The 57,671-nt window shown below is 67.7% G+C and carries 47 protein-coding genes and 1 pseudogene (1 of these 48 only partly in view); 27 read left to right on the top strand and 21 right to left on the bottom strand.

Features of this window, described 5'->3' with window-relative positions; genetic code table 11:
* The 8 genes from NC7_RS22925 to NC7_RS22890 form a co-directional block, all read left to right on the top strand.
* Positions 1 to 2,352, top strand: partial view of an AAA family ATPase gene (locus tag NC7_RS22925; RefSeq protein WP_067986516.1) — the 3' portion only. It extends 174 nt beyond the left edge of the window; only the last 2,352 of its 2,526 coding nucleotides appear in the window; its start codon lies beyond the left edge, outside the window; its stop codon occupies positions 2,350 to 2,352.
* A gap of 35 nt (positions 2,353 to 2,387) precedes the next feature.
* Positions 2,388 to 4,148 (top strand): hypothetical protein, encoded by a 1,761-nt coding sequence (locus NC7_RS22920; protein WP_067986514.1) that lies wholly within the window; start codon positions 2,388 to 2,390, stop codon positions 4,146 to 4,148.
* A complete protein-coding gene (locus NC7_RS22915) occupies positions 4,145 to 5,236 on the top strand; it encodes a hypothetical protein (protein WP_067986512.1) in 1,092 nt (363 codons plus the stop codon). Before NC7_RS22920 ends, NC7_RS22915 begins: the two co-directional genes overlap by 4 nt.
* Complete coding sequence (locus NC7_RS22910; protein WP_067986510.1) at positions 5,233 to 7,725, top strand: hypothetical protein; 2,493 nt, start codon at positions 5,233 to 5,235, stop codon at positions 7,723 to 7,725. The genes NC7_RS22915 and NC7_RS22910 overlap by 4 nt, the downstream gene beginning before the upstream one ends.
* Positions 7,706 to 8,650, top strand: a complete 945-nt coding sequence (locus tag NC7_RS22905; RefSeq protein ID WP_067986508.1) for a hypothetical protein — start codon at positions 7,706 to 7,708, stop codon at positions 8,648 to 8,650. The genes NC7_RS22910 and NC7_RS22905 overlap by 20 nt, the downstream gene beginning before the upstream one ends.
* Positions 8,647 to 9,588 (top strand): hypothetical protein, encoded by a 942-nt coding sequence (locus NC7_RS22900; RefSeq protein WP_067986506.1) that lies wholly within the window; start codon positions 8,647 to 8,649, stop codon positions 9,586 to 9,588. The genes NC7_RS22905 and NC7_RS22900 overlap by 4 nt, the downstream gene beginning before the upstream one ends.
* A 27-nt stretch (positions 9,589 to 9,615) precedes the next feature.
* Positions 9,616 to 10,800, top strand: a complete 1,185-nt coding sequence (locus tag NC7_RS22895; RefSeq protein WP_067986504.1) for a DUF4407 domain-containing protein — start codon at positions 9,616 to 9,618, stop codon at positions 10,798 to 10,800.
* A gap of 124 nt (positions 10,801 to 10,924) precedes the next feature.
* Positions 10,925 to 11,431 carry a hypothetical protein gene (locus NC7_RS22890; protein ID WP_067986502.1) on the top strand — a complete coding sequence of 169 codons (507 nt, stop codon included), beginning with the start codon at positions 10,925 to 10,927 and terminating at the stop codon, positions 11,429 to 11,431.
* A gap of 95 nt (positions 11,432 to 11,526) precedes the next feature.
* On the opposite strand, the gene NC7_RS22885 is transcribed toward NC7_RS22890, so the two are convergent.
* The 9 genes from NC7_RS22885 to NC7_RS22845 are packed head-to-tail and all read right to left on the bottom strand — an operon-like array spanning position 11,527 to position 22,057.
* Entirely contained in the window at positions 11,527 to 13,857 is a 2,331-nt protein-coding gene (locus NC7_RS22885; RefSeq protein WP_067986500.1) for a tetratricopeptide repeat protein, read from the bottom strand.
* On the bottom strand, positions 13,854 to 14,783 hold the full coding sequence (locus tag NC7_RS22880; protein WP_067986498.1) for a hypothetical protein: 930 nt from the start codon (positions 14,781 to 14,783) through the stop codon (positions 13,854 to 13,856). The genes NC7_RS22885 and NC7_RS22880 overlap by 4 nt, the downstream gene beginning before the upstream one ends.
* Positions 14,780 to 16,501: a serine/threonine protein kinase gene (locus NC7_RS22875; RefSeq protein ID WP_067986496.1), complete on the bottom strand. Its 1,722-nt coding sequence runs from the start codon at positions 16,499 to 16,501 to the stop codon at positions 14,780 to 14,782. The genes NC7_RS22880 and NC7_RS22875 overlap by 4 nt, the downstream gene beginning before the upstream one ends.
* Entirely contained in the window at positions 16,489 to 17,265 is a 777-nt protein-coding gene (locus NC7_RS22870; RefSeq protein WP_067986698.1) for a PP2C family protein-serine/threonine phosphatase, read from the bottom strand. The genes NC7_RS22875 and NC7_RS22870 overlap by 13 nt, the downstream gene beginning before the upstream one ends.
* Complete coding sequence (locus NC7_RS22865; RefSeq protein WP_084458723.1) at positions 17,262 to 17,753, bottom strand: FHA domain-containing protein; 492 nt, start codon at positions 17,751 to 17,753, stop codon at positions 17,262 to 17,264. The genes NC7_RS22870 and NC7_RS22865 overlap by 4 nt, the downstream gene beginning before the upstream one ends.
* Positions 17,741 to 18,409, bottom strand: a complete 669-nt coding sequence (locus NC7_RS22860; RefSeq protein WP_067986492.1) for a 4Fe-4S cluster-binding domain-containing protein — start codon at positions 18,407 to 18,409, stop codon at positions 17,741 to 17,743. The genes NC7_RS22865 and NC7_RS22860 overlap by 13 nt, the downstream gene beginning before the upstream one ends.
* Entirely contained in the window at positions 18,406 to 20,244 is a 1,839-nt protein-coding gene (locus NC7_RS22855; RefSeq protein WP_067986490.1) for an AAA family ATPase, read from the bottom strand. Before NC7_RS22855 ends, NC7_RS22860 begins: the two co-directional genes overlap by 4 nt.
* Positions 20,241 to 21,446 (bottom strand): hypothetical protein, encoded by a 1,206-nt coding sequence (locus NC7_RS22850; protein WP_067986488.1) that lies wholly within the window; start codon positions 21,444 to 21,446, stop codon positions 20,241 to 20,243. The genes NC7_RS22855 and NC7_RS22850 overlap by 4 nt, the downstream gene beginning before the upstream one ends.
* Positions 21,443 to 22,057: a hypothetical protein gene (locus NC7_RS22845; RefSeq protein ID WP_067986486.1), complete on the bottom strand. Its 615-nt coding sequence runs from the start codon at positions 22,055 to 22,057 to the stop codon at positions 21,443 to 21,445. Before NC7_RS22845 ends, NC7_RS22850 begins: the two co-directional genes overlap by 4 nt.
* A gap of 203 nt (positions 22,058 to 22,260) precedes the next feature.
* Here NC7_RS22845 and NC7_RS22840 point away from each other — a divergent pair, with 203 nt between their 5' ends.
* Positions 22,261 to 23,679, top strand: a complete 1,419-nt coding sequence (locus tag NC7_RS22840; RefSeq protein ID WP_067986484.1) for a phenylacetate--CoA ligase family protein — start codon at positions 22,261 to 22,263, stop codon at positions 23,677 to 23,679.
* On the opposite strand, the gene NC7_RS22835 is transcribed toward NC7_RS22840, so the two are convergent.
* A complete protein-coding gene (locus tag NC7_RS22835) occupies positions 23,666 to 24,949 on the bottom strand; it encodes a TetR family transcriptional regulator (RefSeq protein ID WP_067986481.1) in 1,284 nt (427 codons plus the stop codon). The two genes, NC7_RS22840 and NC7_RS22835, sit on opposite strands and share 14 nt — an antisense overlap.
* Before the next feature lie 200 nt (positions 24,950 to 25,149).
* On the opposite strand from NC7_RS22835, the gene NC7_RS22830 reads away from it, so the two are divergent.
* Positions 25,150 to 25,425 (top strand): response regulator transcription factor, encoded by a 276-nt coding sequence (locus tag NC7_RS22830; protein ID WP_067986479.1) that lies wholly within the window; start codon positions 25,150 to 25,152, stop codon positions 25,423 to 25,425.
* Positions 25,426 to 25,429: 4 nt separating this feature from the next.
* Here the strand turns inward: NC7_RS22830 and NC7_RS22825 are convergent, their stop codons facing one another.
* Positions 25,430 to 25,837 carry a hypothetical protein gene (locus NC7_RS22825; protein WP_067986477.1) on the bottom strand — a complete coding sequence of 136 codons (408 nt, stop codon included), beginning with the start codon at positions 25,835 to 25,837 and terminating at the stop codon, positions 25,430 to 25,432.
* A gap of 81 nt (positions 25,838 to 25,918) precedes the next feature.
* A pseudogene (locus NC7_RS28705) lies at positions 25,919 to 26,134 on the bottom strand (LuxR C-terminal-related transcriptional regulator); the annotation flags it as partial.
* A 237-nt stretch (positions 26,135 to 26,371) separates the two neighbouring features.
* On the opposite strand from NC7_RS28705, the gene NC7_RS22815 reads away from it, so the two are divergent.
* The 3 genes from NC7_RS22815 to NC7_RS22805 are packed head-to-tail and all read left to right on the top strand — an operon-like array spanning position 26,372 to position 30,338.
* A complete protein-coding gene (locus NC7_RS22815) occupies positions 26,372 to 27,658 on the top strand; it encodes a hypothetical protein (protein ID WP_067986472.1) in 1,287 nt (428 codons plus the stop codon).
* A complete protein-coding gene (locus NC7_RS22810) occupies positions 27,652 to 29,019 on the top strand; it encodes a hypothetical protein (RefSeq protein ID WP_067986470.1) in 1,368 nt (455 codons plus the stop codon). The genes NC7_RS22815 and NC7_RS22810 overlap by 7 nt, the downstream gene beginning before the upstream one ends.
* A complete protein-coding gene (locus NC7_RS22805) occupies positions 29,016 to 30,338 on the top strand; it encodes a CHAT domain-containing protein (RefSeq protein ID WP_067986468.1) in 1,323 nt (440 codons plus the stop codon). Before NC7_RS22810 ends, NC7_RS22805 begins: the two co-directional genes overlap by 4 nt.
* Here NC7_RS22805 and NC7_RS22800 read toward each other — a convergent pair whose 3' ends face one another.
* The gene (locus NC7_RS22800) at positions 30,339 to 31,031 is read right to left on the bottom strand and encodes a hypothetical protein (RefSeq protein ID WP_067986466.1); all 693 of its coding nucleotides are present in this window, start codon (positions 31,029 to 31,031) and stop codon (positions 30,339 to 30,341) included. It lies immediately after the preceding gene.
* Positions 31,032 to 31,130: 99 nt separating this feature from the next.
* Between NC7_RS22800 and NC7_RS28700 the strand changes: the two genes are divergently transcribed.
* The 7 genes from NC7_RS28700 to NC7_RS22765 all read left to right on the top strand — a co-directional run bounded on the left by NC7_RS28700 (position 31,131) and on the right by NC7_RS22765 (position 39,231).
* Entirely contained in the window at positions 31,131 to 31,994 is an 864-nt protein-coding gene (locus NC7_RS28700) for an alpha-ketoglutarate-dependent dioxygenase AlkB (RefSeq protein WP_084458721.1), read from the top strand.
* A gap of 4 nt (positions 31,995 to 31,998) precedes the next feature.
* Positions 31,999 to 32,484 (top strand): glycine-rich domain-containing protein, encoded by a 486-nt coding sequence (locus tag NC7_RS22790; protein WP_067986461.1) that lies wholly within the window; start codon positions 31,999 to 32,001, stop codon positions 32,482 to 32,484.
* A gap of 74 nt (positions 32,485 to 32,558) precedes the next feature.
* The gene (locus NC7_RS22785; RefSeq protein ID WP_067986458.1) at positions 32,559 to 33,638 is read left to right on the top strand and encodes an MvdC/MvdD family ATP grasp protein; all 1,080 of its coding nucleotides are present in this window, start codon (positions 32,559 to 32,561) and stop codon (positions 33,636 to 33,638) included.
* A complete protein-coding gene (locus NC7_RS22780; RefSeq protein ID WP_067986457.1) occupies positions 33,599 to 34,516 on the top strand; it encodes a methyltransferase domain-containing protein in 918 nt (305 codons plus the stop codon). The genes NC7_RS22785 and NC7_RS22780 overlap by 40 nt, the downstream gene beginning before the upstream one ends.
* A gap of 5 nt (positions 34,517 to 34,521) precedes the next feature.
* Positions 34,522 to 36,957 carry an AMP-binding protein gene (locus NC7_RS22775; RefSeq protein ID WP_159372896.1) on the top strand — a complete coding sequence of 812 codons (2,436 nt, stop codon included), beginning with the start codon at positions 34,522 to 34,524 and terminating at the stop codon, positions 36,955 to 36,957.
* Complete coding sequence (locus NC7_RS22770) at positions 36,947 to 38,266, top strand: NtaA/DmoA family FMN-dependent monooxygenase (protein ID WP_157102140.1); 1,320 nt, start codon at positions 36,947 to 36,949, stop codon at positions 38,264 to 38,266. The genes NC7_RS22775 and NC7_RS22770 overlap by 11 nt, the downstream gene beginning before the upstream one ends.
* The gene (locus tag NC7_RS22765; protein ID WP_067986449.1) at positions 38,263 to 39,231 is read left to right on the top strand and encodes an aldo/keto reductase; all 969 of its coding nucleotides are present in this window, start codon (positions 38,263 to 38,265) and stop codon (positions 39,229 to 39,231) included. Before NC7_RS22770 ends, NC7_RS22765 begins: the two co-directional genes overlap by 4 nt.
* Here NC7_RS22765 and NC7_RS22760 read toward each other — a convergent pair.
* The 3 genes from NC7_RS22760 to NC7_RS22750 all read right to left on the bottom strand — a co-directional run bounded on the left by NC7_RS22760 (position 39,215) and on the right by NC7_RS22750 (position 42,591).
* Complete coding sequence (locus tag NC7_RS22760) at positions 39,215 to 40,180, bottom strand: TauD/TfdA family dioxygenase (protein WP_236573626.1); 966 nt, start codon at positions 40,178 to 40,180, stop codon at positions 39,215 to 39,217. The genes NC7_RS22765 and NC7_RS22760 overlap by 17 nt on opposite strands.
* A 112-nt stretch (positions 40,181 to 40,292) precedes the next feature.
* Positions 40,293 to 41,810: a glycerol kinase GlpK gene (gene glpK, locus NC7_RS22755; RefSeq protein ID WP_067986448.1), complete on the bottom strand. Its 1,518-nt coding sequence runs from the start codon at positions 41,808 to 41,810 to the stop codon at positions 40,293 to 40,295.
* Between the two features lie 28 nt (positions 41,811 to 41,838).
* On the bottom strand, positions 41,839 to 42,591 hold the full coding sequence (locus tag NC7_RS22750) for an IclR family transcriptional regulator (protein ID WP_067986445.1): 753 nt from the start codon (positions 42,589 to 42,591) through the stop codon (positions 41,839 to 41,841).
* 121 nt (positions 42,592 to 42,712) lie between these two features.
* Between NC7_RS22750 and glpK (NC7_RS22745) the strand changes: the two genes are divergently transcribed.
* Together glpK (NC7_RS22745) and NC7_RS22740 are read left to right on the top strand one after the other, a co-directional pair.
* Positions 42,713 to 44,212, top strand: a complete 1,500-nt coding sequence (glpK, locus tag NC7_RS22745; RefSeq protein WP_067986443.1) for a glycerol kinase GlpK — start codon at positions 42,713 to 42,715, stop codon at positions 44,210 to 44,212.
* Between the two features lie 26 nt (positions 44,213 to 44,238).
* Positions 44,239 to 45,918, top strand: a complete 1,680-nt coding sequence (locus tag NC7_RS22740; protein WP_236573625.1) for a glycerol-3-phosphate dehydrogenase/oxidase — start codon at positions 44,239 to 44,241, stop codon at positions 45,916 to 45,918.
* Between the two features lie 7 nt (positions 45,919 to 45,925).
* On the opposite strand, the gene NC7_RS22735 is transcribed toward NC7_RS22740, so the two are convergent.
* A complete protein-coding gene (locus NC7_RS22735; protein ID WP_157102139.1) occupies positions 45,926 to 46,921 on the bottom strand; it encodes a GGDEF domain-containing protein in 996 nt (331 codons plus the stop codon).
* A gap of 363 nt (positions 46,922 to 47,284) precedes the next feature.
* Between NC7_RS22735 and NC7_RS22725 the strand changes: the two genes are divergently transcribed.
* Positions 47,285 to 48,373 carry a PucR family transcriptional regulator gene (locus NC7_RS22725; RefSeq protein WP_067986435.1) on the top strand — a complete coding sequence of 363 codons (1,089 nt, stop codon included), beginning with the start codon at positions 47,285 to 47,287 and terminating at the stop codon, positions 48,371 to 48,373.
* Positions 48,374 to 48,394: 21 nt separating this feature from the next.
* Here NC7_RS22725 and NC7_RS22720 read toward each other — a convergent pair whose 3' ends face one another.
* Together NC7_RS22720 and NC7_RS22715 are read right to left on the bottom strand one after the other, a co-directional pair.
* A complete protein-coding gene (locus NC7_RS22720) occupies positions 48,395 to 50,356 on the bottom strand; it encodes a sensor histidine kinase (protein WP_159372895.1) in 1,962 nt (653 codons plus the stop codon).
* Positions 50,357 to 50,634: 278 nt separating this feature from the next.
* Complete coding sequence (locus NC7_RS22715; RefSeq protein ID WP_084458719.1) at positions 50,635 to 51,498, bottom strand: TetR-type transcription factor C-terminal domain-containing protein; 864 nt, start codon at positions 51,496 to 51,498, stop codon at positions 50,635 to 50,637.
* Positions 51,499 to 51,627: 129 nt separating this feature from the next.
* Here NC7_RS22715 and NC7_RS22710 point away from each other — a divergent pair, with 129 nt between their 5' ends.
* The 4 genes from NC7_RS22710 (at position 51,628) to NC7_RS29635 (ending at position 55,409) form a co-directional block, all read left to right on the top strand.
* Entirely contained in the window at positions 51,628 to 52,836 is a 1,209-nt protein-coding gene (locus tag NC7_RS22710; RefSeq protein WP_067986431.1) for an acyl-CoA dehydrogenase family protein, read from the top strand.
* A gap of 11 nt (positions 52,837 to 52,847) precedes the next feature.
* On the top strand, positions 52,848 to 53,855 hold the full coding sequence (locus NC7_RS22705) for a phosphotransferase family protein (protein ID WP_174550262.1): 1,008 nt from the start codon (positions 52,848 to 52,850) through the stop codon (positions 53,853 to 53,855).
* Positions 53,852 to 54,589, top strand: coding sequence for an SDR family NAD(P)-dependent oxidoreductase (locus NC7_RS22700; protein WP_067986427.1), 738 nt, complete (start codon positions 53,852 to 53,854; stop codon positions 54,587 to 54,589). The genes NC7_RS22705 and NC7_RS22700 overlap by 4 nt, the downstream gene beginning before the upstream one ends.
* Positions 54,590 to 55,241: 652 nt before the next feature.
* Positions 55,242 to 55,409 carry a hypothetical protein gene (locus tag NC7_RS29635; RefSeq protein WP_167352451.1) on the top strand — a complete coding sequence of 56 codons (168 nt, stop codon included), beginning with the start codon at positions 55,242 to 55,244 and terminating at the stop codon, positions 55,407 to 55,409.
* Between the two features lie 203 nt (positions 55,410 to 55,612).
* Here the strand turns inward: NC7_RS29635 and NC7_RS22695 are convergent, their stop codons facing one another.
* Together NC7_RS22695 and NC7_RS22690 are read right to left on the bottom strand one after the other, a co-directional pair.
* Positions 55,613 to 56,389, bottom strand: coding sequence for an MEDS domain-containing protein (locus tag NC7_RS22695; protein WP_067986425.1), 777 nt, complete (start codon positions 56,387 to 56,389; stop codon positions 55,613 to 55,615).
* A 105-nt stretch (positions 56,390 to 56,494) separates the two neighbouring features.
* Positions 56,495 to 57,487: an MEDS domain-containing protein gene (locus tag NC7_RS22690; RefSeq protein WP_084458717.1), complete on the bottom strand. Its 993-nt coding sequence runs from the start codon at positions 57,485 to 57,487 to the stop codon at positions 56,495 to 56,497.
* Between the last annotated feature and the right edge of the window lie 184 nt (positions 57,488 to 57,671).

Raw genomic sequence — 57,671 nt, 5'->3', positions numbered from 1 at the left:
GGATTTCGTCGTGTGGTCTTCACCGATTATCGCCGGACCGTCTATTTCCACGACCGCGAGTCGCGCGCGCTCACCCGGGGCGAACCGGTGCCGGAGCGCGCACCCGCGCGTCGTGCACGCGCGGGGTTCGCCGGTCCGATGGGCGAGACGGTGCTGCTGGACCGGGCTCGGGTGATGCCCGGGCCGTCGCAACGGTCGACCCCGCGCGCCAACGACGCGCACCAGCTCATGATGCTGGACGGGCTGATGACCGACGCCGAGGTGCGCACGGCGCTGGTGGTACCGGTGGCGCAGACCTGGCTGGCCGAGATTCCCGGCGGCTCGCGGCGGGCCGCGTCGCAAATGCTGTTGCGCTGGATCTCCGGTCAGGCAGCGCCACGCAACCTGTGCGTATTGTTGTTCGCCCCTATCGAATTCACCGAGGTGATCACCGGTATCCGGCAGCACGGCTATCCGGAGCTCGCGACCCGGCTCGCCGATCTGGCCCCGACGCGGACAACGGTGGTCGGTTACGCGGAGGAAGCCGAAATCGGTCGGCTCGTGCACCACTTGCGGTTGACGAAGGGGCTGCGGATCGCGGATTGGTCCATGCTCGCGCACACGATCAGGACCATGGCCGAGCAGCAGTTCCACCTGCGCTCCTGGCGGGAACAGTTGCTCGTTCTCGCCGAGGGTCGCATCGCACTCAGCGTCGAGGCGCTCGGCCTGACCGCGAGCGCACCACCGGCAAGCCGCGATATCTGGCAGCGCCTCGATGAGATGGTCGGGATGTCCTCGATCAAGAACTTCTTGCGCAGCCACAGCAAGGCGGTGCACAACGATCGGATTCTGTGGCACGGCGAGCCGGACGATGAGCGTGAGCCGATGCCGCTGCATCTCGCGCTGAGCGGTTCACCAGGAACCGGAAAAACCGTCGTGGCCACCATGATCGGCGAACTCTATCGAGACATGGGTGTGCTGAGCCGGGGACATCTCGTTGTCGCGTCCGTGGAAGACCTTGTCTCGCAATATGTCAGCGATACGGCGGTCCGCACCGGCGAGGTGGTGCGGCGCGCGATCGGCGGCGTCTTGTTCATCGATGAGGCGTACCAACTGATGCAGGGTCACGGGCAGGAAACCATCGACCGACTGGTGACCGAGATGGAAAATCACCGCGACGACTTGGCGGTCGTCATCGCAGGATACGAGCGACCGATCAACGAACTCATCGATTCGAACCCCGGATTGGCGAGCCGCTTTCCGCCGGATAACCGGATCGTCTTTCCCGATTTCGAGCCACCGGAACTGCATTCGATTCTTCTCCAGCAGTTCACCGGGGCGCGACTGCCGATCACCGACGAGCTGCGGCAGGCGACAGGTGTGCTGGTCGAGAACATGTATCGGACGCGCGGAGCGGATTTCGGCAACGGGCGCGCGATGCGCAATCTCGTCCAGGCGATCAAACGCCGTTGGGCGGATCGAGTCGAACTCACTGACCCCACCGACATTCCGCCTGCCACCCTCGCGGACATCCCGGACGACTTTCGTCGTTACCTCGCGACGACAGCGCCGCTGGACGAGGTCCTCGCCGAGTTGACGCCCCTGGTCGGGTTGGCCGAGGTCAAGACCACCATCCGGGGAATGGTCGACGTGCTCGGGCTGCGGCAGCGTCGCGGCCGCGCTCGGTCGGTAGCGCCGCACATGCTGTTCGTCGGTGCACCGGGGACCGGCAAGACCACTGTGGCGCAGCTCATGGGGCGGGTCTTCGTCGCGCTCGGATTGCTGGTGAAAGGGCATGTCATCAACACGACCGCCGCCGACCTGATAGCCGGTTACGTGGGACAGACGGCGATGAAGACCAGGGCGAAGGTCGAGGAAGCACTGGACGGTGTTCTGTTCATCGACGAGGCGTATGGCCTCATCGGCACCGGCGAGAACAACTTCGCGAAGGAAGCGGTCACCGAGCTGGTCGCGTTGATGGAAGCACATCGGGGCCGATTGGTGGTGATCGCCGCGGGCTATCCCGATGATATCGCGGAGCTGATCCAGAAGAACTCGGGCCTGACCTCACGGTTCTCCCGGACGCTTCGCTTCGACGACTACGACCGGTCCGAATTGGAGCTGATCTTCACCCGAGTCGCCGAAGCGGAAGGCTACGAACTCGCCGACGAGGTCGTCGCCCTGGCCGGAGAAACCTTGACGGCACTGCGTATACGGCAGGGTAAACACTTCGGTAACGCGCGCGCGGTCCGCAATCTGTTCGACCAGGTCGAACTGCGCTGCGCGACCCGTGTCGCCGCACTGTCGGCCGACGCCGAGGCCGAGATACGGATCGTCGCGGACGATATCCCGGATGCGCGAGACGTCCGTTGATCCGGACCGAGCAGGCCAGCGTGTGCCCGGTGTGCATGGCCGAGACCGGCGACACCGCATGTCCGGCCTGCGGTTGGGTGCTCACGGCCGGTCCGTGGCTCGGTGGCATCACCCCGCAGCGTCGACAGCAATTCGACGACGAACTCACGTTCGCTTGCCGACAGCTGGATCTTCGCGCCGCGGCCCGCGTGGCCGCTGTCGTCGGTGGTGAGCGAGCGGCCCTGCTCGAGCTGGTGCGCGGTGCGCGGGCAAGTGAGGCCGAACTCGACCCCGGCCGTCGACAGGTCGGCACGGCCGAATCCGATATCACCGCGCTGGAACCGTTGCTCGGGTGGCTGATAGCCGCGCCCGCGCGGACCAGAACGCTCACCGTCATCGATATCGACAGTCGCGGGGTCGAGGTATACGTTCTCGCTGCCGATGATCGGGGCGTCGTGCGGCCGATCGGTGCGCCGCGGACCGTCGCCTGGTCGGATCTGGTGTCCGGCCTCTCCGCATCGCCGACCGAGGCGCTGTTCCAATTGGCGGGAGGCGTCGGAGTACTGGGGCGCGGATGCCGCATCGATCGGGCGCGGGTCGACCGAGAGCTGCCGAGCAGCGCGTCGATGGGACAGGTACATGTGCTGCACCGACTACCGGGGTGGCCGATCCCGGAGGCACTCGCCGCCGGATATCCCGAGGTCCACCGCGTCGGTGGTGCACGTGACAGCGCGAGACTGGTGCGCCGGGCCGCGCCGTACACGCCGTTGCGTCACGGATACCGGCTGCTCACGGTCGAGGTCGACCGGAGTGGACGCACCGAAGTACGGCATGTTCCGCTGTTTCCCGCCGGGACGCGAGCTGTCGACGGGCGAAAGGTCACCGTGGACGTCGCGGTCCCGAGCGGCTGCGGTGAGCTGCTGGTCGCGATCACCGAAGACCACGCCGGTGGCCGACATCTCGACGCGGTGTGTGTGTTCCGGTGGATCGTTCCCGAAGTCGAGACCACGGCACTGGAATTCGAACTCGATGGGCCCGGCGATGTCCGGGTCGACGGGCTCGGATCGCTCACGATCGACGCCGTGGCCGGGGTCGAGCTCGCGACTGCGGTCCAGGCGATTCCGGCGACGCATCGCCCGTCCGATGCCGTCGATGTGGCCCTGGCCGTCGAATTGTGCGGCAGCGCGGAGGAGGTCGAGCGGCGCACGCGGTCGCTCGCGGACTGGTTGGCCGAACTCGCGGATCGCCACCGGCATCGGCGCGGCGTGCGGGTGGCGATCTTGGGCTACCACGATCATCTCGGTCAGCACCGGCGCGGCGTGGTCCGCGTGCATGAATTCGGCTCGATCACGGCGACAGCGGCCGCTGTGGCCGAACTGGCGCCCTCCCAGGTGCGCGGTTCGGGACATCTCGCCCCACTCGAAGACGTCCTCGAGCTGGCCGCGACATTGACGTGGCGACAACCCGCTGCCGCGCGGCGTCTGGTGATCGTCGGCCGCCGTGCCCCGTACGGTGACGACACCCCGTGCCCGAATCGAGTGCGCTGGCAGGAATCGTTGGCGCGGTTGCGCGACAACGGTATCGAAGTCCTCGCAGTGTGGGATACCCCGCCGGGATTCAACCCGGTGTCGCGGCGGGGCCGGAGCACGGCCACGGTGTGGCGGGAATTGAGTCTGCCAGGGGAGAGCCGCGAACTGGGGAAAGTGACCCCGGGCTGGCTCGTCGATCGTCTGAGGGTGCCCGCCGCATCGAACAACGGTGTCGCACTCGTATTTCCGATGGTAGCTGTCTCGACTGAGCAGGAGATCAACAAATGACAGGTCATGGGCAGGTGACGCCGCGGCCGCCGGCTCAGGTGCGGATCGGTCTGTGGGGTCCGCCTGGCAGCGGAAAGACCACCTACCTGGCGGCGCTGCGGTTGGCTGTATTCCAGAGCAAACTGCCCGGCAGCTGGAAGATGTCGGGCGTCGACGTCTCGTCGAGTGACTTTCTCACGCAGTCGACGAAGTTGCTGACCGACGAGCGGCGCTTCCCCCCGGCGACACTTCTGGCGCAGAACATGATCTTCCAATTCGTCGGTGAGCGCACGGTGCTGCCGGAACCTGCGGGGCGGCGGCTGTGGGGCAGGTCGGCACCCGCCGCGCAACCCTCGGTGGAACGTGACGCCTTCGATCTCGATGTGCTCGATGTGCCGGGATCGGTGTTCCGGCACGAGGGGAACGCGCGGGCGGGATCGGATGACCAGTCGCTGGCCTCGGAGCTCCGCATCGACGACGACGAGCCGTCACGCGGAAACGGCGGTGACGATGCCTTTCGTGGTGCGCAACCGGTCGCGGGCAGCGAGGACCAATTGCTCGAACATCTGGAAGCGTGCCAGGGCATCGTGTTCCTGTTCGATCCGGTGCGCGACGCCGAGGAGGGCGACGCGTTCGACTACTTCCACCCGATACTGGAGAAGCTCGCCGCCCGGATGTTGCAATACGACAACGCCGGTTCCCGATTGCCGCATCGCGTCGCGGTGTGCATCACCAAGTTCGACGACGAAGAGGTGTTCCGGATCGCGCGCAACCGTGGCTACACGGTCACCGGGGTCGAGCGACCGTACTTCCCGACGGTGGACAACGGGCGCGCCAAAGACTTCTTCCTACGGCTGTGCCAGGACAACTTCACCTATTCCGACCTCGTCTATCAGGGGCTCATGCGGTACTTCTACGAGGACCGCATCGAGTTCTTCGTGACTTCGGCGATCGGGTTCTACGCGCCGACCGGCAGGTTCATGCTCGGGGATTACACCAACACCGAACGCGACGACAGCGGCGAGCTGCGGATCAAGGGCAAAGTGCAACCGATCAATCTGCTCGAACCGCTCGTGTGGCTGCACCAGAATCTGCTCGGGCTCTCGTGAGCGTCGTCGTCCCGGTCGGGTGGGCGATCGTCGCCAAGCCCGCGGGTACCAAGAGCGACTACTCGGTGCGCGCGGCGAGCCGTGAGCCGTGTTCCGACGCGGTGATTCGTGAACTCGTGCTCGCGCGCGGTCCTGGCAACCCTCCGCAGGGACGGGAGCGCGGGGCGTCGGGGTTGCCATGGGTGTGGTTCATGCAGGCCGAGATTCGGGGCAGGCATTACATCTACGTCGTCGTCCGTGAATGGACCGAACTGACCGACGGGACCAGCAGGCCGATCGCCACGAACCGGCTCGTCTGCGTCGATCTCGACGCGTTCTTGACCAGTGGATGTGGTTTCGCCGATCTGTACACCGTGGTGAGCGAGCTCGAACTACCGGTCGATCCGGATCGTCCCGGTGCCGGTGATCCGGCATCGCTGGAACTTTCCGCCTCGACACCGGCGCTGGAAGGAGTGACTGGCTGGGGCGCGGTGGCCGACGCGGCGGCCGCGCTGCTCGAGACATCGGTGACGCTCGTCAACGGACCGACGGCCCTGGTGGATCGGCTCGCCGTGTTCGACGCGATCGCTGCGCTCCTCCCCGGTGGCGCGCGGAGTTGGCTGTCGGCCAGCTCGTGGGCCGATGCGGCGGTGAGCCGCCTACCCAAGCTGATCTTCGCGCAGCGCGGGCGGGGTGGCGACACCGTCATCGACTTGGCGAATCCCCGGCCGACACTTCTGTCCTCGTCGTCGGCCGCTTATCGGGAGCTGTTGGACACGTTGTGTGCCAAGCACACGCGCCCCGTCGTGCTCGACCACCTGGGCAGGCAGGTCGCCGTACGCGACCGCGATCCGGCACAGGTCATGATGGCCTTGGCCGACCTCGACCTGGCCAGCGTCGTGGCCGACAAAGCAGAGCGAGGACAGGTCGATGTCGCCGAAGTGCGTCGGCTCGGACTGCAGGACCGGTTCGGCGATCTCACCGACGAACAGTTGCGGCGCGTGGTGCAGTACTACCTGGTGGTGGCGCGGGCCGACGACCTGCACCGAGATCGCGCGCTCATCGGCAAGTATCTGTACTTCGACCAGGACGGCTTCGCGGACGCGCTGTACCGTCTGCTCGAGGAGCAGCCGAGCCCGCAGACGGTCCGGGAACTCGCCGAGGTGACGCAAACTGTCGATCTCGCAAGGATGTTCGTCGAGGCGCTGCAACGGGCGTACAACACCGACCGTGCACTCTTCGATCAGGTGGAACTGGCCGAGACGGTGCTCACGCTGACCGAACAGGACTATTGGACGGTCGCGCTCGCTCCGCTGGTGGCCGGGATTCCCGGGCTCGCCCGCGTCGCGGCGCGTCGGGTGTTCTTCACGTCGGGCACGCGTGGCCCCTGGGTCGCCCATGTCGCCGCCGCGGCCGGGGCGCAGTCCCCGTGGACCACGCTCAGTTCGGCGTTGGACGGCGCCCTCGGCGCGGTCTCGCCCGCCGTCATCGATGAGCTGTGGCAATTCGATCCCGATCTGGTGCGTGAGTTGCTGGTGCGTGCCTCGGTCAACGAGCCCGAACGCGTGGAGGACCTGCTCGACGGCATTCTCCCGGTGCTGCGGCATCACATCGCCGAACCGATGCCGCCCGCGCTCGTTTCGCAACTCGCCGACATGGTCGTCGCGGATCCGAACCGACAGGCCGACATCGACTTCGTGTTGTACTCCAAGCACAGTCGGCCCAAGAGCGGGTTCAACGAACCGGACGACGCGTACCGCGCCCGGTTGATCGACTTGATCGACTCGACGTCGATGCCGCAGCAGGACCGAACGCGGTTGATCACCGCCATCGCGGACCGGCTGACCCCCTATTGGTCCGGTCAGCACCCGAAGTCGACCCTCGACGGGCTGTGGCGGTTGACTCACCCAGCGGGTGCCGCGGAAACCGCGCTGGCAGCGGTGCTGCGCGCCATCGGCATCGAGGACACCACGACCAACGGGCGGCTGTCCCATTCGCCCTATCTCGGTCGCTGGCACCACGAGCTGCGGGTGGACACCAGCACGACGTCCGCCAGCGCGTCGGCACGGATACGTTCCCTCACACACTCGGCATCGGTGCCCGAGGTCGCGACGGCGATCGCACAGGCAGGTCAGTCCGGACTCCGTCCGGCCGACATCGTGGCACTGTTGCGTGCCACCTCGTGGCGTGGGCGAACCGCATCCAGCTGGTTCCAGTTGGCGAATCGAGTAACGATGGAACTGGTCGAGCGCGGGGCGGCACAGCCTGCTGAACCAGGAGCGGCGCTGATCCACGCCTGGGCGGAGGGCGAATTCGGCGTCCGCACCGATGCCGAAGTGCAAACCTTCGGCCGCTACGTGAAGGCCCAGACCGAGCTGTCGAAGCGCATGTCGGATTCGTTGGGCAGCAACAGTTCCCGGTGGGGTGTGCGAAGTGTCGCCAGCGCGCTGGGGCGAGGCATGGGCGGCAGGAAGCAGCAGGGGGAGCGCAATGACACCATCGAGCGCTGAGCGCGAACTCGCGAATCTGGCCGCCGCACCGGGTCGGGGGACCGGCCTCGGCCTGGTGTGCCATGTCGGCGCACGGTCGGTCGCCGCGGCCGTGGTCGTCAGCTCGGTCGACAGTATCCGTATCCTCGACATCGAATCGAGGGACATCGGGACCGCCGAACCGAACGCGATCATGGTCGCCGCGAGCGGCAACTCCCCGACCACCGACCGCCTGGCCGCGCTCGCCACCGAACGCACACGTCGTCGGTGGCGTGCCGAACTCCTTGTGGCGCGCGCACATACTCATCCGAGCTATCTGTCGGCCCCGGTGTACCTGCCCGGTGCGCACGGTGCGGCCATCGATACGGCGGCCCTGCTTGCCGCTTTGCGCCCGCTGGCAGATGTCGTGGTCCGGGTCGTGAACGTGCTGCTCGCCCGCCTGCCCCGATCCGCGCGACCGGAACTCACCCTCAGCGGGCTCGATGCGATCGGCCCGGTGCTCGATTCGGTTCGAACCGCGACCATCGGCCGGGCCAGCGCGGTGCGGATCGCCGACTGCGATGCCGTCACGGCCGGTGTCACCCGTATCGCGGACGGACGAATACGCGTGGTCACCGACTACCCGCATGAAGTGGGTGTGCTCGCCTACCGCGTCCGACACGGGCTTCTCACCGAGATCGTCGAGTCCGTGCCGGTCGATCCCGAACCGCCGACGAGCATCGAATGCACCGACGACCAGCGCATTGCCGACTTCTTGCGGATTCGGCGTGATCGGGTCGGACCATGGTCGACGGTCGGCGCGGCATCAGCTGGGCGGCTCGGCGCAGGCCGCTACCGGTTCTCGATCGACCCGGGCCGAACCGAATGGGGTCGTTTGCGCGTCGTCGCGGATACGGGTGAAGTCGTCGTCGTCCCGATCGAACCGGAGCGGGAGATCGCCTCATGACCGAACACCGGGCACGCGCCGCACTTCACGGCGTGCTGGTCGACAACGCGCGGTACGCGGCGATATATGCCCTGCGGCATTCGATCGACTGGTCGGCGGCGACGATCGATGACGTGCTCGCGGGCCGACCAGCCGAGGCTCGCGCCGAGGGCGCCGATCAATCCACACTCGAACTGCTCATTGCCCTCGACGACGCCCTGGCCAAGGTGCGCGACCTCGGTGACCGTGTGCCGGTGCTCACTCGAGCCGCGCTCAGTGGCGCCGAGGTCGCCCAAGTGCTCAGCGGGCGAATCGACGTACTCGGCGCCGTCTCGGAGCAGCTCGCTCGGGCTCGCGACGAATTCGACGAGCTCGCCGAAACCGAAGCCGAATTGACCCGTGCCGGAGCGGAGTATCAGCGCATCAGCGACCGCATCGCTGAGCTGGACCGGCTTCGTGAGCTCGCCGCCGAACTGCCCGCGTTGCGTGAGCAACAGCGAGCACTGCTCGGCAGGGAAGCCGAGCTGATCGTCGCCACCGACGAGATCGAGCGCGACCTGGTAGCCGCGAGTACGCGAGTCATCACCTTGACAGAAGCCGAGCAAGAACGGCTGTCGGCGCGGCTGGGGCAGCTGTTGGGTCAGGTGCGGAACGCCGAAACAACCGGCGCCGCAACGGTCGAGCGTTGTCAGCGCGCCCGCGAAGAGATCGACGCCCTGCGCGCCGAACACACCGGACGGGTCGCTGAACTGTCCGCACACGCCGAAGTCAGCAAGCAACTGCTCGAACAGCTCGATGGTGTCGCCGACGAGACGGCACTCGACCGAGTCGGCGCGCTGCTCACCGAAGCCGGTGATCTCCTGCGGCGCGTCGACGACGGACTCGGTACGGCCTTGCGCCGCTACGACGAGGTGCGCGCTCGCGACCACCAGGTGACGACCTGGAGCGGCGATTCCTGATATGGCGAAAATCGAAAGGACTCCTTGATGTTCAGCGGCTTCCTGCTGTCCCTGGTCGGCATCCGAGAAGACATCCTGCGGCAGGCACCGTCGGATCGGGCGCGGTACTTGTCGATGGGCGCGATACTTCTGGCGACGGCCTGCGTCGCCGCCGTCGCGGCGACCTTCGCCGTGCGCATGGCGTTGCGGGCGCCGTTGCCGTTGGCCCTCCTGGTCGGAATCGGCTGGGGCGTCCTCATTCTCACTCTCGATCGCATGATGGTCATCGGGATGAACCGACAGAAGGGCCGCTGGCGAACGGCGTTGATGGTGGCGCCGCGCATTGTGCTCGCGGTGCTGCTCGGTGCTGTCGTCTCGACCCCGATCGTTCTGCAGATCTTCGACCGCGAGATCCAGGCCCAGATCAAGGTCGAACAGTCCAAGAACGAAACCGACTATCAGCGTGACCTGGCGACCGATCCCGCCTACCAGACCATCCCCGACCTGGAGACGAAGGTCGCCGAGTTGAGCGCGATCGCCTCGCGTGATCCCGCGGTGATCGACCGGAATCCGGCGGTGCGGCAAGCGCAGGACGCTTACGATGCGGCCAGTGCGACGCTGGACGAAGCGGCCAAGGCAGAGACGTGCGAGCGGGCGGGCTGGAACTGTGAGAACAGTACGGGAGTCGAGGGAATCGGCGAGGCAGCGCGGGCGGCCATGGATGCCAGGCAACGGGCCCAGGAGGTCGTCGATCAGAAGAAGGTGATCCTCGACAAGGCCAAGGCCGACGCGAAAGCCGCCGAGGACATCAACGCGGTGGCCGCGCAGGCCGAACTGCAGCGAATCCAACCCGAACTCGACCGCCTGCGTGCGGCGCGTGATGCCAAGACCATCGACTACCGCGCCAAGTCGGAGAACAGTGACGGCTTGGCCGCTCGCCTCGACGCGCTCGACGCCCTCAGCGCGGCGAGCCCTTCCATCAATCGCATGAGATGGGTGCTGTGGGCGACGTTCCTGGCCATCGAACTCTTGCCGGTGCTGTTCAAGCTGTTGCAGATGAGTGGGGCGCCGACGCTCTACGAACGGTTGAGCGACCTCGCCGACCAATCCGACGAACGCGCAGCCTCGGCTCGAATCGCGCAGGAAGAGAACCGAATAGCGCTCGCCAGAGAACTGGACGCCGACAGAGATTATCTCGAAGCCCGTGAACGCCGCCGTTCGGAAAGCCTCTAGCGAACCACCTGCTCGGCTACCTGCGACGGGGTGGCGGGGCTCACGGCTTCTGAGCTGACTGTCTGCCCATTGTCGGGCGAATAGACGATACCGCCTGGTAGAGCACAAGATTAGCGTCATAGGTATGCAAATCTTTCTCATCGTCGCTACGGTTTTCGGGCTCAGTGTCGTCGGCGGTTTCGCAATCGGCTTCGGCACCGGCCTCGTTGTCATCTTGATCGGTGCCGTCGCCATCGTGATCCTCGGCGTCGTACTCTCGTTCATCGCCAAAAGGCAAGTCGACTACATCGTCCCGGTGCCGCGAGGCGACGTTGCCCAACTCATCGTCGGCGAATTCAGAAAGCTGGGTTGGAAGGCCGTGGACGGCCGCGGCGAGTTCAATTTCCGATCGTGGGGTTTCGGCCTGGGTGTCGCGGGCTTCGGTGACTTCCAAGCACTCGGTCATCCGGTGATGTCGATCGACCTGGAAGATCATCCCGGTGGTGGCACCGAGGTGAGCATCTGGATGTCGGAGGGCAAGTCGCGCTGGGGCCAGGTCGGTGGAGTCGACCGCTTTCTCTCCAAGCGCTGGACACTGTCGCGTAGGCTCGCCGCGCTCGCGGCGACGAGCGACAACCCGGCCGAGCTGTAGTCGGCTCGGCGGCCCGAGCACCGAGCCGGAGCGGCAGGAGGGAGGCTCCGGTGCGATGCTCGGGTGCCGCTACCACGACCGCTACTCGGGAGCGGTTACCAGGCACGGACCTCGTGAGCGGGGTCCGTCAGTCCGTAACGGTTGGCCGCCGCAGCGAAGTAGGGTGCGAGGGCGATGCGACCGTCGGGCAGCCGCAAGCGTGGTGGTGGCGCCATCGGGAGGGCCGATCCGGCGACGAGAGTGGCGGCGCCACCGTGTATCCGGGCATCGACTGCCGTCTGTGTGGTGCCCGCTATGTCGTGCAATGCCGCGGCCAGGCTCGTCGTGCGCAGGAGGGCGTGGGCGGGGGCTGTGGTGTGGGTGCCGGAGTTCAGCGACACCTCGATGAGGTCACCGAGCAGAGTCGGGTCGGGATGGCGCACCGCGAGCGTGAACAGATGGGACTGGAGTTGGGCATACAGCGCTGACCAGGACATCCGGTCGGTGGCGCGGTCGAATTGCCAGCGGATGCTGTTGATGTAGAGGGCCGCGGGCAGGGCGAGGTCGATCGCGGTGGACAGCGCTGAGCTGTCCTTGTCGTACAGCACGACTCCGACGAAGAAGTCGCACTTGGCGACCTCGAGTGTGGTGCCCAGTTCCACCGCGAGCGAACGGCCTGCGGCGAATTCGGCGAGCGCTATGTCGAGATCCTGCCGCTGGACCGCCAGCAGTGCGCGACTTCGGTGACAGACCGCGAGATTGGCGCGGTAATCAGGATCGGCGGCGAAGTAGGCACCGGCTCGGTCGAACGCCGCGGCGCTCGTGGCGGATTCGCCCAGCATCATCAGCGCCGTGCCTTCGTTCTGGGTGCAGACCGCTGCTTTCGCCGCGAGCCCGCGGGCACGCAGTTGCGCTGCGGACCGACGGTAGCTCGCCGCGGCGTCGGCGTAGCGACCTTGTTTGAGATACAGCCCGGCGATATTGCCGTCGGTCTCGACGACCCGGTCGGCCAAACCACTCGAGACCAGAACCTCGCGTGCGCCGAGCAAGGTCTGCTCCGCGTCGTCGAACCGGCCGGTCTCGGTCAAGACGAGTCCGAGATGGATATCGGTGAATGCCCGCTGCAGGGCCATGCCGTACGTAGTGGCCATCGTCCGCGCGGCCAGCAGTGAATCGGTCGCCGCGGTGAATTCGCCCAGGGCCGAATAGCACATGCCCTCGCTCTGGTGACAGAGCATTGCTTTCTGCTCCGAATTCAGCTGGGTGAAAGTGGCTCGCGCCAGGGACAGTTTCTCGAGCCCGTCGCGATAGCGGCCCGTGAGGGTGGCGACGAGGCCGAGACCGTAGTGGCAGTCGGCGATGAATTCCTCGTCGTCGACGCGGGTACCGAGCGCGAGTGCTTTCTCGTACTGGTTGGATGCGAGCTGGAATCGGGATGTTTCGGCGTAGAGCGCGCCGAGAAAACGCAAGGTCTGCGCATATCGTGCGATGCCTTTATCGGTATCGAGGTCGGCGAAGGTGGCGGCCGCGGTCGTCAGGGTGGCTTCGGCCGTCTGGTAGTCGCCGGTGCTCAGGGCGACGGTCGCGATGTTCACCTCGAACCACAGGGTGTCGTCGGGATCGCCGTGCGCGGCGCACAATCGCGCGCCTTCGCGAAAATTCGCGGTGGCCTCCTCGAATCGGCCGAGGTCTTCGAACACCTCGCCGATTTTCAGGGCGACCTCGGCGGCACTGAGTGGTTCGTCCGAGCGCAGGTAGCCGGATTTGGCCGAGTGGAGCGCGTGGAGCGCTTCGTCCACCTGTACCGCGGGTAGGAGCAGAGTCCCGAGGCGCTGATTGGCCTCGGCTGCGCCCGCGTGATCCTCGGCTTCGGTGAGAAGGTGAGCCAGGCGGTAGAGGTGGGTCACCGCGTCCTGAGTTCGACCCGACTCGGTGAGGAACTCGGCGGTGAGATCGAGTGTCGCGACGATGCCGGAACGGTGATCGATGGCTTCGAATTCGCCGAGCGCCCGACGAAGTTCGTCTTCGGCTCGACCGTGTTCGCCGACGCCGAGGTCAGCGGTGGACATACCGAGCAGACATTCAGCGGCGGCCGCGGGGTCGATGTCGATGAGCAGCGTCCGTGCGGCGTGGAAATGGTGGTGCGCGTCAGCGGCGTCCTCACGTTCCAACGCGAGATCGGCGAGCCCCTCGTGACAACGGCCCCGGAGTTCGGCCGCGTCGATGTCCGCGAGCACGGCGAGGGCGGTCTCGAGGGTGATGGTGGCCGCATCGAATTCGGCGCTCTCGTACTGAGCGGTGGCGAGCCAGTGATAGCGGTCGGCGAGTTCGAGCTCATCGCCCGCCGTGCCGACCGCTGCCTCGAATTCGCGAATGGCGTCGCCGACCGAGCCCGCTCGCAACGCCGCGATTCCGCGAGCGACGTGCTCGTCGCCGGGCGCGCTCATCGCACCTCGAATCGGCCCGAAGCGCTGCCTGCCACGTTGAACACCACCGCACGGCCGTTGGTGGTCGGCAGGGTCACGGTCAGATCCGCCGGTTTCATCCGCTCCCGCCTGCCTTGCGCGTCGGTGGAATAGATCGTGGTTGAACGGTCCGTGGTGAACGGCTTGGACCAGTTGACGTTGTCGACGGTGATCGACTCGGTGAAATGGTCGTTGCCGTCCAAGTCGAAGGCGCCGACGCTGCGCCACCCCTGGTAGACATTGACCCGGTTGCAGTCCCTCACCCGTGGTGACCCCAACGTCTGAGCCAGATATACCTGCCACAGCTCGGGTCGTCCGGAAGCGTCCTCACCTTCGAGTTGCCAGTTGGCGCATTCCACATACCGTGCGCCGAAGGGAAACGCCGACTCGCGCAGTGCGGTGATGGTCTTGCCTTCGGCATCGTGCCATTGTGACGAGGCCGTCGGCATGACGAAGACCAACGTCACCGCCGCGATCACACCGCCGATGACGACTTCCCGTCGGCGGAATTCCCATGGTCGTGCCAGCAGGAACACAGCGAGTAACGCACCGATGGCGACGACGCCCCCGAGATAGTCGGCCCAGAAGTGATCGGCCAGGCCGCGAGCTTGATCGTCGTAGACGCGCGAATCCGGTGCCAGCAGAAATGTTTTCCGAACGAGGAAATGTCCGAGCAGATAGGGGCCGAGTACCGTGAGGCAGGCGAGCGCCGCGAAGCCCAGCGCGGCGTAGTCGTTGTCACGTCGTGGTTGAACGGCCCTGCGGCGTTGGGCATCGCGCTGTTCCTGCTCGCGATCCTGTGCCGCGCGTCGCTGCTCCTCGGCAGTGTTCGCCTGGGTCAGGGCCGTGCCGAGGGTCGTCTCGAGCAAGATGAGCCGCGCCACACTCGTGTTCCGGTGCGGATTCATCGCACACCGGCTCGTAGCGCCGCGAACCAGACGACGTCTCCGGCCGCGGCGGCGGACGGGTCGGCCAGCTGGCGTCGGACCTGATCGACGTAGGTCTCGATCAGGGGTTCGTCCGAGGCGGCGAGGAGCAGACCGCGCGCCACGATCTGTCGGCGGCCCGCGTCGTCGAGGGGAACAGCGTGCTGAGCCGCCATCTCATCGGCCGCGGCGACGATGTCGTGCCAGTTGCTGTCGATCATCTTGTAGCCCGCCCGGGCCGGTGAAGTGGCCAGGCAGGACAGGAGTTCGTGCTGGTAGAGCGCCGATCGGACGGCCGCTTCCGGGCGACCGGCGAGTTCGCGCAGGTCAGCGGGGGTATTGATCGAGGCGTCGCGGTAGGTGAGCGCGAGATCGGGTGCCAACCGCGAGATGAAATAGGTGACCAGTTCGTCCGGGCCCCAGTTCTCGCCGTGCGTGGTGAGTTCGATGTAGCGATCGCCGGTGTTCGCCTCGGTGGAAAGCCAGGTGGTGAGCCGTTTACGGCCGGGTCCGGTGAGAGCACGGGCCGCGTTGCCCGGGTGTTCGGCCATCGCCTGTCCGAGTTCGCCCGCATCGAAGAATTCGCCGACGCCGGGGATCGGGAACGATGTCGCCGCGCGGGTGGGGCGCGGTGTGTTCGGCGCACCCGGGGTGTCCTCGATCCGGCGGAAGATCGACGGTGTGCCGCCGTTGAGCCACGTTCGGACCTCGTCGCCGCCCCATCGGTGGGTGGTGTCGCGGGTGAGCAGACCGGCCAGCAACTGCTGCCATCGTGCGGTATTCGCACCGAGATCGGCCACATCGTCGAGGTCGACCAGCGAGACATCGCGCGCGAGCAACTCGGATTGGATGGTGTAGTCGTCGAGCCAGATCAGGTGCTCTGTCTGCGGATCCCAGCGCTGGAAGTAGGAGCGACCGACGATGAGGTGGTACATCACCATGCCGAGACTCCACCAGTCGGCCGCCGGGGTCTTGAACCTCAGCAGCTCCGGAGCGTTGTAGGCGATGGTGCCCTGACCCAGATTGGTGAGCTTGCTGCGGGTGCCGAGTCCGGCCGCCAATCCGAAATCGGCGAGCACGAGATCCATCGGTGATCGACTGCGCACCAGGATGTTCGGCGGTTTGAGGTCGCTGTGCACGAGCCGCTCGCCCGACGCGTCGCCCTGGAACCCGGTGAGTGCCGCACAGAGCTGACGCAGAACATCAGTCGCCAGCTGATCGCCTGCCCGGCCGACGATCAAGGACTCGAGCGTGCTCGCGCAGTACTCCATCACTTCGAAATGAACCGAATTCGCGACTCCACGCTCGTACACCTGCACGGTGTTCGCCTGGTCGAAATTGCTTGCGTAACCGGGGTCGTCGAAGGCGAGGGTGTAGGTGGGTGGCCGCCAGTAGAGCTTGATCGCTACGGACCGGCCGCCCGCGTCCACGCAGTGGGTGACCGAGGCTTCGCGGCCCGCACCGAGAAAGCCGACGCGGGTGAAGCGGGTGGCGAGGTCGGCGGGCAGTTCGCGTTCCTCGTGGTCGATCGCCGTCGCACCGGTAGCCGTCGTCTCGGAGTCGAGGGTGGTGCTCGGCGTCGCACCGGCGGGGTTGTCGAGGGTGGTTCGTGGCGGTTGCCCGCCGCGGTGCCGGTCCGGGTGGCGATACGAGATGCGGGGTGCATCGTCGTCGGGGTCGATGGTGGTCAGTGCGGCCATGGGGCATCTCCTACTCGCTGGGTGGTCGGCGGGCGTCCGGGTGCGGCGACCTGCACGATCGTCACGTTGTCGCCGCCACCACCACGAAGGGCGAGATCGCGCAGCCGAGCCGGGACATCGGTTGGGTCGGCGAGCAGCAGCTGCTCGATCTCGCGTTGATCCGCGTAGTCGTCGAGTCCGTCGGTGCACAGCAGTAGGCCGGGGTGAGTGGGCAACGGACAGTCGAAGAAATCGGGTTCGAGGATCACCCGCAGACCCCCGCCCAACGCCTGTAGCAGTGTGTTCCCACCCATCCGCCGGTGGTCGACGCTCAACTGGGCGAGGTATCGGTCCTCGAGCCGATAGCACCGGGAGTCACCGACGTTGAACACGACCGCGTGCCCGTCCGGGGTGATCGCGGCACCGACTACCGTGCAACCCATTCCGGCCAGCTCGGGCTGAGCGTCGGCGCGGTCGTTGATCGCGTCGGACGTGAGCTGGAGTCGGGCGCGCAGCGCGGCGGTGAGTTCGGCGACACTGTCACCGGTGACGCCGCCGGGTGCGGTCAGCAATTCACAAGCCATCCGGCTCGCCTGCGCACCACCCGCGTGCCCGCCCATACCGTCGCAGACCACGATGAGCATCGGCTCGTGGATCGTCGATTCGATACTCAGAGAGGATGTTTCGTTTCCCGACAGCGACCACCCCGACCAACCGACACAGTCCTCGTTGTCCTCGCGGATCGCCCCGCGATGAGTGATCGCGGTGACGGAGACCCTGCTCACGCGTTCCACCGCACGACGATGGGAACGTCGGCCGCCAGCCGTAGCCGCTGGCCGGGTTTGATCTCGTACTTGACGTCGCGAGGGATGCGATGGTCGTTGATGAAGGTTCCGTTGGCCGAGCTGGTGTCGGTGATGAACAGCCCGCCGTTCTCGTACACAACGACAGCATGGAATCGCGACACATTGGTGTGGGCTCGGAAAGTGTCTGCCGTCGGGTAACTCTCGTCGCGCCCGAGGGCGAGCGGAGTATCCGGGCCGACGCGAAACAGGTCTCCGCAGGTCGACAGTTCCACACCGGCGCTCGCCTCACCGATCGGATCGAGCGAGGTGCGTGGCGCGCCGTCGAGAGGCACGAACTCAGGGGCGGCCGAGGTGGCGGTGGTGATCTCCCACAGGTCGGAGCCATCGACGGGGCACTGCGCGAGTTGTGTTCGGTCCCAGTCCTTCCCGCAGCGGCAGCGCACGAGATCGGGGTTCACATCAGCCATGACGTCCTCTTCGTCTCGATCCCCAGTTCGGTCATCCGGGTGCGGAAGGCGGCCATGTCGCCGGGAAGCGGGATACCGACGGTCCAGATCGAGCCGTTGTCCACTGCTACGGAAACATGGTTGCGTTGCGGGCCGTAATCGTCCTCGAGGGACGCCAGAGGGTAGCGGCGCGCACCGAGTTCGCTGAAGGTCTGCACGATCTGGTTGCGGGAACCGCGCAACGCGCACCCGTCCGCGCGGTCGAGCAGATACGGCTCGCTCACCAGAACGTCCACGGTCGCGGCGAGCCAGCCGAATTCCTCGGCGAGGAACGCGGTGTCGCGTCCGGAGTACAGCAGCACGTCGATGTCGCGCTCACCGCGCCAGGCGTGGATACCCGCCAGCAGTGCGGCCAGCGCGGCGGGTTGGTCGGTCGGTTCACCGCCGGAGATCGTCACGCCGTCCACCTGCTCGGCGGGTAGCGCGGTGAGCCAGTCGAGTACGCCCGCGATCGCGTAGGTCCGGTCCGGGTCGAACGGCCACGTATCGCGGGCGATACAGCCACGGCAGTACACGGTGCATCCCTGGAACCAGATCCCCGCACGCACACCGAAGCCCAGATTGCGCACCGGGTGGTGCAGTCGTGACAGCAACAGCGTGCCCTCGGTGTCGTTCATGCCAGTGCCACCGCCCAGCTTTCCTCGGTTTCCACGATCCCGGTGATCGTGACGGCATCACTTCTCGGCGCGACCTCGAACAGCGCTCTGGCAAGGGGATTGACCAGCATCGATTCGACAGTCGAGCCGACACCGCGGCCGCCGAAGTCCAGCTTGTCGACGGCCGCGCGATGCAACTGATCGAGGACCAGCTTGTCGACGGCGACGGTCACCCCGGTCACCGCGAGCACGCGCGCGCAGACGTTCTCGACGAATATGCCGACCAGCTCGCGGGCAGTGGTCTCGTCGATGAAGTCGAACACCACGATGTTGTCACCGATGCGGTTGAGCAGTTCCGGGCGGCCGATTTCCTTGGTGAAGTGTTCGCCGACAGCCGCGCGGATGGTTCGTTCGACCTCACGATAGGCCGTGCCGCGCGTGACCACCGGCACGCGGATGCCCTGGTCATCGGTGCGGTAGACCCCGAGGTTGGAGGTGAACACCAACAGGGTTTCGGAGAAGAACACCGTGGCTCCGGTTCCGTCGGTGAGTCGACCGTCCTCGAGGATTTGGAGGAACTTGTCGAGGATCCGGGGGTGCGCCTTCTCGATCTCGTCGAACAGGGCGAGCTGGAAGGGCTGCTGGCGGATCGCGTTGGTGAGTTCACCGCCGGCGTTGTGTCCCGAATAGCCCGGTGGGGCCCCGATGAGCCGAGCTTCGGCGTGCTCGGCCGAGAACTCGCTCATATCGAATCGGATGAAGGCGTCGTCACGGCCGAAGACGAGCTCGGCGATGGACTTGGCCAGCTCGGTCTTACCGACACCGGTCGGCCCGGCGAAGAACAGCACGCCCTGTGGCCGGGCCGAACTACTCGTGGTCTGCGCCCCGGACAGGCCGAGGGCCGAGCGGATGAGGATGTCGACCGACTTGCGGACGGCGGCAGGCTGTCCCTTCACCTTCTCGGCGAGCACGGTCGGCCCGAGCCGTATCCGCTCCCGCAGGGCGGGGTCCTGCCACGGGTTGTCGGGGATACCGACCCGGAAGGTGCGGATGGCGTCGTCGATATCGACCGCCGGGATGCGCCGATCGATCGCGAGCCGGTTGATCTCGCGGATCGAGTGCAGGGTGAGACCGCTGGTCCGGGCGGCGTAGCGGGCGACGATGGCGTCGAATTCGGTTGCGCGCGTGGCCCGATCGGGGATCTCGGGCAGTGATCCGGCGAGCATGCCCGCCAGGGTGAGGCGCTGACGCAGTCCAGGAGCGGGGATGGAGACGACCCTGGCCAGCTCGCCGCCGATCAACCAGTGCGGCAGATCGCCTTCTCGGTCGAGAAGCCAGAATACGGTGTTGTACAACGCTGTTCGATGCGGCCCGGGCACCTCGACCCGTTTGGCCGTGAGCATCAGTTTGTGCGCGGTGATCAGTGCGCGGTGCAGGGCTTCGTCGGTGAAGTCGACGGTCGGCGACAGGCGTGACGCACCGTCGATCACCAGACAGCACGGTTGCGGTGCGTGGACCACGCCCTGGAGCAGCGCGGGGAGATAGTCGAGCAGGTTCGCGTCCGCGTCCGTCTTCGCGCGCGCGGTCCGGACGAGTTGGGCCGCCACGCCGTCGGCGTCGAGCGCGGCCCGCGCACCGTCGACCGGGTCCGCGACGACGACGCGGGTATGTCCGGCGAGTCCGAGCACGTGCAAGAGCGCGTCGACCACCGACAGCATGCGGGGCATGGGTGCGGGCGGGATCGCTACCAGCACGATGTCGTGCAGGTTGCCGGTGATCAGCAGTTGTGGGTTGGCAGCGAGCGCCACATCGATCTCGCGAAGCCAAGCGGGCAGCTGATCGGGCTCGGCGTTCATTCCGCGCTCCGCTCGGTGCCGCTCGTGCGTCGGACGTGCTTGGCCTTCGGCGTCGCCGTCGACGGGTCGGTCCGCGGGATCACCGGCAGGGCGGTGATCCCGGCAGGTGCGCGCCGAATGCGGCCGGGAGTGACACCGCGGGCGCGCAGCCGGGTGGCGATCCGGTCGATGTCGCCGCACAGGGCGCTGTCCTGGGCGCGGTCGTCGTCCGGACGGGTACCGGAGCTGGTTCGCACTGTGCGCAGCGAGATTTCGTCACCCTCGACCTGAGCCAGCACCGCGTGCTGGGTGGCGCCCGGCCGATTGACGAGCACGGACCCGGGGGCGACGACGGTGACGGGGTCGACCGTGTACCCGAGGTCGGTGAACGCGGCAGTCACCGATTCGAGAACGAACGCGAGTTCGGGACGCGGTCGTTCGGCGGCGCGTGCGCGCTCGGCGAGGGCGGTGGCGCGGTCGAGCAGCGCGGCGGCGGTGCCAGGGCTCGCTGCGGATTCGGCGTGGTCGAGCAGGACGCTGACGGGCGTGGGATCGGCCAGGTCGGCCGTGTCGGCCCGGAGTTCGGCGATCGCGGCGGTGGTGGCGCGCATGGCCTCGGTGGCCAGGTTCGCGGTACGCACGCGCCTGCTCAAGTCGCTGAGCAGCAGCCGAGCTCGGGCAGGATCAGTGGTACGCAGGATTTCGGCGCCCGCGGCCACCAGTGCCGGGTCGCCCTCGAGCAGGCTCGCCAGCAGCTGTTCGACTCGCGCCCCGCGCGCAGCGGCGTCGGCGGCCGAGTCCGCGGAGCGGGTCGCCTGCCCGGGTGCGGCCGGTGCCGAGCCGGTGGCAACGGCGGCGGATTCGCGGCGGGCCAGATCAGCCAGCGCGGCCGACAATCCGGCATCCACCTCCGCACGTCGGCGCTGCTGTAGTAGGGCGGCAACCCTCGCGGCCGCGTCGGAGAGCCGACTCTCGACGGCCGCGCACGCCGCGTCGACGTCGCGCGCGTCGCCGGGTGGTATGCCGTTGACGGAGACCACGAGTTCGGGAGCTCCGACACTCGCGCACTGGTGCGCGTGGATCTCGAGCCGCGCGGCGAGCCTGCGCCAGCGCGAGCGGGCGGCGTCCAGTTCGGCACGTTCACGCGCCGCACGTGCCGCTGCGCTGGACGCGGCGTCGACCGTCGCCCCGACGAGATCGAACGAGATGAAACTCGAGCTCACTGTGCTCCCTGTTCTTGCTGGATCCGCCGGTACAGCCCGTAGCCGAGGTGGCCGAGCACCGCGAACAGTGGTGGCCACCACCAACTTGTCGCCGAACCCGATCCGGCGACAGCGTGATAGGCCAACACCAGCAGCCCGCCGCCGAACCCGACCATCGCGGGCACGGACACGACTTCCTCGTCCCTCGGGTAGGGGAGGACGAATCCGAGGGTCGCCAGTCCGGCGATCATGCCGAGCAAGAGCTTCCACAGCAGGCTGTACAGCGTCCACGGTCCGCTGCCCGAGGTGTCTCCGGTGTCACCGGACAGGAACACCACCTCGGTGATGTTGTCGCTGAAGATCGACAGAATCGACCCGACCACCGGGGTGAGCACCCAGACCGGCACCGCCAGGACGGCGAGTCCGCCTGCGCTGGACAGGATTCTGCGCACGAGCTGCCGACGTTCGACGGCTGCCCGTTGCTGCTGGTCGGCCCGTTCCCGCGCGGCCTGTGCGGCGTGTTCGGCCAGGACGGCCTCCCGCTGGGCCGCGGCCTCGGCGGCAAGCGTTCGCGCCCGCACCGCACTGACCTCCAGGAGCACGATCCTGGCGAGATAGTCGTTGGTCCGCATGGGTTGTTCCACCGCCGATACAGGGTCATGACTCGAGCACCGGCCGCCCGCCACGGCCTGCGTGCACCGACGATCCCACCGGCCACGGCCGCTTGTCTGTAGGGCGAACAGTCGACAACTCCGACGAGCCCTCGCACACCCGGGGGATCGGTGTCGATTCCGCGAGGGCAGCACGGCCACTCGCGCATCGACGAGGAGCGGTGATGGTTCCCACACAGACACGACCCGGATTCATCCAAGCGCTGCGGGTGTTCCGGCAGGCAGCTCGCGACGTACCGGCGTACGCGAAATTCCTGTGCGACAACGGAGTCGACGCGGATGCTGTTCGTACGCCGCGCGATTTCGCCGAGGTGCCGCCGGTGACCAAGGACAACTACATCCGCGCCTACCCGCCACACGAACTGATCGCGGGCGGGTCGATCACCGGTGCGGGTACCTGGTCGTCGAGTTCGGGCTCATCGGGTGCGCCGACCTATTGGGCGCGCGACGGCATCTCCCACGAACACGGTGTGCGCTTGCATGCCCGAATCCTGCACGGCTTCCGGGCCGCCACCAGGCCGACTCTCGTCGTCGTCGGCTTCTCGATGGGCGATTGGATCGGCGGAACCTACACGTTCCGTTCGGTCGCGGATCTCTCGCCACACGACCTGCGGGTGTCGGTGATGACCCCCGGCATGGATGTCGAGCTGATCCGCGCCGATATCGCCGCACTCGGCCCGTACTACCGGCAGATCGTGATCGCCGGTTACCCACCGTTCGTCCGCGACGTGTTCGACGGCGCTCCCGCCGCCGTCCTCGATCAGGACATCAAGGTCCTGATGGCGGGCGAGAGCATCAGTGAGGCCTGGCGCGACAATCTGCTGACGCTGCTCGGCAAACCGGGCCGCGTGGAGGACACCTGTCTGCTCTACGGTGCCGCCGACGCGGGCATGTTCGGGTACGAGACACCCGCCTCGATCGCGATCCGCCGACTCGCCGATCGCGACGACAACCTGCGGCACGATCTGTTCGGCCCCGATCCCGATCTGCCGACCTTCGTCGAGTACGACCCCGCCTACCGCTACTTCGAGACCGACGCCGACGACCGGCTGTTGTGCACACTCGCCAACGCGATGCCGTTGGTGCGCTATCGGATCAACGACGTCGGCTCGGTTCACACCGCGGCGGAGGTGGGTTCGGCGTTGCGCGCCGCAGGCCGTCCCGCGACAGTGCCGACCACCACGGCGGACGCCGGATTCGTCGCGCTGCGTGGCCGTCCCGATGTGGCACAGAGCTTCTACTCGGTGAAGTTCCATCCCGACACGATCCGTGGCGCGCTCGCCGACCCGAGGGTCGCTGCCGAGCTCACCGGGAAGTTCGTCCTCGGCAAGGACAGCGGCGCGACCAGGGCCGATCAGCTCACGCTAGTGGTGGAGCTGCGTCCCGGACGCACCCCCGACGCGTCGTTCACCGACCTGGTGGGTTCGGTGTTCCTCGACACGCTCACAGCGGCCAGTCGCGAATACCGTGACCTGCGCGGCAGGCTCGGCACCCGAGCCGAGCCACTGGTCCGGACGCGGCCGTTCGGCAGCGTCGAATTCCGGTACGCGATCAAGCACGACGGGCGGGTCAGCGCGCCGTAGGCGCACTGCGCGCGAGACCGTGCAGCAGTAGTTCGACGATGAACGCGGTGTTCTCCTCGGGCGAGTCGGCCCGGCGGGTGAAACACCGGTGCAGCAGGATATTGGTGATCGTGGCGGCGAGCTCGTCGGGTGCGGCGAGCTTGGCCAACGTGCCTTTGCGTTGTGCTTCGGCGATCACCGGGGCGATGATGGCAGGCAGGTCCACCTGCTCGCGCAGCGACAGAAGTCCGTCGGGCTCGCCGCGGGTGTCGTGGGCGAGGGCCACGAGCAGCGCGTCCATGAATGCGGTCTCACGCGCGGTGAGCTGGGCGAGCCGCAGCAGATGGTTGCTGATGACCGTTGTCTCGTCCAGCGTGAGTTTCGTGTCGTCGGCCACCGCCTCGGTCAGCTCGGCGACGTGCCTGCGCAGAGCGCCGATGATCAGGTGCGGCTTGTTCGGGAACAGGGTGCGCACCGTACCGATGGGCACCCCGGCCCGTGCGCCGACAGCCTCCATCGACGCGCCGAAATAGCCACGGGCGTCGAACTCTTCGCGGGCAGCGCCGAGAATCGCCGCGCGGAGATCACGGGGCAGTTCGGCGCTGGGAACGGCCGGGTAATGGGTGGTGAGTACGTCGTCGATGTGTTCGTGGCGATCGGGCATCGCGATCGCCCCGTTGAGCAGGGCGACGATGGTGTCGGCCGCCAGGTTCGAGGTGACCGCGGCGGGATCGCTGTTGATCCGCAGGCGGAAGCCGTCGACCAGCGCGGTGAGCGCCACGCCGAGCGATTTGGTGGTGAAGGGTGTGCGCAGCGAGGCGCCGGTCCGTTCGAAGGCCACATCGACGCTGGCGATGGCGAGTTCGTCGCGTCGGCGAAAATGCGCCTGAACGGCCCGGGCAGTACGCGCGTCGCTGATCGCGAGCAGGTGGGACATGAGATTCTTGCTCAGTGTGGTCCGGTCGGTGAGGGCGTCGAAGTAGTGTTCGGCGAGGGCGCGTACCACCGAGCGGCCGACGTTGGCGTTCGTGGCGATCTGCCCGGCGACGGTGGCGCGGACGGATTCGACGGAGCAGTCGTCGTGGGCGTGCATGGTGTCGAGGACCGCGTGGAGGAACGCTCGTTTGGTCGCGAATCGGCGATAGAACGTCGCTTGTGAAGCACCGGCCGCGTTGATCACGTCCTCGCTGCGAAAGCCGCGGAAGATGATCTCGTCCGGGTGATCGACCAGCGCGCGCAGACCTTCGCGGATGAGTTGCGCGGATATCGGGTCCTCGACGGAAATAGTCACTTCTCCTGAGATCTCGTCCCCCCGTTGATACTTCGCCGAAGAGGGCTGTCCGTTACACCGTGTGAGAGTAGTTGCCCTCACCTGAGAGCGGTCACTTTCGGCAACAGGAGTGATCTCGCTGGAAAGTTGCTCTTTGATGGAGCCGGGACGCCCCAGCGATCGTTGGGCGTCCGTAGTGAATCGAGTGTCGGAGGGCAGCCATGACGTCAGGACCCGTTTCCGCGACCGCACCGAGCGAGACGGGCTTGGTCGCACCAGAATTGAGCCCCCGCGAGGTCGAGGTGCTCATCGCCTGGATCCGTGCCGAAACGAAGTCCGAAGTCGCCAAGGCCCTATACATCTCGATCGGTACCGTGAACACCCACCTGGCTCGGATCCGCGAGAAGTTCGCGGCGGTCGATCGGTCCGCGCCGACCAAGGCCGCCCTGCTCGCCCGAGCGTTGCAGGACGGCCTGATCCAGCTCGACGAGCTCTGAGCAGCTACCGTTCGGCGATCTGATCCGTATGGGCGGGGATGCCACGGGCGGTGAGCACGGCAGCGGTCGTGCTCACCAATCCGCGCAACCGGTCGAGATCGGGTCCGGGTGCGTGGGGATCGATGTGGCAGCAGAACTGCGCGTAGGCCGCGTTCCGGCCGACGACGAAGACGACATCGACCGTGGGGCAGCTCCATTGGGTGAGCGCGATCGCGGCGACGGGGTGGCCGAGCCGGTTCGCCATCCGGCCCGGCACCGGCAGGTCTCGCACCCGTGGGCGGCCGAGGTAGGTGACATTGCCGATGCGCCAGGTCGGTACGGATTCGCCGAACGCGAGTTCGTGCACGGCATCGATCAGATCACCGAGCGCGCCGGTCGGCACGGTGACCTGGTAACCGGCCCGGTCCTCCATCAGCCTCCTGTTCCTGCCGCGTCGCACCCGATCAGTCTGCTGGCTCGCGGGATCGTCGGGTAGTCCCCGATTCGGGGGACATCAGAGTTCGTGGAGACCGACGATGCCGTCCTGCAGCGCTCTGGCCAGCAGAGCCGACTTGGTCGGTGCGTCCCGACCGATGGCGGCGTATTTGCACCTGGCTCGGCTCAGATGGGTGTTGATGGTTCCCCTGGTGATGAACAGTTGCTCGGCGACCTGCGTCTTCGACTCGCTGAGCAGCCACGTCCGCAGCACCTCACGTTCGCGTGCCGACAGGGGAGCGGGTGTTGGACAAGGTGTGCCGCAGTACGGGCACCGAGTGGTATCGGCGTCGACGGTATCCATACCGCATCCACCGATCCCCCGGGCAGCTGTCATTCACACGACCGATGGTGATCCGTCGATCCGGCTGTCAGGATCGGCGGAGTGACGCCATCACCTACCGGGCAGCGATATCCCCGATCGGACTGGGTTCGCGAACTGTGGTGGGCACGAACAGATTCCGCATCCCGAGTGTCACGAAACGAACTGGTTCACGCGTGGTTCGTCGCGGCCGCCGCGCCCAAACCTCGTAAGAAGGAGTTCATCGACGAACTCAAGGGTTGGTCCGGGGTGCTCGGTGGTGCACGGGAGTGGGTACGGGATCGGTACGGCGCCCTGGCGGCATTTCTGGCAGGCACCGACACCAGCGTCGACGAACCGGACGGCTGGCTCGCCGTCTCGCGGCTCTACGCCGACTACGCGGACCCGCTGGCTCGATTCAGTGCGCAATTCGCCGCGATCGCGCACAGCCATCGTCCGCGGGGCGTGCCGAACAAGATCTCCGAGCGGGTGAAGAGCTTCGAACTGGCGGTGCCGCCCGGTGTGCGCAAGGTGATGGCGGGTGAGCGTCTCGACAGCGGAATCGGTGGCGTGGTCGACAGCGTGGTCGACGCCGACCACTTCGTCGCGCGACCGTCGGCCTACCACGATCGCTACCTACCGATCGCACTGCGCCGCTACGCATCCATCCTGCTGGACAAACGCGCCGATTTCGTCGCCGACCACCGGCTCTGCGCGGCATTCGACGAGGCGATCGCCGCGCTCGCGATCCACGGCGACCCGGACCTCCCCGCACGGCCACCGTCGCCGAGTGAGACCCGCCGTGTCGAAGACCTCCTCGCGGTCGGTATCGGCGCAGATCCGGCGGTGCGCGACGACCCTCGGTTCGCGCAGGCCTACCTCCGGGCGAGGGCGACCATGCTGCGGTGGGCCGTCGACGGCCGCGCACTCACCGATGCGACGATCCTGTACAGCAAGCTGCGCTCGGTCCGACTCGACGACGCTCGCGCACGGAACCGAACCGCACAGCGCGAAGTGTCGGTCGCGGAACCCGCGGTGCCGGAACGGAAAACCGAACCGGTCGAGATCGGCCGCGTGCTCGACAGGGACATCTTGACCAGGGCGGCAGGGGAATTGGAGGCTGTCGCGGAGTCCTGCTGGGAACGCGACCTCGCGGCGGACCTGCTGAGCGGCGGCGCGGGCCGGGTCCCGTTCGACGATCTGCGGACGCGGGTGCTGGCCGAGTGGCGCGCCGCCGGTGCCCGGCCTGTCGGCGCGTCGGCGCGTAACCCGAGCACCGCTACTCGCATCGTCGACGCCATGCTCTTCATGGCGGTGACCGCCGTGATCGGCAACGACGACCTCGCCGAGTTCGTCGAGGCACCCACGGTGCACGGTATCGGCGCGCGATTCGACGAAGCGAGCGCGGTTCTCGACGAACTACGAACCGGCGAGCAGCGGGGGAGCACATCGTGGTAAGCACTCGAGCGGGTCGCATCGTCGTCGACGAGGCAGGCGGAGTCGGCTGGTTCGCCCATCGCGCTGCCGCGCTACCCGCTGCGGAATTGCGCGTGAGCACGGGCGTTTCGATCGCGATCGACCCGTTGGCGCCAACCGACCCGCTCGGCTGGTCGGTCGACCCCCGCACTGATCCCACCGCACTGGCCGAGGTGTTCGCCGAGCCCGCACTCGCTGCGCTCGTGGCGCGACTTCGCGTCGACGGAGTGTCGGTGGCGCATTTCGACTGTCCCACTCTGCCCGCCGCGTGGGCCCATCGCGCGCATGTGGCGGCGGTCGCTCGGTGGACACTGCGTCCGCTGGACAGCGGCGCATTGTTGCTCGACGAGGCACTGGCCGAGCACCGTTGTGGGCGTGACGCCGTGGCGCGGCGATTGTTCGGCCACGGCGCGTACGTGTTGCCCTCCCTCGGTGAGCAGGCGGTGGAGGGCGAATTGTCCTCGGCGGCAACAGATCTGCTACGGGATGCGGTAGCTGTCGCCACCGAGCTCGGTCTGGGCGAGGATATCGTCGACCTCGCCGAACAACTCGCCGGGATCGATGACGTGCGACTGTCGGCGGCGCTGGCCGAGTGGCGCGCCGCCGATGAGTCCGCGCTGATCGGGGCGGGCCCCTTCGCCCACGACCGCGTGGCCCCCGTGGACGACGTCGAGTACGCGATGGTCGACCCGACTGTGGTGCCGCCACGAATCCTGGCCTGGCCGGGCCCGGCGCGACCGGAGATCCGGATCGATTACCGCGCCGCCGATCGCACCTACGAGCTGCGTTCCCGGCTCGCCGCCGGTGTCGACCCGTGGTGTGCCGAAGCCGCCGAGCTGCTCGCCTACACGACGGAGGAAGCGACCGGCCGACTGCTCGGCGTCGCGCCCGTCGAGGCTCGGACAGACGGCGGTCTGTACGCCGAACTGCCCGAGGTCGGTGACCAGCCGCGTGGCGCCCGGTCCTTCGGGCTGTTCTCGGCCGAGACGGCGCCGGAACACCTGCGCGGCAGTCTGTTCGGGCGTACCGGTATCGAAGTGGATCGTGAGCTCCTCGAGGGCTGGAATCTGCACCGTGCCGCCGCGGCCCGGCTGAGCATCGCCGGTGACAACCACTTCCCGGCCGAAGTGACCGAGTTGCTGATGGCTGCCGAGACAGCGGTCGGCAACGCGCGCGCACAAATGGACGACCTCCTCCTCACCGATCACCCCGATTCGGTGTCGCGAGTGCTCCGAGCCCGTCTCGATGCGATCGAGGCCTACCTCGAACTGCTCTCCGGTGGCGACCCGGCCCCGGGCGCGGTGCTGCTGTGTGAGCTGACCGGGCCGACGGACGAGCGGTGAACGCATCGGCAGAGGTACTCGTGCGTGCGGTCGACGCCGGTGACACCTACCTGTCGTGGCGCTGGCTGGACCGACCGGAGCGCTGTGAATGCGCCGTGGTGCCTGCCGACCCGCTGGAACGCGCCCTCGACCTCCTGCGGGCCGCCCTACCGGCGAGACTCACGGGGGAATCGGGCGGACAAGGGGTCGAGCGCGCACTCACCGGCGCATTCGCCGATCGTGACGGCGAGCTGCGGGTCGTTGAGGCATTGACGGCCGCGGTCCTGCCGATCGCGCTCTCCGTCCAGATCGGGCAGCGGGCGCGCGACGGCGAACGGATCTGTGTGCGCCTCACGCCGAGTGTCCGTTTGTCGAGCGTGCCGTGGGATCTGTTGATCGTCGACGGCCTGCACCGCATGCTCGACGTCGCGGAGGTGGTCTACGAGCCACCAGCCGCCGTCCACGCCGGGCGAGCGAATCGACCGTCGGAGTGGTCGGCGGTCGCACACCGACCGGCGCTCGTGCTCATCGACCCACAAACCCCGGCGGGGGCCGAGATCCACAACCTCGGTCCGGTTCTCGGCCCCGGTGACCACGCCGATTTCAGGGACCTGGTCGCGTCGTACGTGACGACCGGTCGGATACCGGCGTCGGAACGCGGCCGCTGCATCGGCGCCCGCGTGAGCCGTCGAGACCTCGCGACCGCATTGCGTTCCGAACGCTCGCGCCTGTTCTATTTCGGGCATGTCTCGGCCGCCGTCGACGAGCCGGGCTCTGCCGCCCTGCACATCCACGACACCCGCAACACCTGGGGCATGGCGCAGCCACTGGCTCGGACGGATGCCGACGGGAATCCGATGCCGTCGGCAGGTGATCACCGGCCGTTGGCCGCCGTCGACCTGCTGCTCGGCACCCTCGCGGGCGACTCGGCCGCGCACCGTGTCTACGGTCATACCGAACCGCAGCCGGGCGCCCGGCTGTGGCCGATGCCGCCCCGCGTCGCGCTGATCGCATGCGAGGGCGGCGTCGACTACCGATCCGCCGAGACATTCGGGCTGGTCGTCGCGATGGTGAACGCGGGTGCGGCCCTGGTCACCACCACCCGATGGACCCTGCCGACCAATCGCGCCTTCGCCGAGTTCGGTCCTGGCACGGCCGCGAAACCGACCACCGAGCTCGGATTGCGCGTCGATCGAGCCCACGAAGGTCTCGACCCCGTCGGGGATCTGCGCGCCTGGCAGCGCCGATGCCTGCAACGATGGCAGGCCGTCGGCGACATCGCCGACAGTCCCTTGGTCTGGGCGTCGCTGAGCCACACCGTCGCCCCGTGGAGACCTTGATCAGCGCCGGGTCCGGACACTCGCACCGATCGCACTCGCGACCGCGAAGGTGGCGCCGAACACCAGGACCATGACGATTCCGTCGGTATCGGCGCTGTCCGCGCACTGCGGCGCGAACGCCGCGACCAGGATCGCCACCGCGGCCAGCGCGCTCGTCCCGCCGTCGAGTACCGCGTCGGACCGACGCGCGGCCAGCCAACCCAGCGGCATGGCCAGCAGGATCATCGTGCTGAGCGGGACCGGGTCGGGTAGTGCGTCGATCCCGAACGGCGACGTCGCTGCCGTCAACAGCTCGACCGCCCCGAACCAGCGCAGTCCGAACTTGGGTGCGATTCCTGTCGTCACCACGGCGGCGAACATGCCAAGCCCGGCGAGCACCGTCAGCAGGGCGAAGATGGCGTAGCGCAGCGCCGGGGGTGCGGTGTCACACGGTGTGCCGCGCAAGAATTCGGCGACGACGGGAATGCACGCCAAGAGTCCGATCGCGGAATAGAAGAAGCCTGCCACCGGCGCGAGGTACCTGGCCCGGCCGAAAACCGCCGCGGCGATACCGACGAACACCGCGAAGACAGCGATCGACCCCCCATCGACACCGGGCGAAGTGGCTGCCAGTTCCCCGAGGGCCGCGGCAGCGACCAATCCGTCGGCGAACGGCACGAAAGGATGCGCCGGACCAGAGTCGCGCGCGGTCATCCCCGGAACCGGAATCGACTCTGCCGCAGTGGTATGCGGTGCTCTCGACGATCGTGGTGACGCAGTGCCCGGGCGCTCGTCCGAGCGACGTCGTCGACCATGGGAATCGCTTCCGGCGAATTGTTGTCGCTGATGTTCGGTGCGTGTGTCTTCCGGAATCGCGCATTCGGAAAGACGACCGACCGAATGCGACTCATGACGCCCATAGCGCCGATCGTAGAGTTCGAAACCGGCGACCGATGTCCGTCGAAGAGCCGACATTATGTTGCGCCACAGCGGGATACGGTCATTTCTGCGCGATTCCGAAGGGAGCGTAGATACATGGAGTCATCGGACCCGCGAGAAACAGACGGGCTGACGGTGGTAGACAATGTGGTTGGAACCGCCCTCGGTGTACGGATCCGTGAGCAACTGCTTGTCGCGGACCGCCATCAGCACAGTGAGATCCTCATCGGCTCGCACCGCCACCTCGCGCCTCGGCTCACCTCGTCGTTCTCCGATGTCCCCCTGGCGCTGGACGGGATGGCGCCGAGTCGGCCGTGGACACCGGAACTGGCCGACCTGCGTGATCTCGTCGGCGTGCGGTTCGGGCTCACCTTCAACTACGCGCTCGCCAACCTGTACCGCGATCGCGCGGATTTCACCGGCTGGCACTGCGACAAGGCATGGCTCCACGAGCCGGACAGCACGATCGCGATCGTCAGTTTCGGCGCCACCCGGACCCTCGCGGTCCGCGCGGTGGGTACCGAACCGGCGGTGCGGTACCGCCTGTCGGATTCGTCCGTTGTGCTCATGAGCCTCCCACTCCAGAACACGCACGAGCATTGCCTTCTCGCCGAAGCTGAGGACGTGGATATGCGCCTCAGTATCACGCTCCGGCACATCCGGATACTTCCCGAGTATCTGGCTGAGGACCGGCCCTCCCGCCGAAATCATGGCGCCGTCACCACCGAAAGGGAATAGGAACATGACATATACCGACAAGGTGCAGAAGTTCATCGATGAACCGCTGTGTGGATTCACCGAAGTAGAGCTGCGCGAGCGCGTTTCGACGCCGCTGGCACAGCGGGCATTGGCACATCCGCCGCAGGAATTCCTGATCGAGAAGTTCGCCAAGGATCACGGGTACACCGACGACGACGCCCGCGCTCTGTTCGAAGACGTGAAGAAGTTCCTGTTGCTCGGCAGTCTCGTCGACGCGTCACCGGCACCGAGCCTGCCGATCGACCAGATGTGGCACGCCTTCATCCTGTTCACGAAGGACTACGCGGAGTTCTGCGGCAAGGTCGGGGCATTCATCCACCACCGGCCGCTGCCGTCGACCAGCGAGCACCAGCCACCGATCGAGCCGACCCTGGAACTGATGACCGCGGCCTACGGTCCGCTGAGCGAAACCTCATGGCCCGCCCCGCTCGGCGCTTTCGGAATCATGGATTGCAAGGCCGGAGTCTGAGCGAGCGGTCGACCGTTTCCGTGCCGGGCACCGAGTGCGGCGCCCGGCACGGGCCGGTTCGAACGGAGACCACAGTGACCAGCGAGTTGTATCGCGACAGCGTGTCGTGGCACGAGGCCGGTGTGCCGTCCGCAGTGCGCTGGGACGAGCGAATCATCGTGGGCAGCAGCGTGTTCGAGGCGGCACGCGACCGGCGATCTGGTGCCGCCCGAATTCTCCTCGTCGGGCACAGCTGCGACCCCGATCTCGCGCGGATCGCGATGCTGCTGGCCGACACCGGAGCCGATGTCCACGCTGTACTCGTGGACCGTATCGGTCGCCAGCCGAGCATGACCTTTCCGCAGAGTGGAGATCGGGCACAGTACGACGTCGGCTACTGCCGTGGGTTTCGGCCCGGGCAGTTCGTTCATTTCCACTACGACCGAACTGTGCGACGCGCCGATGATTGGCGAGCGGTCGAGCCGGACCTGCTGGATCATGCGACAGAGCAGGCGGACTCAGTGCTGTGGGGATGGCTGGCACGCGTGGAGGTGGCCCGCTGGGTGAACTCACCGTGGCAGCTGCGTACCGCCGAGAACAAGCTGATCCAGCTGACGTCGGCACAGCATGCCGGATTGACGATTCCCGCCACGCTGGTGACCAGCCGGATCGACGAGCTGCGGCAGTTCGCGCGCGGGTGTGCGGCAGGCGTGGTGCACAAGAGCCTCAGCTCGCCGATCCTCTCGTCGCGCGATCGACAGCGCAGCTTCCTCTATACCTCGGTGATCACGCCCGACGACATCGCGTTGCCGGATTACCCCTGCCTGTTCCAGCAACGTCTGCGGCCTCGGGTCGAGCACCGTGTCACCGTGATCGGGGAACGCACCTTCGCCGCGTCACTGGCTCGCGCGGCCGACGACGCCGCCGACTGGCGACGGGCCGCGAACGATCACCCTCGTTTCGACCACCACCGCCTCGACGAACCACTGGTCAGCGCCATTCGCCAGCTCATGCGGACACTCGAAATCCAGGTCGGCGCCGTCGATCTGATCGACACCGGTGAGGAAACCTACTTCCTCGAGATCAATCCCTCGGCCGCGTTGCTGTGGTTGGAGAGAACGCTAGGGATGCACCTATGTCAGAGCGTGACGAACCTGATTCTGCACGGCAGGTAGCCGAGCACCTGCTCGCTGCCGCCCGGTCCGACCTGGGACTCTCGCGCGACGCAGTCCGATCGGTCTTCGCGGCCCCAGCACACGGCGGCGAAAGCTATCAGTCGCTGGCGGGTCTCGCCGACGCGGTCATGGGACGCCGTCCGCTGGCCGAACATGTTGTCGACGGCTTCTACTCTCGCGCCCGGCGTGGTGCGCGTGGAGAGCGTGCCTTTCTCGGTGGCGCCGAAGCGATGGCGATCCACGGCTACCCACCCATCGCGATCGACGCCCTACCCGCTCAGGCCGTCGGCAGGTTTCTCGGTCTCGGGAACACCTACCACGCCATCGCGGGGTCCGCCGGTGGCCGTGTGGTCGACATCGGGTGCGGGGCGGGCGTGGATCTGGGTGTCGCGGCGATGCTGTGCCCGGACACGACACTGCTCGTCGGCGTCGACAAGCGACCAGACCTTCTGCACGTCGTGGCCGCCGCCTGCCCGCGCGCCGACCTCGTCGTCGGTGACGTGACCGCGCTGCCGTTCACCGTCGACGCGTTCGACACGGTGCTGGCGAACGGTCTGCCACCGTTGCAGCGACCGGCGACGCTCCGGTCCACGGCCGATGCTCTCCAGTCGATCGCGGCCGAAGGAGGAGTTGTCTCGGTGACGGTGATCGTCGCGGCGCCCCGATTGACGGCAGCGCTGGCGGAGGTCTTCCCCGACGACGACGTACTCGCGCGCGGCCTGGCGGTGCTGATTTCGGGCAAGCCGACCATCGCCGATGTCATCAGCGCTTTCAGCTCGCAGAGCGTGGTGACGGTGACTCGCGGAGAGAATCCGTACCGAGAGCCGAGCGCGCGTCGACGTACGGCGATGTATGCCGTCCGGGCGGTCAAAGGATGAACCCGATGTCGTCACGCGTGAGCGCCACCGGCGCGTCGCTGTCGTGCCGGGACCGCGACTACTCGCCCGCCGCGCTGACAGCAGCGGTCGAGCAGATGACAGCGCAATACCGTGCGCTCGGTCTCGGCGCATCCGATGTCGTGGTGCTTCGCCTGCATCTGTCCGACCGCTACGTGATCGCCCTTCTCGCGGCGGTCGAGCTGGGGTGCTGTGTGGCGCCGGTCGACATCGCGACGCCGCCGGTCGTGATCGAAGCGATCATCGCTGCCGCCGCACCCGCGGCGATCGTCGATGACGACGGGATCGCCGTCGTCGACGGCCGAGGTTCGAAGCCGAGTCGGAGCTCCGACGACGCCTTCATTCTTTTCACCTCGGGAAGTACCGGGGCACCGAAGGGCGTCGTCGGAACACGTCGCGGCTTGGACGCCAGGATCGACTGGGCCGTGCGCGCGTTCTTCAGCCCCGACGTGGAACGCTGCGCGATCAAGACCAACCCGGCCTTCATCGACAGCCTCACCGAGATTCTCGGTGCCTATCGCAGTGGGCGGACGATGGTAGTCGCACCGGTGCTCGCCCAACGCGATCCAGGGTTGCTGGCCGAGTTCATCCGGACGACCAGGATCGAGCAGGTCACGCTGACGCCGAGCTGCATTCCAGCACTGAACGCGATGGGCGCGGCCGCGTTGGCGACGGTGCGGCGCTGGATCCTCACCGGGGAGGAACTTCGCGGCAGCTGGCTGGTCACCCTCCGCGCGTTGTGTCCACTCGCGCAGGTGATCAACTCCTACGGGTCGACCGAAGTGTGTGGGGACGCGATCTTCCACACGGTGCCCGCAGGCGTTCCGGCTCCCGACGTCGTCCCGATCGGTCGTGCCGCGCCGGGGGTACACGTGTTCCTCGACGGCGATGCCGCCGGACTTCCGGACGGAGCGGCCGAGCTCTGGGTCGGCGGCGACCAGGTGGCGCGCGGCTACCTGGTTTCAGGACAGTCGGCCGAATCGGACCGGTTCCGTCGAACCCCCGAGGGCTTGTGCTGGTTCCGGACCGGAGACATCGTGCGCCGGTCCGGGGAACTGCTGTACTTCCTGGGGCGTCGGGGGGACGTGGAGCAGGTTCGGGGGCGTCGAGTCGACCTGATCGCGGTCGCCGACGCCCTGGAATCGATCGACGGCGTCGACGCGGCGATCGCCTGGGTGACCGGTCATCAGGACGGCCCCTCGATGGTGCGGGCCGCGGTGATCCCCCGGCCGGGCGCGCACCCGACTGCCTCGACCGTGCGCGACGACATACGCGAACGTGTTCTGCCGCAACTGGTTCCGGACCGGATCGACATCGTGACCCGTTTCTGTCGGACCTCGAGCGGTAAGATCGACCCTGCGGCGACCGTCGGTGGTGCTCAGGACACCGAGCTGGATCGGTCGCGATTCGCGACAGGCTTGCAATACCTGATCGCGTCGGTCGTGAGTGCGGCGGTGGCGGACACCCGGATCGAACCGACCACGTCGTTCGCCGACCTCGGCCTGAACTCCCTACTGGCCGTGCAGGTCGCCGAGGAAATCGCGCGCCACTCCGGTACCCGGGTGACCGGGCTGGATGTCCTCGCCGCCGCCACTGTCGAGAAGCTGGCCGTTCGGATTCCGGGTCTGCGCCCGCACGTCACTCGTGGGCCCGTGCGGTTGGCTCGCGCAGGCAGCGCGGACCGCGTCCTGATTCTGCTGCATCCCGCGATCGGAACTTGCTTGGCCTACTTCCCCTTGGTTGGACAGCTGAGGTTCGAGGGCCGAATCCTCTATGTGGAACAGGACGATCGGGCACGGGCCGTCCTCGATGACGCGGGAATGGACGCCTTGGCCCGGTACTACGCGGTCGAGGTGGCCGCGCAGGTGACCGACGCGCCCGTCGATGTCTTCGGATACTCGTTCGGCGCGTTGCTGGCCCCGGCTGTCGCACGATACCTGCGTGATCTCGGCAAGCAGGTGTCATCGATGACGCTCGTCGACCCGGCCTGGGTGAGATCGAGTGAGCGAATCGATGAGGACCTCGTGTTGCGACGCGTGCTCACCGACTCCGGGTACCGCGATCTGCCCGAGCACCCACTGGGAATCACCGATGCGCTTCGATTGGTCCGCGCGGCGTCCGGCCCGTTGCGGCTGGTCTCGGCCGAGACGATCCGGCGGTGGGCAGACTGTCTGCGGCTCAACATGATCCACGGTGTCGGCTACGAGCCCGGGCAGCTGACGGTGGACACGCTCGTGGTACGCGCGACGGCGACGGCCGACCTGCTCGGCGTCGACGCGCAGTGGCTCGAGACGGTGCTGACAGAGGCGACGACGGTCACGATGGACTGTACGCATTTCGAGGTGTTGCACGGCGACGCGGCCGAGCGGCTCGCCGCCTCGTTGTCCACGTTTCTGAGTCACGGAGGCCTTCGTGAGCACTAGGCCGACCACACCCGAGGACATGACTCTGTGCGCGTTCCTGTGCTCGACCGGCTATCACAGCGCTTCCTGGCGTAGCCCGGGAGCCGACCCGCTGGCCAACATCAAGCCCGAGTACTTCTGTGCGCTGGCCCGCACCGCCGAACGAGGTGGACTCGATGCGGTGTTTCTCGCCGACAGCATGGCGGTGTGGTCGGACGTGGCGGTCCGACCCGCGGGTGCCGTGGAGCCCGCGGTGCTCGCGGCCGCGATTCTGCGGGCGACCGAACACATCGGCGTGATCATCACGCAGTCGACGTCCTACAACGAACCCTTCAACGTCGCACGACGCCTCGCCTCCCTCGACCATCTGGGGAACGGGCGGATCGGCTGGAACATCGTCACCTCGGCCACTCGCGAAGCGGCCGACAACTTCGGATGGGCCGACATCCCTGACCACGACGTGCGCTACCGTCGCGCGAACGAGTTCGTCCGGGTGTGCCTCGCGCTGTGGAACAGCTGGCGACCCGACGCGATCCGGGCCGACCCGAACGGGGTGTGGGCCGACCCGGCCGCGATCAGACCGATCGAGCACGACGGTGAGTTCTTTCGCGTTCGTGGTCCGCTCGACGTGCCACCGTCACCGCAGCGGGTACCGCTGCTGGTGCAGGCCGGTTCGAGCGAGCAGGGGATCGCACTCGCGGCGGGATTCGCGGATCTGGTGTTCACGGTGGCGTCCACGGTGGGGGCGGCCCACGCCTTCCGGCAACGTCTGCGTTCGCGCGCGTCCGCCGTGGATCCGCGACGGCGAATTCGGGTGCTGCCCGGATTGATTCCGGTGGTCGGCTCGACCGACGACGACGCCCATGAACGTCTGGCCGCGCTCGATGCGCTCGTCGATCCGGCGCCGAGCGTCCGCCAGCTCGAACGCAGCGTGGGGCTGCCGCCGAACACACTGGCCGTCGACGATCCGTTCGATCTGGAACTACCTGTGGCAGCGTCCATTTCCGGCAACCAAACCTATTACCAGGTGATCCGAGACATGGCGCTGGCTCGCTGCTACACCGTCGGTCAGGTCGCGCAATTGATGGCGACGAGCCGGGGGCACCGCCTGCTGGTCGGATCACCGGCAACGGTCGCCACGGCCATGATCGACTGGGTTCGGCGCGGCGCCGCCGACGGCTACGTGATCATGCCCGCCGTCTTGCCGACCGATCTGAACCGATTCGTCGAGGAAGTGGTCCCATTGGTGCGGTCGGCGGGGTATGGCAGTGTCGGGTCACCGGAAATGCCACTCGCAGAACGGTTTCGAACAGGCGGGACGCCACTGTGACGAACGAATTCGGTGCCGAGGCGGTGAGAACCTGGAAGGCGACGGCCACGATCCCGATCGGACTCGGCGGCAGTGTGTTCGGCTGGATCGTCGGATCCGAGAGGGCCGATGCGATTCTGGACAGATTCTTCGAGATCGGCGGCAGGTTCATCGATACCTCCGACGGCTATTCCTACGCCGCCCGAACCAGCGCCGCCGACTCGGAGAGCATGATCGGATCCTGGGTACGTCGGCGCGGCATCGAGAACGAGATCCGGATCATGACCAAGGTCGGCCTGTGTCCCGGTGTCGAGGGGCTCGCCCCGGCTGTGGTCGCCGAGGCCGTCGATGCCTCGCTGGATCGGCTCGGCATATCCGTGGCCGAAGCGATTCTCGCGCACGCCGACGACGGCGTCACGGCACCGGAGGAGATCGCGGCCGGGTTCGCCGCGCTGGTCGGGGCGCGTACTCACCACATCGGTGTCTCGCGGTTCTCGACAGACCGGCTGCGAGCCACGCGGGCCGCCCTGCGCCGGTCATCGAACGCCGAGTTCACGGTGATCCAGGAGGAATTCAGTCTCGCCGAGCGCGGCGGTGTCGAACACCTGGTGGGATCGGAGGTCGGCCAACGGTTGGGTTTGGTGTGCAGTGCGGCATTGGCTCGCGGATTTCTCACCGGCAAGTTCGAGCACGCGCTGACCCGTGTCGGTGCCCGGCACGCCTACGTCGACCGGCACTACGGGCTGCCCGGCCACCACACCTTGCTCGCTGGATTGCGGGCGGTGGCGGCGGCGCACGGTGTCGCACCCGCCGCGGTCGCCATCCGCTGGCTGCTCCAGCACGAGGCTGTCGCCCTCCCTTTGGTCAGCGTGACCGACCCGGGACAGCTCGATGTCTTTCAGGAGGTCACCGACCTGCGCCTCACGCCTGACGAGTGGGAATCGCTGGATACCCTCTCAGCCGCGCTGCCTACGGGTCCACGCTGACATCGGGGCTGCCACCGCGCAGCACGTCGTCCGCGCGCGAAGCCTCGACAGTGAGCCACAGTCGGAGCAGATGGCGTCGCAAGGCCGGATCGTCGTGATCTGTGTAGGCCTCGCGGGCATGCAGCACGGTGGTGTTGTTGAGCAGCTGCACGTCGCCCACACGGAATTCCATCGTGATCTGACGCGAGGGGTCGTTGGCGATCTCCTCCGCCAAATCGAGTGCCGCGAGCTGATCGGCGGTCAACCGTGGGGCACCCGGGTGGTGCTGTGACTGGCGGATGAACCAGGCGATGAACGAGATTCGGGGCATTCCGTCGATCGTGGTGAACGGAGCGAGCTCGAAATGGGAGATCTCACCCGGACGTGGCTCGGCGTGGCGGCTCCACGGCATGGGCCGATACATGACCTCGACCAGATGCGGTGCGCGGGAGAGCATCTCGTTGTAGAGCGCATGGGCGCTGACGATCTTCGATCGACCGCCTTTCGCGGCGGGCCGCAGGCAGAGCAAACCGACCAGGTCGGACGCGTCGCTGTGGAAATCCTGGCTCAGGCTCGTCTGATAACGGCGGATGCCCGGACCGGCACGCCGCTCATCGCGGATGTGAGTGATGAGGTTGCCCTCGCGGTCCTGGCCGACCGGAACACCGAGCAGTGTTCCCAGCGCGAGATAGGCCCGCTCGATCTCGGGTGCGGTGAGGACCCCGGTGGGGAAGCCACGCAGCCGGACGAACCCCGGTCCGGAATTGAGGATGTGCGACCACTTCTCGGCCGGAGCGCCCAGGTCGCGACGTAAGACGGAGTGATTCGCGCCGCGACCGCAGTCGACCAACGCCCGCTGCTGCGCCGAGGTCAAGGTGAACGACCAAGCCCGAGAGTCGGAGAACTGAGCGGGAGTCCACGCAGACGGCGAGATGATCGGGCCGTTCGAATCCAGTTTCACCTGCACCACAACGCTTTCCTCGCCCGGAGACCTGTGGCCAATCGTCGTCGTCGCCGCGGCGTAGCACAGTCGTTCGTTCGGACCACACGACTTCGCGGCGAAGCGGGCAGGTCGCGCAGCGCTATCCGGATGGCGACGAGTTCGACCGGTGGCTGGTCCTGGACCAGCCGATGCTGAGTTGAACGGCTCGCTGCCAATGTTCGTACTCGTCGTCGCGGGTCGAGCGGTGGTGGTGGGGCACCCATTGGGCCGCTGCCCGCCAATTGCTCCGCAGCCCTTGCAGATCCGGCCAGTAGCCGACGGCCAGGCCTGCGGCGTACGCGGCGCCGAGCGAGACCGTCTCGGTGACCAGGGGGCGCGTGACGGGGATGTCGAGGACATCGGCGATGATCTGCATGAGCAGATTGTTCGAGGTCATGCCACCGGCCACCCGCAGCGATCGCGCGCGCAGGCCCGCGTCGGCGTTCATGGCCTCGAGCACGTCGCGGGTCTGCCAGGCGGTGGCTTCGAGTGCCGCGCGGGCCAGGTGACCCTTGGTGACGTAGGAGGTCAGGCCGATCAGCAGGCCTCGGGCGTCGCTGCGCCAGTGCGGGGCGTAGAGGCCGGAGAAGGCGGGGACCAGGTAGCAACCGCCGTTGTCGTCGACGGTGTCGGCGAGGGTTTCGATTTCGGGGGCGGTGGCGATGAGCCCGGCGATGTCGCGCAACCATCCCACCAGCGACCCGGTGACCGCGATAGGTCCTTCCAGCGCGTACACCGGGTCCGCACCCACCTGATAGCCGATGGTGGTGAGCAGGCCGTGGCGAGAGCGGATCAGCTCGGTGCCGGTGTTCATCATGAGGAATCCGCCGGTGCCGTAGGTGCACTCGGTCTCGCCGGGCGCGAAGCAGGTCTGGCCGAACAGCGCGGCGTGCTGGTCGCCGAGCGCGGCGCCGATCCGCACACCCGGCACGGCGGTGACCGCGGTACCGAAGTCGCCGGTGGACGGTTCGATGCGGGGGAGCATGGCGCGGGGGATGTCGAACAGCCGCAGCAGTTCCTCGTCCCATTGCCGGGTGGTCAGGTTCATCAGCAGGGTGCGGCAGGCGTTGGTGACGTCGGTGACGTGCACCCCGCCGGTCAGATTCCAGACGAGCCAGGATTCCATGGTCCCGAACAGCACGTCACCGCGTTCGGCCCGCTCCCGTAGCCCCTCGACATGGTCGAGCAACCACCGCAGACGCGGTGCGGCGAAATAGGTCGCCAGCGGCAGTCCACTCAGTTCGGTGATGCGCTGTGCCGCAGGGGAAGCGCGCAACGACTCGACGAACTCCTCGGTGCGGATGTCCTGCCAGACGATCGCGGGGCGCACCGGTATTCCGGTGGCGCGATCCCAGACCACGGTCGTCTCCCGCTGATTGGCGATGCCGACAGCGGCCACCTGGTCGACGCCGATCCCGGCATCGCGTAGTGCGGCGGGCAGGAGCCGTTCGACGGTTCGCCAGATCTCGAGCGCGTCCTGCTCGACCCAGCCGGAGCGGGGATAGTGCTGACGGTGCACGCGCTGGGCGAGCCCGGCCAGCCGGGCGTGACGATCGAAGACCAGACACCGACTCGAGGTGGTGCCCTGATCGATCGCGAGGACGAAACGCGGTGTCATAGTAGGCCTTTCGACAGGCCACGCGTGGTCATCGCGCCGCCGTCAGGTCACGGTGTACGGCCTGCGCGGCGGCGCGCACCTGGCCGACCACCGTGTCAAGCGGCTGTAGGTGGCTGTCGCACAACCGGTCGACCGGTCCCGAGATGCCGATGGCCGCCACCACAAGACCGCCGCTGGCGCGGATCGGCGCGGCGACACCCGCTTCCCCTGGCCGGTACTCCTCGACCTCGCCCGCCCAGCCGGTCCGGCGGACCTCGGCGATCGCGCGAGTCAAGGCGGTGCGCTCGGTGATCGTGCGATGGGTGAACGCCGGTGCCGGGCCGAGCTCGGTCGCGGGCTCGTAGGCGAGCAGCACTTTGCCCAGGGCCGTCGCGTGCGCGGGAACCACCTCGCCGACGGCGAGGACCTGCTCGCTGTTGTCCGGGCGGAACACGTGGTGCACCACGGTCACCCCGGCCGGGCGTGACACCGCCATGCGCACCGATTCGCCGGTCCGCGCGGCGAGTGCGTCGGCGCGGTGGATGGCACGCGAGCGCAACTCGTTGATATCGAGGTGGTCGGAACCGAGTTCGTGCACGGCGGGCCCGAGCAGATAGCGACCCGTCGCCGGGTCCTGGTCGACGAAACCCGTGCCGAGCAAGGTCCGAAGGATGCCGTGGGCGGTGGGTTTGGCCAGGTCGAGCGCGGTGGCCACGTCGCCGACGCCCATCGGCCCCGAGCCGCGCGCGAGCAACCGCAGCACGGCCACGGCACGTTCGATCGACTGGATCGGACCCGGCATCGTCTCAACCTAGCAGCCGGGCGTTCAGCATTGTCGAACGGCAACCGTGGCTCGCGGCTCGACTCGTTTCTAGCGTGGTCCCCGGTGAACGGGCTCGACGGCGAGCCCTCGGAAGGACCAGATGAACCGGTATGTGGGCGCGATCGACCAGGGAACGACCTCGACGCGCTTCATGGTTTTCGACCACGCGGGCGGCGTCGTCGCACGGCATCAGCTCGAGCACGAGCAGATCATGCCGAAACCCGGGTGGGTGGAACACGATCCGATGGAGATCTGGGAGCGCACCAACACCGTCGTCAGGACCGCGCTCACCCGGGCCGGGGTGACCGCTGTCGAGCTGGCGGCGGTCGGTGTCACGAATCAGCGTGAGACCACCTTGGTCTGGAACCGGCACACGGGCCGCCCCTACTACAACGCGATCGTCTGGCAGGACACGCGCACCGATCGCTTCATCGCCGACCTGGCCGACGAACACGTCGACATGATCCGCAAGCGGACCGGACTGCGGCCCGCACCGTACTTCTCCGGCGGCAAGCTGCGCTGGATCCTCGACAATGTCGAGGGCGTGCGCGCGGACGCCGAACGCGGCGACGCGCTGTTCGGCACCGTCGACAGCTGGCTGATCTGGAACCTCACCGGCGTGCACGTCACGGACCCGACCAACGCCTCACGCACCATGCTGATGGACCTGCGAACCCTGCGCTGGGACGAGGAACTGCTGCGCGTGTTCGACATTCCCGCCGCCATGCTGCCCGCGATCGCGCCCTCGGCGAACCCGGCCGGGTACGGCACCACCCGCTCCGACGGCCCCTTCGGCGGCGCGGTGACGATCGCGGGCGTGCTCGGTGATCAGCAGGCCGCCGCCGTCGGCCAGGTGTGTTTCCGGCCCGGCGAGGCCAAGAACACCTACGGCACCGGCAATTTCCTGATGCTCAACACCGGTGCCGAGATCGTGGAGTCCACGCACGGCCTGCTCACGACCGTCGCCTACCAGTTCGGCGACGACGCGCCCGCCTACGCGCTGGAGGGGTCGATCGCGGTCACCGGTTCGGCGGTGCAGTGGCTGCGCGACCAACTCGGCATCATCGCCGGGGCCGCGCAGATCGAGGACATGGCGGCACAGGTCGACGATTCCGGCGGCGTGTATTTCGTGCCCGCGTTCTCCGGCCTGTTCGCCCCCTATTGGCGGCCGGATGCCCGTGGCGCCGTCGTCGGCCTGTCGCGCTACAGCAACAACGCCCACCTGGCCAGGGCGACGCTGGAATCCATCGCCTACCAGACCCGCGATGTCGTCGAGGCCATGCAGCGTGACGCCGGGACGCGACTGAGCACGCTGCGCGTCGACGGCGGCGTCACCGTGAACAGCCTCGCCATGCAGATCCAGGCCGACCTGCTCGGCGTTCCCGTCTCCCGACCGGTCGTCGCCGAGACCACCGCCCTCGGCGCGGCCTACGCGGCCGGGCTGGCCGCCGGTTTCTGGGCCTGCACCGACGAACTGCGCACCAACTGGCACGAAGACCTGCGCTGGTCACCCACCTGGTCCGACGCCGAACGCGAACGCGGCTACCGCCGCTGGCTCAAAGCTGTCGAGCGCACCCTCGACTGGGCCGAACTCGACTGATGCCACACCACCCCAAGGAGCACACTGTGTCCGTTTCCCTGGACCCCACCTACCGCGCGACAGCGATCGCGGCACTCGGCGACACCGAGCTCGACGTCCTGGTGATCGGCGGTGGCGTGACCGGCGCGGGCGCCGCGCTCGACGCGGCCTCGCGCGGCCTGTCGGTGACCCTCGTCGAAGCCCGCGACTTCGCCGCGGGCACCTCGAGCCGCTCGTCCAAACTCATCCACGGCGGCTTGCGCTATCTCGAGCAGATGGACTTCACCCTGGTTCGGGAGGCGTTGAAAGAGCGTGGGCTGCTGTTGGATTCGCTCGCACCGCATCTGGTTCGGCCGGTGCCGTTCCTGTTCCCCTTGCGGCATCGGGTGTGGGAGCGCGCCTACATCGGTGCGGGCATCGCCCTCTACGACACCCTCGGCGGCGCCCGGACGGTGCCCATGCACAAACACCTGACCCGGTCCGGGGCGCTCGACCTGGCTCCCGCGATGCGCGACGACGCCATGACCGGCGCGATCCGTTACTACGACGCCCAGGTCGACGATGCCAGGCACACGATGATGATCGCGCGCACCGCCGCCGAACAGGGCGCGACGGTCCTCACCCGCACCCAGGTGGTCGGACTCGAACGCGACGGTCGGCGGGTCGTCGGCGCGCGGGTCATCGATCTGGAGACCGGTGCCGAACACACCATCCGGGCACGCACGGTGATCAGTGCGACCGGTGTCTGGACCGACGACATGATCTCGATGACCGGTGTCGACTTCCCTTTCCACGTGCGGATGTCGAAGGGCGTGCACATCCTGGTGCCTCGCGCCCGCCTGGATCTGCGCACGGGCCTGATCATGCGCACCGAGAAGTCGGTGCTGTTCGTGATCCCGTGGGCCGAGCACTGGATCATCGGCACCACCGACACCGCATGGTCGCTGGACAAGAACCACCCCACCGCCACCGCGGCCGACGTGGACTACATTCTCGACCACGTCAACACGGTGCTGCGTGAGCCGCTCACCAAGGCCGACATCGTCGGCACCTACGCCGGGCTGCGGCCTCTGATGACCGGGGCGTCGAAGGAGACCGCCAAGCTGTCGCGAGAACACGCCGTCGCCGAACCCGTGCCAGGCCTGTTCGTCATCGCGGGCGGCAAGTACACGACCTACCGGGTGATGGCCGCCGATGTCGTCGATGCCGCCGTCGCGCGGCTGGCCCGGCCGGTGCCCGCGTCCGAAACCGCCCGACTGCCGATCCTCGGCGCGCAGGGCTACCGCGAGATGCTCGCCGACACCCGGGGGCTGGCCGCCACGACCGGGCTGGCGCCGGAGACGGTACGGCATCTGCTCGGCCGCTACGGGTCGCTGGCCACCGAGCTGTTCGATCTCGTTCGCCTCGACCCGGCCCTGCGCGCGCCCCTTCCTGGGGCCACCGGTTACCTCGCCGCCGAGATCGTCTACGCGGTCACCCACGAGGGGGCCCTGCACCTGGACGATCTGCTCACCCGGCGCACCCGCATCTCCATCGAGGTCCCCGATCGTGGGCTCGCCGCGGCGCCCGCCGTCGCCCGTCTCGTCGCCCCGCTCCTGGGCTGGGACGGCGAGACCACCGACAGCGAGATCGACCGCTACCGCGACCGGGTGCACGCCGAACTGCTGGCCAACCAGGCAGGCGACGACGAGACGGCCAATTCCGCCCGTCTCGTCGCCGTCGGCTGACCCCGGGTCAGCCGCCGCCCGGTGCGTGAGAATGCCCGGGCGGCCGGGTGAGGTCGTCGAGCACGACCAGGTTGCCGCCGGACTGTTTCGCCCGGTACATCGCCGCGTCGGCGGACTGAAGCAATCGGTCGGGGGTGGGGCGTTGGCAGTGCGGACAGACCGTCGCGTCGAAGATCGCGACCCCGACGCTCGCCGTCACGCCCACCGCGGTCTCCGAGGGCGCGGCGACGACTCGGCAGAGGGCTTCGGCGACATCGCGGGCGTCGGCCGCGGCGATCGGGGCGGCAACGACGAACTCCTCACCGCCGGTCCGCGCCACCACCGCCGTGTCGGGGGTCGCCGCCCGCAGGCGCCGGGCGGTGCGCATCAGGACGATGTCGCCGATCCGGTGACCCCAGGTGTCGTTGACACTCTTGAAGCGGTCCAGGTCGAAGGAGATGACACAGACGGCGGGATGGTCCTCGACCAGCTGCGGGAGCCGGTTCTCGAGGCCGCGCCGGTTGAGCAGTTCGGTCAGCGGGTCCGAGAGCGACTCCATGCGCAGCAGCCAGTACAGCAGCTGGAACGCGGGTACCGCCGTGACCACCGTGGTCAGCAGCAGGCCCACCGCGATCGCGAGCCGAACCCCGTCCCCGCCCGTCGCGATCCGCACCGACAACACCACCACCGACAGCACCGACCACACCGAATGCGCCGCCACCGCCCGCGCGCTGTGGAAGAAACTCAGATAACTGCCGGTGGCCAGCAGCAGCACGGCACCCATGGCGCCGAACAGCCGGTTGTGGACCTGGAGGAACTCGATCGTGAACAGCAGATCGGCGCAGGCGATCAGGACCAGCGACTCGGTTCGGCCCGGCCAGGGGAGCAGCCACCAGCGGGCGGCCCACAGCACGCCCGCCGAGATACCGACGACCGAAGCCGGGCCGGGCGAGGGTGAAGCAGCCGCGAGCTCCCAGATGCGCCGCGATGCGCTGCGCGGCCCGCTCGAGATCGGCCGGACCACCGTCGGCGTGGTCGTCGAGGCGAAGCACGAAGGCCAGATGCGAGTCGTCGAGCACGTAGCCCAACCGCAGCTGTGCGACCGCCGAATCGACCGGCGACCCGGCGACGATCGAGCGCACCGTCTCGCGCCGCCGGGAGAAGCTGCCCGCCGGATCGGGATCGCGGTCGACGGTGAAGGTGCCGCTGAGTATCTCGACCGCCGTTCCGGACCAGTCCGCGACGCAGGCGGCCGAATGCATCACCAATTCGCGCGTCTCGCCCAGTTCCGATGCCGACAGTTCGATCTGATCGGACAGCGTCCGGATCATCGCTCGCTGCCCGGAACGATAGATCCGCAAGAGCACCTTCAGTCGTCTCCCGCATCATGGCCCGCATTCCCGCGCTGACCGACCGGGTCGTCGGCGAGGCCCGAGCCCAGATGCCCTCCTATGCGGCGCTGGGCCACCCCGCGGTGACAGCGACCGCGGCCGCGCTCATCGAGCGGATGCTCGCCGCTCTGGCCGAGGAACGCGACCTGAACGACGACGACTGCCGCGAACTGCGCGAGTACGGGGAAGCGCGCGCGCAGCAGGGCATCTCGCTGGTCGATGTCCAACACGGCTGGCGGATCGCGCTGCGCGACTTTCGGGCCGCGCTGGCGGCCGACGGCCGCGCCCATCAGGTAGCCGACGGCGTCCTGCTGGAACTGAGTCACGCGATGCTCGACCTCGTCGACCAGGCCGCGCTCGCCTACGGCCAGGGCCATCGCGAAGTGGAACTCGAGATGGCGCGGCTGGACCATCAGGTCCGCGCGGAGTTCGTGCGGCGGGTACTGCACGGCACGCTCGGTCCCGCCGGGATCCGTGTGCAAGCCCACCAGTTCGGCCTCGACATCGACGGCGAGTACCAGGCGTTCCGCACCCGGTCGCGATCACGCGATGCCGACACCGAGCTACGACAGTTCCTGCGATCGGACGGACACCGGGTCGTGTTCACCACCACCATCGACGACGACATCGCCGGATTCACGTCCGCGCCCGCCGAACTGCGCACCGACGCCCCGCTCGGGCTCGGGCCGGTGGGGCGCCTCGACGACCTCGCCCGCTCCTTCCGCCTGGCGAGCAGGCTGCTGCTGACCGCGGACGTCTTCGACCTGCGCGGACCGACCGAGCTGACCGGAGTCGGGCTGCTCGCGGCGGTCGTCGGCGAGGCCGACATCGGCGCCGAACTGGTCGAATACTATGTGGTGCCGGTGGGTGCCGGTCCGGCGGCGCGCGTCGTCATCGATACGGTCGAACGCCACCTGGACACCGGCATGCACATCGAGACCACCGCGGAACTGCTCGTGGTCCATCCCAACACGGTCCGCTATCGGATCAGCCGCTTCGAGGAGCTCACCGGCACCGATCTGCGTTCCCCCGTGACGTCCGCCCGGGTGTGGTGGGCGATCAAACACCTTCGGGCCACCACCTGAGGACCGCACGTGCGTTCTCGGCTACTGCCCGTTGCGGCCCTCCCCGAACGACGATGGCGCTGCCGCCACCGCGGGCACCGGTCCCGCCGTCACGGCGTGCCGAGCCGTTTCCGCGCCGTCCTGTTCGTTCGTGAGATAGCGCGACGGGATCAACACCAGCGCGTGGACCCCACCGTAGGCCGATTCCTTCAACCGCACCGAAATCTGGTGCCGCGCGGCCAGCGAGGCGATGACGAACAGCCCGAGCCGACCGTTCTCGGCGAGGGTTTCGAGGCTGAAACTCGCGGGCTCGCCCAGCAGCGCGTTGCGCGCGGTCAGCTCGCCGTCGTTCATTCCCGACCCCTGATCGATGATCTCGAGCACCGCGCCGTTGCCGACGATGCGGCCGGTGACCTCCACCTGGGTCTGTCGCCGCGAGAACGCGGTCGCGTTGTCCATGAGTTCGGCCAGCACGTGGATGAGGTCGGCCACCACCGCACCCACCACGTAGATCTGCGGCAGGCGATGCACCGTGATCCGCCGGTAGTCCGAGCTCTCCGCCACCGAACCCTGAGCGATATCGGTGAGCGGCACCGGGTTTCGCCACCGTCGACCCGGCTGCCCGCCACCGAGGATGATGAGGTTCTCCGCGTTGCGGCGCGCCCGGGTGGCGAGGTGGTCGAGTCGGAACAGCAGATCGAGGCGGGCGGGGTCCTGTTCGCTCTGCTCGGCCTGATCGAGCAGTTCCAGTTGGTGCTGCACGAGGCTCTGGCTGCGCTGAGCCATGTTGACGAACACTGTGTTGACCCCGGCCCGCAACTTCGCCTCGGCGACCGCGGCGGTGACCGCCGCACCGTGGGCCCGGTTGAAAGCGTCCGCCACCTGCCCGATCTCGTCGGTCCCGAACTGCAGTCGATGCAGTTCGGCGTCGATGTCGAGACGTTCACCGGCTTCGAGTCGTCGCATCGCCTCGGGTAGATGCTCATCCGAGAGCGCCAAGGTCTGTGCGCGCAGTTGACGCATCCGGCCGATGAGCCGATTGGCCACCAGCACCACGGCGAGGAAACCGAGGACTGCGGCGGCCAGGACCGCCAGTCCGCCGAGCAACGAATCCCGTGCCGTCCGGTCCGCGTCGTGCACCGCGATCGCCTGGGCCCGACGGGTTTGGTCTTCCCACAACACCGTCAATTCGGCGCCCACCTCGACCGCCGCGGCCTGCACCTCCGCGCGGACCGTCGACGGGGTGGAGCGCGTACCCGCCCTGCCGCCGGACTCCGCCGGTCCGGCGAGCAGAGTTTCCTGATAGTGCCGGGTCAACAGACCCCAGGCGGCTCCGGCGACGATCGCCTGCAGCTTGCCGAGCTGCTGATCCTGCAGAATCGCGGTGGCGAAGGCGGCTTCGGAACGTTGCTCGCCCACTTCACCGGAGAACTCGATGAACTGCTCCCCGGTCATGGTGTCGGCCACGGTCGCCACGGCGTTCGCGCGCGACAACGCCTCCGAGGCGCGCAGCACCGCGATGCCCTTGAACAGCTCGATGGACACCTCCGACGACGGCGCGGCACGCGCGGCCAGCACCGACGCCGACACGATGACGTCGATGATCGACCCGAAGGTCGCGACCGCCGTCAGCACCGGCAGTTGGCGGGAGTCGATCTGGGCGCGCAGATCGGGCAACAAGGCGTACAGCTTGTCGTAACCGGCGATGTCGGTGGCGAAGTCCTCCCGCATGCGGGCGGCGTGCTGGCCTTTGGTCTTGACTTCCCCGAGCGCGTCGTCGGACCGCTGACGGGCCGCGATCAACGATCCACCACCGGTGGGTTCCCCGGCGATGTGCAGCACCGACAGCCGCCGCTCCTCCTGGAAGGCCTGCACCATCTGCACCGCGGGCCCGGTGGTGCTCGCGGCCAGTTCGGCCCACTGCTGGGCATCGCGCCCCGCCGCGACCAGGTACGCCGCCGCACCGACCCCGACCGCGAGCAGCGTGAAACTCGGTACGAGCACAATCGCGATCAAACTGGCACGAACGCCGAATTTTCCTGTCGCGGTATTACTTTCGGGGCGCCAGGCAAGCAGGCATCGAAGGGTTGTTCTACTGATCACCATCTGTATCCGATCGCCCGGCATGTGAATCCGGACCGAGTGCCGATAATCCTCGCGCAGTCTTACCGCCACCCGGCCCACGCCGATAGGACGTTTCGTCCGAACCGCCCCGCAACGATCTGGACGTTTCGGCCAATTCGCTGGGCAAGCCTCGCGCCGTGACCATCCCACGGCCTGCGCTATCGGCGGATGTCGAGCAGACCGAGGGCGAAATCGGCGTAGTCGGTCGCGATCTGTTCCGGCGTCGCCGGGCCGTCGAGGCGGAACCACTGCGGCAGGGCGGTGCACATCGTCGCGATCGCACGACCGGCCGCCCGCGCGTTCTCGGCGGTGCGGTCGTTCTCGGCGAGGGCGGTATCGATGTCGAGGTCGAGGATGTGCTGGATCTCGTTGCGGGACGCGGTGATCCGCTGCCGATTCGCGGGGTTCAGGCTACGCATCTCGCTGGCGCCGATGAAGGCGAGCTCCCGGCGGTGGGTATGGAACAGGGCGAGTGCCTCGACCACCCGGGTCACCCGGTCGCGGCCGGTGTCGGCCCCGCGCCGGGCCGCGCCGACCCGCCAGTGCAGCTCGTCCATGGTCAGGTCGAGTGCTCTCACCAGCAGTTCCTGTTTGTCGCGGTAGTGGTGGTAGACACCGGGCACGCTCATCCCCGCCCGTCGCGCGATCGATCGCATGGTCGCGCCGTGGTAGCCGGTTTCCACGAAAGCCGCGATGGCGGCGGCGAGCACGGGATCGATATCCAGGCGTGGGAACTCACGCCACGCGCGTGCCGTCCCGTCGACCGGATCGGCGCCGGGCCGCCGGACCGCCGCCGGTCCCGGTGACTCGCCGATCAGCCAGGGCATCGTGGTGCCGAGTTCGGTGGCCAGGATGCGGAGTCGGGTCACCGAGACGCCGGTTTTGCCGGTCTCGATGGCGCTGAGCGTGGCCGGGCTGACCGCGATGCGTCGCGCGGTCTCCCGCAGCGACAGCCCCGCCGAGACTCTCGCCGCGCGCAATCGCGGGCCCACGTCGATCGGCACATTGTTCGGGGAATTCACAATGTTCAGGATATCTGAACACTACGCCGTTGTCTTTAGGTGCAGATTGACAGTTGGGCCGTGCGCATGTCAGGGTCGACAGCGTTCGGCGCCGAGCGATCGTTCGGCCTGTGAGTCGAGGAGTGTCCTGTGGCGATCGACCTGTCCTACCCACCCGAGGTGCGAAACCTGGCCGACCGCACTCGTACCTTCATCCGGGAACAGGTGCTGCCGGTCGAGGACGCGCACGACGGCGATATCGCCGCGGCGGGCGGTGAGAAGCTGCGCCTGGACCTGCAACAAGCCGCCCGTGACGCCGACGTCTTCGCGCCGCACGCACCCACCGAATTCGGTGGCCACGGCCTCGGCATGGCGAACCGCGCGCCGGTGTTCGAAGAGGCCGGTTACTCCCTGTTCGGCCCGACCGCGCTCAATATCGCCGCGCCCGACGAGGGCAATGTGCACATGCTGGCCCACATCGCCGACCCGGAGCAGAAGCAGCAGTACCTGGCCCCGCTCGCTCGCGGCGAGGTGCGTTCGGCCTTCGCGATGACCGAACCCGCCCCGGGGGCCGGTTCGGATCCGTCCGCGCTCACCACCCGCGCCGTCCGCGCCGATGGCGGCTGGCGGGTCAACGGCCACAAGTGGTTCATCACGGGTGCCGACGGTGCCGGTTTCTTCATCATCATGGCGCGTACCTCGGGCGAACCGGGTCAGCGTGGCGGCGCGACCATGTTCCTCGCCCCGGCCGACACCGACGGCATCCGGGTGGGCCGCCATCTCGACACCCTCGACAAGTCGATGATCGGTGGCCACTGCGAGGTCTTCTTCGACGACCTGCTCGTCCCGGAGTCGGCGGTTCTCGGCGAGGTCGACCGAGGTTTCGAATACGCCCAGGTCCGCCTGGGCCCGGCCCGCATGACCCACGTGATGCGCTGGCTCGGTGCCGCCCGCCGTGGCCACGACGTCGCGGTCGCCCACGTCGCGCGGCGCGAGGGTTTCGGCTCGCGACTCGGCGACCTGGGCATGATCCAGAAGATGATCGCCGACAACGAGATCGACATCGCCGCCACCCGCGCGTTGTTGACCAGCGCCTGCTGGGAACTCGACCGTGGCGAATCCGCCGCGAACGCGACCTCCATCGCGAAAACCTATGCCGCCGAGGCGATCTTCCGCATCGTCGATCGCAGTATGCAGATGTGTGGCGGCCTCGGTGTCTCCGCCGACCTGCCGCTGGCCAGGCTCTCGCGCGAGGTGCGCCCGTTCCGCATCTACGACGGCCCCTCCGAGGTCCATCGCTGGGCCATCGCCAAACGCGCCGTGAGCGCGGCCAAACGAGCCATGCGGGACTCCGAATGACACTGCCCGGCATGGACATCGGCGCACTGGAGAAGTTCCTGCGCGCCCAGGATGTCGAGGTGAACGGCGAGCTGCGGGTCGAACTGATCAGCGGCGGCCGGTCCAATCTCACCTTCATCGCCGCCGACGACGTCGCACGCTGGGTGGTCCGGCGTCCACCGGTCGCCGGTCTCACCCCCTCGGCTCACGACATGGCGCGCGAGTACACGGTGACCAGCGCGTTGCAGGGATCGGCGGTGCCCGTGGCGAAGACGATCGCGTTCGACGCGACGGGCTCGGCCCTGGGGGCGCCGATGACGGTCGTCGAGTTCGTCGACGGAGCCGTGATCCGTGACCAGGACGACCTCGCGGCGCTCTCGGACGCGCACATCGCCGCCAGCACAAGCGAACTGGTGCGCGTCTTGGCCGAGCTGCACGCGGTCGACCCCGTCGCCGTCGGGCTGGAGGAGTTCGGCCGAGCGGAGGGTTTCGTCGCCCGCCAGGTGAAACTGTGGGCATCGCAATGGGATCGGGTCAAGACCCGGGAACTCGCCGATGTGGCGACCTTGCACGCCGCGCTGTCCGAGGCACTCCCGCGGCAGTCGGCGGCCTCGATCGTGCACGGCGATTTCCGCATCGACAACACCATTCTGGACGCGACCGACCCCGGCCGGGTGCGCGCCGTCGTCGACTGGGAGATGTCGACCCTCGGCGATCCGCTCACCGACGTCGCGCTGATGTGCGTGTACCGCTCGCCGACATTCGACCTGGTCCTCGGCTCCTCGGCCGCGTGGACCAGCGACCGGATGCCGAGCGCCGACACCCTCGCGCAGTCCTATGCGCAGACCTCCGGCCGCGACCTCGACGACTGGGGCTTCTACCTCGCCCTGGCCAACTTCAAACTCGGCGTGATCGGTGAGGGCATCACCCACCGGGCACGGCACGGCTCCGATGCCGGTGCTGCGGCCGAACGCGCCGCCGAGGCGACGCCGGAGTTCATGGCGGCCGGGCTGCGCGCACTGAAAGGACACCAGCGATGACCAAGTCCGCACTGATCAGCGGCGCCTCGCGCGGCATCGGCCTCGGCATCGCGACCAGGCTCGCCCAGCAGGGGTATTCGCTCACCATCACCGCACGCGACGCCGACCGACTCGAGGCCGTCGCGGCCGAACTGCGTGCTGCGGGCGCGCCCGAGGTGGTCCCCGTCGCCGCCGACATGGCCGACGAGGACGGTGTCGCCCGCGTTCTCGGCGCCCACGCCGACCGGTTCACCACGATGTCGGCATTGATCCTGAACGCGGGCGTCGGCACCGCGGGCACCCTGGCCGAGTCGTCGATGCGGCGCTTCGACAAGACCATCGCGGTCAATCTGCGCGCCCCCATCCAGCTCATCCAGGGCGCGCTGCCGTTACTGCGCGCGGGCGCGGCCGCCGATCCCGACCGTGGCGCGAAAGTCGTTGCGCTGTCTTCGATCACCGGTGTCTACGCCGAAGCGGGTCTGGCCGTCTACGGCGCCGCGAAAGCCGCCCTCATCTCGCTGCTCACCACCCTCAACGCCGAAGAATCGGCCAACGGAGTCACCGCGACCGCCATCGCCCCCGGCTACGTCGACACCGACATGAGTGCCTGGGTCCACGACCAGGTCCCCCCACACCAGATGCTCGCGGTCAACGACATCGTAGAAATGACCGACGCCCTCCTACGCCTGTCCCCCCGCGCCGTCGTCCCCTCGATCATCATGTCCCGCGCGGGCACCGACGGCTACCGCGCATAGCCACCCGAACCCCGGATGGCATGATATGTGGGCGCACGACAGGTCCATTCAGCAAGCCGAGGCACTGGACGTGATGAACGAGCTGTCCGTGTGCGCGCCCACGTATCCTCAATTGCTCACGCATGATCTGCGGTCGCTCGTCGCTTCTTATCTTCCATCACGCGGATTCCACATTTTTTCCGCCGGTATCACGCCGGATTATGAACACCTCGAGGTGTGGCGCGATTGGGTTCTTTGATCTCGAGGGAGCGTCGGCATGGTCGCGATCGTCGCTCTCGAGGACGCCGATCGCGCACTGGCGGTGCTCAGTTGAACGGCTACATCCGGCCAGGGCGGTTGGCGCGAACGCCTGAAATGGGGATGGGGAAAACTCCAATGGTTTCGGTGAAAGTTTATGGATAGCCATCAGAAAATTTCAGTTGAGCTCTTACTTCGGGGAACTCGCGGATGCATCGTATGTATCTGTCGAGATAGAAGTGTGATCTGATTCAGGATGTAGCCTTTCAGGGGCTTGATGCCGGATGGGCTGCACGTATTCGACCCTGTAAAGCCAATTGTTTCTGTTTGCGTGACATTACTCGTGGGTCATGATCTGATGTGACCGGTCCCGCCCCATGGGATGCATCACAATCGCACTATCGAGGATGGCAGTATGAGTTCCAGAATCTTTCGGCCGCTAGCGGCGGCGGCGATCGCACTGTCGGCGACCGCCCTGAGCGCCGGTGTGGCGTCGGCGGAGGCCCCGGCCCCGGTTTCGGGCTCGGTGGAAGTATGTCTGCCCATTCACCTGGGTCCGGTCGAGGTCAGCTTCTGCCTGTGATCGTTTGGCTGAACTCGTGATTCGGTGCCGCGGCGGGGGATCGCTCGTCCCGGTCGCCATCACGAAACAGCCGCACGGAGGGGTCCGGAGTCGCTCGCGTCCTCGGGCCCCTTCTCCGTGGTCGAGTCCGTAGGGGACAGCAGACGTAAACGGAGCAAGGGAACGACCGATGGGTCAGGACGGCAATCCGTACGGAAGCCGATTCAGGAATCGGTGCGCTTGATCAACCTTCGGGAATCGAAATCCATGACGCTCCACACCCGTTCGACGACGGGATGGGGGTCGACCAGCCGTATCGACCGATGTGCCCGCTGGGACGGATCCATGCCCGCCAGTACCGCCGAGGCGCGCACACTCAGGAACACCAGACCACTGACGTCGAGGTCGGCGCCCTCGCTCGGCAAGACCTCGAGCGCACCGATCAGGGCGGGAATGCCGAATTGATCGATCTCTCCCTCGAGGAAACGGCGGCCGTCCCGCCAGTACATCCCGAACGTCGTGGGGACCCGGGAGGGGCCGTGGCGCAACGGGTGTACGGCCATGATCGCGCCCAGATCCTCGTCGGTCGCGGTGAGGTCGTAGGCACACATCGCGGCGACCGGGTGACCGGCGGCCATGAACGCGTCCGCGACGTGTTCCCACCGGACATGACCGGAACGGCGTGCGGGATCGAGGTTCAGGGCGGTGATGTCGGTGAAGACGCGAATGCCCGCGAAACCCGCGTCGAGGGCCGATGCGACCTCGCCGCGGAAATGAGCGAGCTGGGCTTCGGCGTCGATCGGCGCGGACAAGTCGTAGACCTCACCGAGGGAGATATGAGTCAGCTCGTAGCCGACATCGGCCGCGGCGAATGCGGCTCGCAAGCGGTCACCGGCATCGTCGTCGTCGGTGACCGCGAGTAGCCGCTGCCCGAGCGCGGCACCCTCGAGCAGCCATTCCACGGCGGCGCGGTCGCGTTCAGCGCGGGTGGTGTACGCCACGCAGGCATGATCGTGGCAGCCGCCGCTTCGCCTATCGGTCAATACACCAGCCGCCCTCGCCACCGAGGCACCCCGCGCGGGCGCGGAGAGATCGATCGACATATCTCAGATTCCTTCCCTCAGGTCAGGGGAGGGGATTTCGCACCACACGTTCTTGGCGTGCCCTGCCGGGTCCGGTTCGCTGCCCCATCGGCTGCCCAGTGCCGCGATCAGGATCAAACCACGTCCACCGACCGCACTTCCGCGGTCGGTGCCCATGACCGGTCGGCGCGGGCTGAGGTCCTCGGCCTCGATCTTCACCGTCCCCTCGGCCTGGGACAGCCGGATCCGGAACGCGGTGTGCGCGTGGGCAACCGCGTTGGCGGCGAGTTCGGAAACGACCAGGGCGGCATCGTCGATGACCGCGGGGCCGTGCTGCCATTCCCCCAGCCTGCCGGTGACGAATCGGCGCGCGGCACTGACGGCGCTCGGTACCGGCAGATAGGTTCGAGAATCGCTGTCCGGGTCGGCGCTCGGCCCGAGTTCGGGCTGGGCGGCGGTGTAGCTGTCGGGAGCGACGATCTCGGAATGATGGGTGCACACTTGCTGCAGGCGCACCAGATCGTCGCCGTCGGCGAGCAGGTCACGCGGATAGGCACAGTAGAGCAGGAATCGATGGCTCCGGGCCAATTCGTTCCACATCGCTTCGAGCTCGATCGCAGCGGCCGGATCGCCGTCGGCCCACAGCAGCGCCACCATCTCACCGAACGCGCGCACGGAACGCCCACCCGCACTCGCACCGGCGATGACCTCGCCGATCACTTCGGCGAAACGAGCCCGGTCGAGCGCGCCGTCGATGGTGAAGCTCGCCAAGGTCTGCGCGGCATCGAGGGCTAGATAGCGGCCCGCCGCGGTCAGGGCAGCCAGGTCCGAGCCCCGCTCGCGCAACCGCGTCGCGAGGGCTTCCCGGTGGGCGGGCGTGGCGATCACCACGGCCGCGCCGTCGGTGTCCAACCCCTGCCCGAGGAAGTCGCTGACGTTGCGGGCCAGCTCCTCCAGTCCGTCGTAAATGCTCACGACGTGGTCGTGCGGTGGAACCACCCCAGCCTGGACACTCATGAGGACGAGGCTACGGTATCCGGCCGGTCACCGGGACCGCGATTCCGAGCGGGGTGGATCTGCGGGCGCGACCGGGTTGTACCTGCTGTTCGGTGGCTGCGTGGGGAACGGCAGGCTGATCGGTAATCAGGGTCGAAACCGAGGACGAAGACCGGAATGGGTGACGAAACCTCGTTGACGGCGT

It is taken from the genome of Nocardia caishijiensis NBRC 108228 (assembly GCF_001612825.1).
In the GTDB taxonomy this organism is placed as follows: Bacteria; Actinomycetota; Actinomycetes; order Mycobacteriales; family Mycobacteriaceae; genus Nocardia; species Nocardia caishijiensis.
The sequence above is the reverse complement of the archived record's forward strand: the minus strand, read 5'-3'. Positions and strand labels throughout refer to the sequence as shown.

Bases quoted from the DNA above. Each gene is read 5' to 3' on its own strand.
- NC7_RS22690 (WP_084458717.1), bottom strand. From the start codon at position 57,487: ATGAGTGTCCAGGCTGGGGTGGTTCCACCGCACGACCACGTCGTGAGC.
- NC7_RS22840 (WP_067986484.1), top strand. From the start codon at position 22,261: ATGGTTCCCACACAGACACGACCCGGATTCATCCAAGCGCTGCGGGTG.
- NC7_RS22905 (WP_067986508.1), top strand. From the start codon at position 7,706: ATGACACCATCGAGCGCTGAGCGCGAACTCGCGAATCTGGCCGCCGCA.
- NC7_RS22920 (WP_067986514.1), top strand. From the start codon at position 2,388: ATGGCCGAGACCGGCGACACCGCATGTCCGGCCTGCGGTTGGGTGCTC.
- NC7_RS22895 (WP_067986504.1), top strand. From the start codon at position 9,616: ATGTTCAGCGGCTTCCTGCTGTCCCTGGTCGGCATCCGAGAAGACATC.
- NC7_RS22790 (WP_067986461.1), top strand. From the start codon at position 31,999: ATGACATATACCGACAAGGTGCAGAAGTTCATCGATGAACCGCTGTGT.
- NC7_RS22780 (WP_067986457.1), top strand. From the start codon at position 33,599: ATGTCAGAGCGTGACGAACCTGATTCTGCACGGCAGGTAGCCGAGCAC.
- NC7_RS22775 (WP_159372896.1), top strand. From the start codon at position 34,522: ATGTCGTCACGCGTGAGCGCCACCGGCGCGTCGCTGTCGTGCCGGGAC.
- NC7_RS22900 (WP_067986506.1), top strand. From the start codon at position 8,647: ATGACCGAACACCGGGCACGCGCCGCACTTCACGGCGTGCTGGTCGAC.
- NC7_RS22875 (WP_067986496.1), bottom strand. From the start codon at position 16,501: ATGGCCGCACTGACCACCATCGACCCCGACGACGATGCACCCCGCATC.
- NC7_RS22700 (WP_067986427.1), top strand. From the start codon at position 53,852: ATGACCAAGTCCGCACTGATCAGCGGCGCCTCGCGCGGCATCGGCCTC.
- NC7_RS22860 (WP_067986492.1), bottom strand. From the start codon at position 18,409: ATGAACGACACCGAGGGCACGCTGTTGCTGTCACGACTGCACCACCCG.
- glpK (WP_067986443.1), top strand. From the start codon at position 42,713: ATGAACCGGTATGTGGGCGCGATCGACCAGGGAACGACCTCGACGCGC.
- NC7_RS22890 (WP_067986502.1), top strand. From the start codon at position 10,925: ATGCAAATCTTTCTCATCGTCGCTACGGTTTTCGGGCTCAGTGTCGTC.
- NC7_RS22705 (WP_174550262.1), top strand. From the start codon at position 52,848: ATGGACATCGGCGCACTGGAGAAGTTCCTGCGCGCCCAGGATGTCGAG.
- NC7_RS22825 (WP_067986477.1), bottom strand. From the start codon at position 25,837: ATGGAGGACCGGGCCGGTTACCAGGTCACCGTGCCGACCGGCGCGCTC.
- NC7_RS22725 (WP_067986435.1), top strand. From the start codon at position 47,285: ATGGCCCGCATTCCCGCGCTGACCGACCGGGTCGTCGGCGAGGCCCGA.
- NC7_RS22830 (WP_067986479.1), top strand. From the start codon at position 25,150: ATGACGTCAGGACCCGTTTCCGCGACCGCACCGAGCGAGACGGGCTTG.
- NC7_RS22855 (WP_067986490.1), bottom strand. From the start codon at position 20,244: ATGAACGCCGAGCCCGATCAGCTGCCCGCTTGGCTTCGCGAGATCGAT.
- NC7_RS22750 (WP_067986445.1), bottom strand. From the start codon at position 42,591: ATGCCGGGTCCGATCCAGTCGATCGAACGTGCCGTGGCCGTGCTGCGG.
- glpK (WP_067986448.1), bottom strand. From the start codon at position 41,810: ATGACACCGCGTTTCGTCCTCGCGATCGATCAGGGCACCACCTCGAGT.
- NC7_RS22880 (WP_067986498.1), bottom strand. From the start codon at position 14,783: ATGAATCCGCACCGGAACACGAGTGTGGCGCGGCTCATCTTGCTCGAG.
- NC7_RS22885 (WP_067986500.1), bottom strand. From the start codon at position 13,857: ATGAGCGCGCCCGGCGACGAGCACGTCGCTCGCGGAATCGCGGCGTTG.
- NC7_RS22845 (WP_067986486.1), bottom strand. From the start codon at position 22,057: ATGCGGACCAACGACTATCTCGCCAGGATCGTGCTCCTGGAGGTCAGT.
- NC7_RS22800 (WP_067986466.1), bottom strand. From the start codon at position 31,031: ATGACCGCGCGCGACTCTGGTCCGGCGCATCCTTTCGTGCCGTTCGCC.
- NC7_RS22915 (WP_067986512.1), top strand. From the start codon at position 4,145: ATGACAGGTCATGGGCAGGTGACGCCGCGGCCGCCGGCTCAGGTGCGG.
- NC7_RS29635 (WP_167352451.1), top strand. From the start codon at position 55,242: ATGAGTTCCAGAATCTTTCGGCCGCTAGCGGCGGCGGCGATCGCACTG.
- NC7_RS22865 (WP_084458723.1), bottom strand. From the start codon at position 17,753: ATGGCTGATGTGAACCCCGATCTCGTGCGCTGCCGCTGCGGGAAGGAC.
- NC7_RS28700 (WP_084458721.1), top strand. From the start codon at position 31,131: ATGGGAATCGCTTCCGGCGAATTGTTGTCGCTGATGTTCGGTGCGTGT.